Below are 57,671 nucleotides of genomic sequence, written 5' to 3' on the forward strand. Positions count from 1 at the left end.
AAAGTCATTACACAGAAATACGGCCACATTATGCGTGAGGATGCAGGCAGAGGCTGGCGCCGCTTCGTCGCCTCCCCGAAACCTCAGGAGATTGTGGAGATCGGTGCTATCCGCTCCTTAGTGGACTCCGGTGAAGTTGTGATCGCCTGCGGCGGCGGCGGGATTCCCGTCACCCTGAAGGGAAATCATCTGAAGGGAGCCAGCGCTGTCATTGACAAGGATTTTGCAAGCTGCCTTCTGGCTAAGGAGCTGGACGCGGATTATCTCATCATCCTGACAGCCGTTGAGAAGGTTGCCATCAATTTCGGCAAAGAGGATGAGACATGGCTGTCCGCCATATCCACATCCGAGGCTGAAAAATACGCCCGGGAAGGCCAGTTCGCCCCCGGCTCTATGCTTCCCAAAGTGGAGGCTGCCATTGATTTTGCTTCCTCAAAGCCGGGAAGGAAGGCGCTGATCACGCTCCTTCAGAAGGCAAAGGATGGGATTGAAGGCAAGACAGGAACGGTTGTATGCAATAAACTTTAAAATAATATAGAAAATACCCGGCAGACCTTTTCCGCTTTGCGTCTGCCGGGTATTTTATTAGAATTACAGGACTAAATTTTAGCCTGAAAAAACGCGCTGTCTTTTGTATATAATGCCAAAAATTTGTGAATAGCGTCCGAATACTTGTTCTCTTCATAAAAGCATAGTATAATAATCTAATCTCGCAATAAAAAATTTCTGTATTGCTTTTCTACATCATATCTTTCCAATAACTCATTTTGTCTATCCTTGTATTATCCAAATAAGACATAATATGAATATATTTCTCCAGGCAGCCGAACAGGCGGCTCTCTATCCCGTTCCGAGTTTTACGGAAAGGGGTGTTGTTTATGTACATGACATATGGTGATTTCTTTACCTCTATCATTATGATAACAGGTATCATAGCACTGGTGGTCCAAATACATAAAAAATAGCCGTCCTGCTCCCGCCAAAGAATAGGACAACTATTTTACTATACTAATTTGCCGGGACGGGTAGTGTGCATCTACCTGTCGGCTGCTTCGATAAATATATTATACGGCTGCCTTAAAAAAAAGTCAATAACATACTTTAATTCCTTTGCTTTTATACTGATGAATCTCCTTCCAAAAGTATTTTTATACTTTGTGAATATGCATCATTGATTTGCATCTAAAGCTCGAACCGCACAAACTCCCCTGGACATTGGCAGCACCCAGGTCACATGCGGAATAACTCCCCTGGACATGCCAACACCCAGGTCACATGCAGAATATCTAATATCTACTGATTCAGGTGAAAACTCCCCCGGACATGGCAGTACCCAGGGGAGTGATCATAATAAATCTATCTAGGCTGATATTCCTGTATCATAACATGGAAAAACTTACTTTCACTTATTAACTACATTGATCGGATCACCGTCTGTAAATGCTTTTAAATCTTCTACTGCAATGTCCATAAGCCTCTGTCTGGACTCTTTTGGAGCCCAGGAAATATGAGGTGTAATAATGCAGTTCTTGGCCTGTAAAAGCGGATTGTCCCCTCTGATGGGTTCCGTGGACACTACATCCAGTCCGGCTCCGGCAACTTTACCGCTGTTCAAGGCATCTCTCAAATCTTCTTCCACGATCAGCGGCCCTCTGGAATTGTTGATAATGATCACGCCGTCCTTCATTTTTGCAATGCTCTCTTTATTCACCAGTCCCTGAGTGGATGGAAACAGCGGGCAGTGCAGGGCGATCACATCTGCCCGGGCAAATAATTCTTCTCTGGATACATATTCGGCAATCTCTCTTCCGCAGTCATTGGGGTACTCGTCATTGGCGATGACCTTCATTCCCAGGGCTTTTGCAATACGCCCTGTAGCCTGTCCGATCCTTCCGAATCCAACGATCCCCATGGTCTTGTCAGCCAGTTCAATCAGCGGATAATCCCAGAAGCACCAGTCAGAGTTCTTTTCCCATCTTCCCTCATGAACTGCTTTGTCATGATGGCCGATATGATGGCAGATTTCCAGCAGCAGGGCAATGGCAAACTGTCCCACCGCGGCGGTACCGTATGTTGGAATGTTGCAGACAGGTATGCCTCTCTCCCTGGCAGTATCCACATCCACCACGTTATATCCTGTGGCAAGGACTCCCACATATCTGATGTTTCTGCAGGCCTCAAACACTTCTTTTGGAAGGGGTGTTTTATTGGTGATAACAGCATCCGCATCACTGATCCTGTCAATCACCTCCTGCATATCTGTGAGGGATGTGCGGTCATAAACCGTCAGCTCCCCCAGTGCTTCCATATCTCCCCAGGATAAATCTCCAGGGTTTTCCGTATAACCGTCTAACACAACAATTTTCATTCTCTTTTTATCCTTTCTGCAAAAGCTTCTTATTCCCGTTAAATCAGCGGGGTCTCCGGATGCAGCATGGTTGCAATGACTTTGTCCAGCACTTCGTCTTTCCAGATATCTTTCCAGTTTTCCCTCATTACCAGACGGCTGCCCAGTCCGATCGCCACCTTGCACGCATCCGATACGGGCGGATTTCCGGGAATGTATCCCAGGAAGTTGGCGGACAGATTGTAGATATGGCCGGTGAGAAAAGACACTGCCGCTTCCTTAGGGATTCCCCGTTTTACTGCTTCCTCCACGGTCTCCGCCATGGCATACAGGCAGGTAGCTCCCAGCAGTTCCACAAGTGTCGGCTCTAAAAATGCAATCTGTTCAGAGGACATAACATACGCATGTTCCACCGGCGCATACATCTGTTTTGCAACCTCCACGCACTGCGCAAACCGCTCATCCTCCCCCTGGATCTTGGACATGACAATATCCTGTTTTCCGCCCATACCGCCAAAACGGTCCTGACGTGCCTCAAAGGTGTCCTGATCCAGAAAATAAGATGGATGGCAGGGATGGGCCACACCAAAAGTACAATCATCTCTCAGTGTCAATTCCCTGGCAACTGCCGCCGCCGGGTCCAGAATGATAAATCCGGTTCCGGGTTTTAACTGGGGCACATAGATAGCCGAGAGCTTTCCGATCAGGGTATCCGGTACGGCAAATACCACCACATCAGCTTTTGTAAGGGCCTCCTCCACCGGAGTCGGCCGAAAGCCACGTTCTTTGATGCTCTTTATTCCGGCATCTGTGGCCTCCACCAGAAGCAGTTCAAACGCATCCGGTTTTTTTGCCAGATTGTTGCTTGTCCTTGTTCCCATTTTACCGCCTGCACCAATTACACTTACTACAATCTTACTCATGTTTTTTTCCTCTTTTCCAATTATTCCATTATCACTATACCAATGGCTGTTATAAGTTTTCTTTTACCGTTTTTGCAATATTCTCCGGTGAGAATCCGTAAAAATCCGCCAGTTCTTTTGCAGGGCCGGATTCTCCAAAGGTGGTAAGCCCCATACGTTTTACAAATTTCGGTGCATGTTCTGTTGCCAACTTGCTTATGTATGCCCCCAGACCGCCGTTCTCATTATGATCTTCCACAGTCACGATCTTTTTCGCTTTTTTGATCGCTTCCACTATCTTCTCCGGGTTCTTTCCATATAAAATGTTGATATCTCCCACTGTCACGTTCACACCCTGTTCCTTTAGCAGGTCCGCTGCGGCAAGAACACGTTCCAGTACAAAACCGCTGGACAAAAGGAGTGTGTCATCTCCGTATTCTCTCAGGATAGTTATTCCCTCCGGGGAGAATGGTGCATCTTTTTCGTACACATTTGCCTCTCTTCCGCTTCCGGCCCTGACATATACCGGCCCGTTGATCTCTGCTGCCATCTGTACTGCTTTGTACGTCTGATATCCATCCGCTGGTGTCAGGATCGTATAGTTGGGAATATTTGAGAGAATTCCCAGGTCCTCATAAAACTGATGGGTAACTCCCTCTCTCTCTCCTCCCAGAAGCCCGGAGTTGATGCCCACAAACTTTACATTCAGGTTGGGATATGCCACAAATGTCCGCATCTGTTCACAGGCACGCATGGTCATAAATCCAGCGTAAGTGCCTACAAACGGAGTTAATCCTGCTGCCGCCAGTCCTGCCGCCGTATCCACCGCATTCTGCTCGGATATCCCCACCTCCACATACTGGTCAGGATACAGCTCTGCAAACTTTGTGGCACGCATTGCTTTTAATGAGTCAGGTGAAACAAACATGATTTTATCGTCATTTGCTGCCAGATCAATAAGCGCAGCAGCAAAGGCCTCTCTCGTCCCCTTAAATTCTGTCATTATTCCATACCTCCTAATTCTCTTACCGCCTGCTGGTACTGTTCTTCTGTTGGTACTCCCTTATGCCATGCATTGTCATTTTCCATGAAAGAAAGTCCTTTTCCTTTTACACAATTACATACAATCACACTTGGTTTTCCCTTAACTTCCTTCGCTTTTGCGACGGCTGCCTTGATCGCATCAATATCGTGCCCGTCAATCTCCTGTGCATCCCACCGGAAAGCCTCAAAACGCTCTTTTATATTATTTGAGCCAATGGTATCCTGCACAGAGGCACCGCTCTGCCATCCGTTCTTGTCCACAAATACGATCAGATTGTCCAGTTTATGGGCTGCTGCGGAATTTATCCCCTCCCAGCATACTCCCTCCTGAAGCTCCCCGTCTCCGGCAATGGCATATACATAGTAATCCTTCTTTCTGTATTTACCGGCCATAGCCATGCCTCCGGCAATGGAAATGCCATTTCCCAGGGAACCGGATGTCATATCAACACCCTTTGTCTTGTTCATGACCGGGTGTCCCTGGAACCTACTTCCCAGTGCTCTCAGCTTGAAGTCCTCTATTTTTTCTCCAAAATATCCTTTTTCTGACAATGCGGCATAATAAATGGGGCAGGCATGGCCTTTTGACAGGATAAAACGGTCTCTGTCCTCCCAATCCGGGTTTGCAGGGTCCACTCTCATCACATCAAAGAAAAGTGCTGCCATAATATCTGCAATGGACAGTGCCGGTCCCGGATGTCCGTCCTTCCCTCTGTATACCATATCCACGGCTGTCATCCTAAGATGATCAGCCACCTGTTTCAGTTCTGCGCTATTCATGCTAAAACCTCCTTAAAATTTATATGTTTATAAGTTACGATCAAACTCCCATCATGCCAGGAAGCCAGGTGATGATTGCCGGAACAAAAGTCATGACCAGCAGAGTTGCCACTTCTATACACAGGTACGGGATGATCCGTTTGCTGATCTTACCTATACTGGTATTGGCAATACCCGAAGCGACAAAAAGATTCACTGCCATCGGCGGTGTTATCATACCGATGGAGGTATTGATAATAATGATGATACCTAACGCAATTGGTGATAATCCCAGTGACGCTGCGATTGGCAGCAAAATAGGAGTCACCAGCAGAATGATGGACTGTGTTTCCAGGAAACATCCCAGGAACAGCAGGATCACATTGATCATCAGCAGTAATGCCACCTTATTGGTGAACAGTCCCAGTACGCTGGATGCAATGAAGGTTGGAATATTCTGGTTGGTCATAAACCATGCAAAGGGCGCTGACATACTGACGACAAATAAGACAACGGCTGAACTCACGGTTGATTTACGGAAAATTTCATAAATGTCTTTTATGGTCAGCTCTTTATATACAAATACGCTTATGATAAAAGCATACACACAGGCCACCGCCGCAGATTCCGTTGGCGTGAACAAGCCGCCGTAAATGCCGCCCAGAATGATGACCGGCATAAAGATCGCAAGAAGTGCTTCTTTAAAAGAGTGGGCAAAAGCCCTGAGTGTAACTTTGCTGTTCTCCGCAGCATCGTATTTTTTGCAGATAACAATGTTGGTGGCGATCAGCACTGCCGCTAGCAGAAGCCCCGGAATGACACCTGCCATGAACATAGTCCCCACGGATACAGAGGCCGTCACCGCGTAAGTTACCATGGGAATACTGGGAGGTATGACAACTCCCAGGGTCCCGCCGGAGGCTGCAACGGCTGCCGCCACATCATCCGGATATCCTTTCTCCTTCATCCGTGGAACCGTGATACCGCCAATGGCAGCTACGGTTGCCGGATTGGAACCGGAGATAGCTCCAAAGAACGCGGAGGCTACCACGGTAATACAAGACAGGCGGCCCGGGATCTTTCGCATTAAAATCTCAATAAAATCTATGAGCCGTTTGGAAATTCCGCCTTTTTCCATAATATTACCCGCTAGTATAAAGAACGGAACCGCCATCAGGGTAAAATTATCCGCCTGGGTAAACATTCTCTGTGCAACCGCTGGAAGCAGATTGAAATTCCCGCTGGCGACAATTGCCACACATACCGCAATCCCCAGACAGATGGCAATGGGAACGCCCAAAAACAGCATGACAAACAAAACTCCGAACAACATTCCTATGATCATTCTTTCTTTTCCTCCTTTTGCCCAATCTCTTCTGCTTTCTCTTTTTGTGTAACCTTCACAAATGTATTCCACGCATAGCAGAGGGCCATCAGAATCAGTCCCAGAGGAATGGACAGATACATGATCCACATAGGCCAGCGCAGACTCGGCGTAACCTGCCCACTTGCCATCTGCTTCTGCAGAATGGTCACTCCGTAATAGGAGGCAAAAAAACTAAATGCAACTACCAGTACCGAATCCAGTATGTATATCACCTTCAGCACTGTTTTAGAGCAAAACAGTTCCAAAGCTTCCACGCAGAAATGCTCTCCATTGCACGCCGCAACACCAATCCCCAGAAAGATCACCCAGATCATACAGTATCTTGCAAGTTCTTCTGCCCATGGGATCACAAACAAACCGGTGAAACGCGCAACCGTGGCAACAAAGATAACTGCGCACATAAGGATCATTAACACAACCAGAAGCACCTCTTCCGCCTTTTTAAGTCCGTTAAACAGCTTTTCCAAAATGTCCACTCCTTCTATTTAATTAGATGACTGTATCTTTTCTACCAGTTCCTTATTCAGCTTCAGGCTGTCCAACCGGTCGTATACCGCACTCGCTGCATCTTTCCACACCGCTTTATCCACTTCTGTAACCGTAACGCCTGCATCCCTCATATTTTCTATTGCTTCTTTATTATAGTTGCTGCTGTAATCCCTCTGATAATCCTTGGCTTCCTCCGCTGCTTTGTCGAAGGCCTCTTTCTGCGCGTCCGTAAATCCATCATAAGTGCTCTGGGCAATCATCAGCACACAGGGGGAATAGAAAATGTCAATCATGGAAACGTATTTTTGTACCTCATATACTTTTGCCGACTCAATGATGGCAATTGGATTTTCCTGTCCATCCACGGTTCCCTGCTGAAGGGCTGTGAATATTTCGCTCCAGGCCATTGGAGTTGCTGTTGCGCCTAATGACTGGTATGTTTCCATATGTACGCTGTTTTCCATGGTACGGATTTTCATGCCTTTTAAGTCATCCGGTGTCTTTATTTCTTTTTTGTCATTGGTCACCTCACGGAACCCGTTTTCCCAGAAACCAACTCCTTTGATTCCCTGGCCGTCCAATTGCTGCAGAAGGGAAGTTCCCACTTCACCATCCAGCACCTCATATGCATGTTCCTCATCCTCAAACAGGTAAGGAAGGTCCAGAACCGCAAAATCAGAGACAAAATTCGGTATGGGACCTGTAGATATGAGACACATCTCCTGTACGCCCATTCCCACATTTTCCATCATATCTCTTTCATTTCCCAACTGAGAGTTTGGATAAATATCAAGCGTCATCTCCCCGCTGCTGTATTCCTCCAGCAACTTCTGCATTTCCTGCAGGCCTTTTACATAATGGCCTTCCGGTGCTGTGGTCGTTCCCACCTTTAATCTCATTGTGGCACTGTCTGCCCCAAGCATGGTGTCTTCGCTTTTTGTCCCGCTGTCTGCTGTACTGCCTGAGGATTGTGCCGCAGAGGTATCAGTATTCCCTCCTCCGCTGCTGTTTCCGCATCCGGTCATAACTCCTGCCAATGTTATGGTCAACAGAGCTGCCAAAAATAAATTTACCTAGGAAATATTATGCAAAATATCTTATATCTAATATTTGACGTATGATGTTTCCCCATGATAAGATATTAACAACTGCTAAATCATTTGAGACTCTTACTAACTTTTAACCGTTTGGAGGTGAATATTTGAGTAATTTATTTGAGGCAAGCAAGCGGGAATCTGCTGTAGATCTGGTTGTCAACAGTATCAAACAACTGTTAATGGAAAGAACATTAAAACCAGGGGATAAGCTTCCCAGCGAATTGGAGATATCGGAGGAACTGCGCGTGAGCCGCGGTTCGGTCAGGGAGGCTATGAAGATCCTGACTGCTTTCGGGTTGGTGGATATCCGGGTGGGAAACGGCACATATGTATGTGAAACCCCGGGAAATACCACCATGGATTCCCTTCTGTTCAGTTTCTTTATCTCCAATCCACAGATTGATGATCTGTACGAGTTCCGGCATATCTTTGAAATTGATATTCTCACCATGATCCTGGAGCATTACGATGACAATGGAAAAGAACGGAAAGCGCTTCGGGAGAATTTAGAGCAGTTAGAGCGTCTAATGGCTGTCGCTGACTCCGGCAGAAAACTGTCAGAAAATGACCTGGAATTTCACAGACTTTTAGGTCAGGCTTCCAAAAATCTGCTGGCTGAACGGGTTTATAATTTCATCATAGACTTTATGGAGCCTTCCATTGCCGCAACTCATAAAGGACGCAGCGGTGAAATTGTTTATGAACTTCATCGAGATATTGTGGATTTGATCGAATCCAGGGATGCCGGCAGGATTGATGAGGTTATCACCAATTCCGTGGATACCTGGTCCATCCTACAGCCATCCACAGCTATGAATCTCTGGGGAGAATAAAGAAAAATATCTGGCCCGATATTGTCTGCGACTGGCCGCGAATAACGATTTCTGTTCATTTGTTTGACGTTTTATCTTTTTTTTGATAGTATTAGAGTAACTATTCAGTAGATCTGCGCATTCACTGCGCTGACCGTAAGAAAGCATTCCGCAGCCAAGCAAAAATCCCATCGCCAAAGGCGATTCTGCATGGATTTTTGCCTGTAACTGTGAGGATACTGAACAGTTACGCATTAGAATAAATAAATGATAATCGGAGTGGTATAAAATATGAGTAATTTATTTGAGGCCAGCAAACGAGAGTCTGCTGTAGATATAGTTGTAAACAGCATCAAACAGCTATTGATGGAAAGGCGCCTGAAACCAGGAGATAAGCTTCCTAATGAACTGGAAATTTCCGAGGGTTTAGGCGTCAGCCGCGGCTCCGTAAGGGAAGCCATGAAAATCCTCTCAGCGTTCGGACTGGTAGACATTCGGGTAGGAAACGGGACCTATGTGTGTGAAACACCGGGAAACGAATTGATTGATTCCCTTCTGTTCAGTTTTTTTGTATCCAACCCTGACATTTCCAATCTCTATGAGTTTCGGAAAATATTTGAAACGGATATTCTCGAACTGGTTCTGGAGCATTACGAAGAGAATGCCGTGGAACGCAAAAAACTTGCGGAAAACCTGGAACAACTAAAGACACTAATCGACAGCGGCGCTGACCAGTCCAAAATAACAGAAAATGACCTGGATTTTCACCGTCTCCTGGGCCTGGCCTGCCATAACCAGATTGCTGCCAGGATATATGCTTTTGTCATGGACTTTATGCAGGCATCCATTACCAATACCCATAAGCACCAGAATGGCGAATATGTGTATCAGACCCATATGGCGGTCTATGAAGTGATCGAGAACAGGGACAGAGACAGGATTGACGAAGTTGTGAACAGGACGGTGGAGGTTTGGTTTAAGCTTCAGGATGCATGATTTCTTAAAATCAGCCCTCCACCCTTGGTCTGTATCTATATACAACAGAATAGAAAAGAACCATTCCGCTTAATCTATGGATTTAAGCTCTGAATGGTTCTTTTCTTATCACTCTTTTATGCAGTGAAAGATTTTCACTTCCTGTGGTTCCAGATTACATGTCATCTTCAACACTTCTCCGGAATGCCGGGTCTCTTTCTTTACAATATCCGTTACTTCAGCACACCATCCAAGATTCATATCAAGACTGATGCCCAAATGCTCTGCTTCATGGTTAATAAGAAAGACAAACTTATCCTGTTCCCGTTCCAATACACGGACTTCCACATTCTGCTCTTCCTTTTGTCCCCTTAAACAAATATCCGAATGATATTCTGCCATATCAAGTGCTTTTCTGAAAAGTCTGTTTGTATCCCCTGAATAATTCCACATTGCATTTGCAAAAAATAAGGTTCCCAGGTAGACAGTCTTTCCCTGGCCGTATGTGCTTTTTGTCATAATAGGCAGGCCATCGGAAAGTGTGGCTACCGTTTCCGCATTTTCATGAAGCACGATTTTTTCAGCTATGACTTTTGCTGTATGTTCATACCGCCTGCCGTCCAGAATAATATCCTCCTCATTGATCGTTCTGTAATCACTTTTTACATGCAGTCCAAACACCTGGTCAAGACCCCCGGCGGGACACACTTCTGCTCCCCATCCATTGTCCGTAAAATATCCGCACAGACCGTCACTGATCACTTTGCCACCGCCGCGAACAAACGTTTCAATGGCTCTTGCCATGTCAGAAGACAGGTTGACACTGTATGGCAGCAGCAGAATCCGGTATTTTTCAAGTTCTCCGTTCAAGACCTGGTCTTTACATACAAAATCCGGCTGTATCTGGTTCTGCATACATAGTTTATAAGCACCCATCAAGGAAAGGGAATCTTTATAGTATCTGTTCTGCTTCCGTATCATACAGCTTCCCGATAAGCCCAGGGAAATAAGGCCCTCTGTAAAAATACTGTCAAGATTATAGAGAATGGCAGCCTCACTCTTTGGAGCCATTGCCTCAGCAAGCTGTTCTTTATATGGCTGAAATACCTGATTAAACTCTTTCAGTGCCCGGCATCTCTCGGTAGGCTCCCCGTTTCTCTCTGTAAAACCGAGTGATATGGTCTCCACCGTGGAAAGTTCGGGCCTCCATCCCCAGAAAAGGATCCCTTTCGCTCCCCTGGCGATCTGTCCCCAGGTCTGCCGTTTGATCTCATCTCCGGTAATGGGAATGGAGAAACAAAAACTGTCCTCTGTCCTCTCCCCAATAAAGACATACATGGGACCTGCTCCGGTGCCTGTCTCCCCAATCCAATATGGACCATTGCCGCCTGCACTTCGCAGCAGGTCACAGACAAATGCCGTGATCTCCGGATTGACAAAATCATACATGGAACTTCCCAGCATATCTGTTGTACCGGCCAGTTTATAATGGTCATTGGATGTCACCACCGGATGTCCCGTCTCATAAATGGCAGTATGTACCACCGTACATCTGTCCTCATCATACTTTTTAACCGTCTCACTCAAAAATCTCATGGCATCCGCCTGCGCGTCAGATCGGAAATACTTCCAGTCCAGCCAATCTGTATACACGCCTACAGACCGCGGCGGTTCTACCTGTGCCCAGTTTTGGTATTGTCTTGTCCATGTTTCATTTAATTTTTCCAAAGAACCATACTTTTCTTTCAGCCACGTTCTGAATTTTTCCTTTGAATGCTCACAGTAGCAATAAACCAATTCTCTCCATTCATTCTGGTAATATTGCTGAGAGGGCTCCTCTGTAGGTTCATGGAACACATCAAAGGCAACGATATTTCCATTCCCTTTATAATGCTCTGTAAACCCACGGATAAAGTTTTCAATGGTTTTCCTGTGTGCTTCACTGTCCAGGCATAATCCCGGCCATCCGCCTGTGGCCGCATCCGCCTGCTGATGAGGCGTCCATACGGTTCCGGCTGCTGATACATAACGGCTGTCAGGATGTTTCTCATACACCCACTCAGGCGTACACACCAAATATAAAGTAAAGATCACCTGAAGTCCATGTTTTACTGCTGCTTCCAGAATAGCATCATAATAAGAAAAATCAAACTCGCCCTCCGACGGCTCTATGGTTCCCCATGTAGCATGGACCCTGACAGTGTCCATACCGCACTCCTTCATATTTTGAAAGTCATACTCCCAATGCCGGCTGCTTCTGTCTCTGTAAGCGGAATACTTGGTGCCAATTGGAAATAATGTCTGAAGCTTTTTTGTCTGATTCATAAAATTCTTCCCCCTTTACCTTACCTGTCCAAAATGGAGTGCGTGTTTCTCCTGATTCTCTACCAAAATCTCCTTTATTTCCCCCGGCAGAATATCAAAATAATTATCTGAACAGGAATATCCGCCTTTCACATACGCACCATGGACATAACCTCTGCTTGTTACCGTCACATGGGTATAATGTCCTGTTTGTTTTGTCTGTAAGACTTCGATCGAATTCTTATCATACTCCAGAGTGCGTATATCCCCTATCCTTAAATATACACTTTCCTCCGGTCCCCCTGATGCCAGGAACATAATACTGCCCTTCCTGTAATCTTCCTTTGGAAGCCTTTCCCGCAGCACACATTTCCTCGACGCTGCTTCCAGTTTAAATATAACAGGCTTCAGTTTCCTTACCCTTCCGTCAAAAGAAACATATCCCAGTTCTCCTTCTGCCTGGGCAGCTGCATTTGTATCATTGAGTCCCCATATAACCAGTTCATCATTTTCACGGCGCATAACAAGCCTGATGGGAGCAAGTGCCCGTTTCACCGCATAATAAGATATTTTTCTTCTCAGATAATAGTCTATGACAGTCCATCCTGTCTCCCCCCAGGTATCATTGTACATCCAGAATAAGGCGCCGAAACAATCCATCCGTGCACGCATGGCTTCCAGAGAGTACCCTAAGACCAGAGCCTGGAACATACCGCCATAGAGGGCATACTCCTCCATCCCCAATCTCTCAGGCTGGTCAATGTAGTGTTTCCGAATCCCCGCATATACACTGTCTCTCTCAAAAACATTACAATGCATTTCCCATGCTCTGCCGCTTCTTTCCACTTTGTCTGTTCCCATATATTCGCATATGGATTCTACACAGCACGGGCCGATACAGCCATATTCGCTGACAAACCTGGAGCGGACCTCATCATACAGGACCGGCTCTATACGTTCCTCCATATCCTGACTCATAAAACCGTTATGCCACCTGTGTACATCTCCACAGGAATCATCATTTGGCAGCTTCCCCCCATATGGCGAACTGTTCCAATAGGGGATATCCGGACAGTTGGCATGTATGACCTTTTTAGCCAGAACATTAGATATGTACAGCCCCAATGGCTGCTCCCTGGTAAACGCAACCTGCCACCTGGGATTATCTTGGGAATTAAAGAGCCAGTGGTTCTCATTACTACCGCAGAACAATGCCATACAGGCATGGCTGCGAAGACGTCTGGTCTGATAGTCCAGTTCCTTCTGCACCTCCCTCCGGAACCATTCCAAATGGTCCGGATAAGTGGCACATGCAAACATAAAATCCTGCCATACTAAAATCCCTTTCCGGTCGCAGAGCTGATAAAAACCTTCCCTCTCATACAATCCCCCGCCCCAGATGCGCAGCATATTGAAATTAGCATTCACTGCCTCCTCTAAAAGCTTCTCTATTTTCCGGTCTGTAACTCTGGCATATATGGAGTCATTCGGGATCCAGTCACCGCCTTTGCAGAAAACAGGGACATCGTTGACATAAAACTGAAACTTTCTTTTCTCTCCCCTCATAGGCGATGTATCCAGTTTCAGCGAGCGGATACCATATGTGATTTCCCTGTACTCCTTACTACTGTCGTCCAGGATCATCTCCACTGAGATTCGGTACAATGGCTGCTCACCATATCCATTTGGCCACCACAGCCTCGGATGTTCTATCTCCATATCTAGACAAAAATAATTCATCCCCGAGGTCAGAAGCTGATCCTTCAAGACAGATGCAGCACAACACTCTCCTTCATAAGAGATTGTCACCTGAATATCACAGGTCTGGGTAGATACCATAGGCAGGCTTTCCACCTCCGCTGTCACCGTCAGGCCGGCAGTATCTCCGTGCAGCCGCGTCTTTGCTTCCACATCCCTGATGACAGCCTTTCCACAGGACAGAAGATATACATCCCCCACAATGCCGCAGGTAACTACACGGGGCCCCCAGTCCCATCCTACCGTGTACTGAGGCCTGCGCACAAAAGCCCTGCGGTAATCGCTTCGGTATTTTCCTCCATTGTCATCCTCCCGGCACACAGCCCAGTTGAGCTGAGAGAGCTGTTCATCTGTAACGTCTTCAAGTCCTGTGGATACACGCACAGCGATCTCATTTCTCCCCTCTCTCAGCATATGTCCGGCAGGATAAACAAAGGGATAATGTACGCTTCTATGACTACCTGCATACTGCCCGTTTATGAATATATCACTCTTTGTATCCAGTGCTTCAAAAACCAGTTCCAATGTCTTTCCTGATAAACCGGAAAGCTCAAATTCTTTAAAAAACCACCACGCCCGCTTTTCCACCCACTCTGATTCCAGACAATGATCCGCAGTTACGGGGTCCTGAATCACCCCATTTTCAATCAGCGGCATTCTGACATCTGCAGGCACATCACAGGTAAGCCAGCCATCCTGAAATGCTCTCACTGCTTCCAGTTTCTCCTTTTGCCAGTAAAGAGGGGAATCATGCAGCTTCCATCCTTGATTCAGATTAATCTTCTCCATATTTTATCCTCACGAACATTTTTCAAGCCTTTTATAAAAAGCCGGCAATTCCTGCATATATGCTTTATACAAACGTTTCCTGTCCTCGTATAATTTGCAGTCAGCCGCAGAAGGCTGATATATTTTAGAAACCTTTACATGTTTTTTTGCTGTCTCCTCCGGATTTTCAAAAATACCTACGGCATTTCCTGCAAGGATACATGCCCCCCACATGGACACATCCCCTCTGTCCAGGGTACCATGTTTTTTCCCCGTGATATCGGCAGCCATTGCAGGCCACAGGGCAGACTTCGCCCCTCCGCCAATCATCTTAACAGTATCCCAGGAGTATTCCGGATACAAACAATCTACACGTTCCAATGCAAGGGAAAAATCATAAGAAAAACTCTCCAAAAGTGCACGATAGAAATGTTCTGTATCATGGCTCCAGTCAAACCCCATAAATAGGCCTTTCAAATCTTCCGACAAAGGCATGGAACTGCCTCCCAGCAGGCCCATGGCCATCATGCCGTCACAACCTGCGGGAACCGCTTTAGCTGCCTGGTCGATTCTGGCAAAGGCATCTTTTAATGATTCCTCTTTTCTGACAAAATGCTTCACAAACCAATCCAGCGTAATACCTGAGCCAGCAATAAAATGTGTCACATAATACTTTCCCGGCACCGCGGCTGCCAGTATATCCAGTCGTTTTTCCTGCACATCCGGGCGGTAATCTTCCACACAGCAGCTGATCTCCCCATATGACGAGGCCTCGAACACAATATCTCCTGCCTCCACATTTGCGGCGCCCAGGCATCCTGCCACCTTATCCCCTGCCCCGGAGACAAGAGGTATACCGCTTTTTAACCCCACTGCCCTTGCTGCCTCTTTGCCGAGATATCCGCAGATTGTATTAGACCCCACCATTTTGGGCAGAAATTTTTCATCCAGCCCTATATTCTCACAAATCTCCTTTGACCAGGTGTTATCCCTGATATCTGCCAGCCCTGTCCAGGAAGCATAGGAGCGGTCCATCACAGCATCCTCTGTCCCGAGATTTCCCAGTCTTCCGATAACATAGCCGCTGATCATCACATACTTTTCTATCTTTTCAGAAAGTTCCGGGTATTCAGCGGCAAACCATTCATATTTTGGTGCCATCTGCGGAAAATTTGTCCCGCTGATCTCCAGAAATTTATCTTTCAGTTCCTGCATCTGCCTTTTTGCATAAGGCATATACCGGGAATCCAGGGAACAGGACCATGTGGTAATATCCTCCCAGTCCTTCCCCACCCCCATGAATCCCGACATCTGTCCTGTAAAGGCGATCGCTGCAAGATCCTGTGCCTGTTCCCCAAGTTTTTCTGAAACCATTTTAATACAATGAACAACAGAGGCAAACAAATCTTCGCCCTTCTGAATAAACACTCCCGGCGCAGGCCTTTCATCCTTCACCGGTTCCATGGCTTCTTCCACACAATTACTCTGTGTGTCATACACACCGCATTTAATAAAACTGGTCCCCAAATCCACCGCCATAAGTAACTGCCTGTCCAATTTTCGTCCCCCTTGCGGCAAACCTGCCGTCTGAAATCAATCTGTTGGTTCTGTTAGTAGTTTTACCGCCGAACTTGTTCCGATCCTGCTGCATCCTTCAGAAAGGAATGCTTCCAGATCTTCTCTGGTCCGTATTCCGCCCGCTGCTTTTATTTTTACATTTTCCCCAATATATTTTTTAAACAGACGGATATCCTCAATCGCAGCCCCTTTTGTACCGAAGCCTGTAGAGGTCTTGATATAATCTGCACCGGCATGGGTAACTGCCCTGCACATGGCAATTTTCTCCTGTTCACTCAGATAACAGGTCTCAATGATCACTTTTAAAACAACATCCCCTACCGCTTCTTTTACAGCACGGATTTCTTCTGTCACCTTCACGGTATCCCCATTTTTTAAATCAGCGATATTGATCACCATATCTACTTCCCCGGCTCCTTTGGATACCGCGTCTTTTGCTTCAAACACCTTGGCTTCCCTCGTATTGTATCCCAGGGGAAAACCAATGACCGTACAGATATTCAGGCGGTCCCCATAGCATTTATGTACCCTCTCCACATAGCAGGGCGGAATACAGACAGAAGCGGTCTCATATAAAATAGCCTCCTCACACAGCTTCCGGATCTCTTTCCAGTCTGCGGCAGCTTTTAAAAGGGTATGGTCAATATGTCCTAAAATCTCTCTGTTCTCTCTCATGCTGCCTCCTGACCATTGGGAAATATCATGATTTTGCTGAAGAAATAACCACCTGCGTCAATTTTCTGAAAGACTTCAGGTACATCCTCCAAACCGATCCTGTGGCTGATGATTCCCTTTGCTGACATGCCGTTCTCATACAGTTTGATGGATTCTGTCCAGTCTCTTCCCGGAAATGGCCTGGTAAAGGAATTCCAGGACCCCACAATCTCAATCTCACTTCTCATAACATAGTCCACTTCCTCCTCCGACAAGGCAAGACCCTGATGTGAGATTCCCAGAAGTACCACTTTGCCCTGCTTTCTTGCACAGCGGATACACTGTTTCTGCGCAGCCGGAGAACCCGAAAAATCAATCACTACATCGGCTCCAATTCCTCCGGTCGAATTTTTCACTTCCTGAATGGCATCTGCGTACAGAGAGTTAATGACGTGATCTGCACCTGCTTCTTTTGCCATATCCAGTTTTTTCTCCCATACATCCACAGTGATGATCTTTCCTGCCCCCTGTATTTTTGCGTACTGCACTGCAAAAAGACCGATTGCCCCTGCCCCGAAAATGCATACCGTTTCCCCTGACTTAAAACCGGCTTTGAACATGGCATGAAGCGCATTTGCACAGGGATCCACTGTGGCTATATCTTCAAAAGGAACATTTTTGTCTACTTTTAAAATATTACTTGTCTTCACTGCAATATACTGTGCCATGGCCCCGTCTCTTCTGGAACCATAATAGTCGTAGTTGTCACACAGAGAATACTGTCCTTCCCTGCACCAGTGACAGGAATAACAGGGAATCAGAGGCGTAGCGGTCACATGGTCCCCCACCTGAAAGTTATCAGCCTTTTCTCCCTTTTTTATGATAACACCTCCGAACTCATGGCCCAGGATGATCGGGGAAACATGTGCCCCATATTTATTGGCCCGGGGAATATCTGAGCCACAGATCCCCACAGCCATAACTTTTACCAACACTTCATCTTCTTCTATTTCCGGAATGGAAACCTCTTCCACCCTTAAATCCCCCGGTGCATACATTCTAACTGCTTTCATAAGCTGTCTTCCCTCTCCTTCTTGGCTTTTTCACATTGTGATCACCAGTTTCATGGCTTCTCCCTTTTCTGCTTCCGCAAAAGCATCCCCGGCACGTGCCAGCGGATAGCGGGCACTGATATATTTTTCCGCATCTATGACACCGTCCCGTATATATCCCATTGCCAGTTTATTCTGCTTCGGAGTGGATGCGTGGACACCAAAAACAGATAATTCCCTGTAGTGGATCAGATTACTGTCCAAATAACCTTTTGATTCCCCCGGCAATCCTCCAAACAGGGATATCCTGCCCCTCTTTGCCAAAAGCCCCATGCCCTGTTCCTGCACTTTTCCTACGGAACAGGCGGTTATCACAACATCCGCGCCATTTCCCTCTGTAAACTCTTTTATCTTTTCCTCCAGATTTTCCTTTGAAGAATCAACAAAAGTAACTCCCTCCAGCAATTTCTCTGCCTGTCTGATCCTTCCCTGTGAGGTCTCTGCTATCACTACTTTTCCCGCATTTGCATGCAGGGCAAGCTCTGCGTGCATACAGCCGATGATACCGCTCCCTATGATAAGGACACACTCCCCCGGAGCAATATTCAAATAAGACTGCGCATTCATGACACAGGCAAGAGGTTCACTCAATGTATATTTTGTGATATCTTCTTCCTGCGGCAGCCCATAAACATTTCCCATATCAAATGCACATGCCGGAACAGCCATGTACTGGGCAAAACCTCCGTCATATTCAAATCCTATGGTTTTCAGGTCATCACACATATTGGTAAATCCCTGCCTGCAGCTTCTGCAGTTCCCGCATCCAATGGCAGGCGCCATGGATACATACGTGCCTGTTGGAAATGCATTGCTGTATTTTTCTTTTACTTCCACGATCTGCCCCACGATCTCATGTCCCATAATCCTTCCATCTGGGATTTTACTGCTCCCAAACCGATAGGTACGGATATCCGTCCCACAGACAGAACAGGCTTTTAGTTTTATGACCGCCCCGATTCCCTCCCGCAGAGATGGTTTTTCTTTCTCAGATAATCTCGGTTTTCCTTTTTTATCAAATATGTAAGCTAACATACCTCTCCTTTTATTCCTGAATCAATTTCTCCGCTGCTTCTTCATCAATGATAAGAACATTGGCATAGCCTGCATGAAGGACCGCGCGGAGAGTTTCCAGCCTTTTCTCCCCCAGGATCACTGCGATCCTGAACTCACATTTTTTTAGCTGCTCCATGGGAACGGCTATGGTCCTGTCTTCCAGATCCTGATTGGCGCATCTGCCCTCTTTGTCGATAAAATGGGTACACACCTCTCCCACAGCCCCGGTATTTTTTAGATGTTCTATCATCTCCTCCGGAATGTAGCCGGAACGGACCAGGGAACTCTGCTGTTCACATTTACCTACCGTAAATACAGCAATATTCATATTTTCCCATAACTGCATAACCTGGCTTATTCCGTGTTCTTTCAGGAATATATCTTTATATGCTTTGTTTTCCACAATAGCCGGCGCTGTCATAGCGTAAGCGTCTCCACCTAATACGGAGACAAAATTTTTGCTGATCTCCCCCGAAAATGTGCTGTTCTGATTCTGGCTCAGCCCACCGCATAACTGGACTACCTTTATGTCTTTATACTCCTGTTCTGTGGACAGCCTTTTAGAACACTCATAGATCGTCCTGCCCCATGCAACACCAATGGTATCCCCATCTTTTACAATGGCGTTCAGAATATCATTTAAAACCCTGCCAAGCTCCTGATAATAGGCCTCTTTCTTCCCATCCTCTTTTTTTCTGCCTGCTGAAACCATAAAGGCCTTTTTCAGCCCGTATTTTTTTCTGAGGTACTTTTCCTCCTCCGTTTCAATCAGCCATGGATTGCTGCTTCTTATTTCTATCAGTTTTTCTTTCCTGGCTTCTATCAATAGTTTTGAAACATAGGAGCGCGAAATATCCATCTGCTTTGCTATTTGACTTTGACTTAAATTTTCCAGGTAATAAAGTCTTACTACCTCCAGTTTTAAATGATCTCTTACCATTTTATATTCTCCTTGTCTGCTGAAGTTTTAACCTTTCACAGAGCCAGCCACCATCCCTTCCATAATTTTTTTATGAAACAGAAAATATACGATCACAACAGGCAGTGTGGCTATAGTAAGCCCTGCCATCATGGGCGTATACTGGACGGAATGCTGTCCTGTAAAATATGTCAGCGCGATCGGCAGCGTTTTCAGCTCAGGTTTTCCCATGAGTACCAAAGAGAACGGAAATTCATTCCATGCATCCAAAAAGCTCAAAATGATCACGGTCGAAAGAATAGGTTTGGATATTGGCAAAAACACTTTGAAGAAGATATCGTGGGTATTTCCCCCATCAATGATCACAGCTTCCTCAATTTCTCTTGGTATGGTGGCAGCAAAGCTGGTCACCAGGAAAATGGCCTTTGGCAGCCCGAACGCGGCATAGACTAGAGCCAGTATAAACCTATTATTATTCAGTGTAAATAGCTTTAACTCCACAAAAATAGGTATTAAGAGGCTGTGAACCGGTATCAGCATCCCTGACAGGAACATGGTGTACAGAATTGTTTTGCCTCTGAACTGGTATCTGGCAAATACAACTCCCGCCACAAAAGCGATCAAGACAAGAGCTGCCACAGCTGCCACACTGACCAATACACTATTGACAAATGCCACATCCATCTTTCCTGTTTTTATTGCAGATATATAGTTGCTGAAATGAAGGGAGGTGGGAAGCCCTATTAAATTTTTCAAAAAAGAAGGTTCATCCTTCAGGGAAGAATATATCATCCACACTACAGGAAACAGGCAGAAAAGAGACAGAACGGCTATGAGCACATTTACCAGCAGCATAAGGATTTTTTTTGCTAATTGCGTGACTCCATATGTTTTATTCATATTTCTTCTTTCCCTTCCCGAATATCACGTTACATATCAGCACCAGTGTCAGACTTACCGCCATGATCCCCACCGATATGGTAGAACCATATCCAAACCGCTGTTTTATAAAGGAAGTCTTGTAAGCATACATAGCGCCCACCATAGAGGCAGTACCCGGACCTCCGCTTGTGATGATATAAATATGCTCAAAGATCTTCATGCATCCGGAAACAGCCAGGATAACTGAAATCTTCACGGTATCCATTGTCATAGGCCATGTGATGAAAACAGCTTTTTTGATTCCGCCCGCCCCGTCAAGAGCCGCACTCTCAAAAATCTCTTCCGGTATATTCTTCATGGCACTAACAAAAATAACTACATACAGCCCAATCCACTGCCATACGATGGGCACCGTTATGGATTTCATGACAATATCCACCTCATCGATCCATGGCCGGATCCAGTTTTCCAGTCCTGCAGACCTGAGCAGAAAGTTCAGAAGTCCGTAATCCTGGTTATAGATGATCTTCCATAGAAACCCCACAACAACAGGAGCAAGGACAACCGGCATGAAAATTGCAAACTGGTGAAAAGATTTCAATTTTAAACCTTTGGAACAGATCAGGGAAGCTATAATAAAAGCAATCCCTACCTGGAATATCACACAGCAGGCTGCCAGGATAAAGTTATTGAGCAGAGCCTTTCCAAATATGGAATCTCCCAATAATCTGGAATAGTTGCCCAACCCCAGGAATATCTTTTTCTTTCCTCCTGACCAGTTGAATAAAGAATAATAAATTGCCATGATTATAGGTATTGCTGTAAATACAAGAAACAGCACCACACTTGGAAACATATACAGAAAAAGAGTTCTCTTCTTAGGCTGCAGTACCTTGTTGTTTGCCATTTGGCAGCCACCGCCTTTCTAAATTTGTCTGCTGAGACCGACCCGCAGGAGCCGGTCTCTTGTGTACAAAACTACTTACCTCTTGTCACTCCAGGATCAGCTCATATTCTTCCTGAACACGCTCTCCCCATTCCTCGGGAGTGATTTCTCCAATGAGCAGCTCCTGGAAATTGGTATTCATGGCATCAATTACAGAAGTGTCAAAGTGACAGTCATACTGTGGTGTCTTTTCCACACTGTTTTTGAGCTGTGCATATTCCTGCACCAGAGGTGAAATAGCACTGTAATCGTAATCAATGTTCATACCTCCGAAATCGCCCTTTTCAGCCAGGTCCTTACACCATTCTTCATCTGAAGTATATTTGATAAATAATTCTGCCGCCTGCTTTTTAGCACCTGTAAGCTTTGCATTATAAGCCTGCCCCCATGCGGATCCGCCTGGTGTTGCGGGATAATTTCCTTTCCCTCCGTCTATTGCAGGCAGAACAGCCACGCCTGACTTTTCGATCACGCTTGTGTTATCACCTGCTGTTGCGATCAAAGTGGCAAAAGTCCAAGAACCATCCACATAAGAGGCATATTCTTCGTTCAGATACGGAGGCATAACTTCAAACTGGTCAATACTGTTCAGGTTTGTATTGAGATATTCTTTTTCTGCCAGCTCTGCCATCTTCTCAACACCTTTGAGCATATCTTTGTCCAAGAATCCGTCCCCGGTGCCTTCCATAATATCTTCATACCATTTGCCGCCGGCCCCTCTGTCTCCCATAGCTCCGAAAATACAGGAATTGGCAACCCACTGTCCGCTGTTTCCCACGCCTAAAGGTACATAACCTGCATCCTTAAGCTTGGCAAAGCAGTCCATCATATCCTCCCAGGTCTCGGGGAACTTCTCGTACCCAACAGATTTATAAATTTCCTTATTGTATATTACCAGAGAGCAGCAGAGATTCTGGAATGGCGCGCCATAGTAATGACCGTCATACTCCATATCAAACAACACCTCGTCATCAAATTTTCCTGACCAATCCTTATCATTTTCAAAGAATTCATCAACTGCTCCGATCTGTTCATTCTCCACCAGATTTGGAATCCATGCCCCTTTTACGTTAAACACGTCAGGGAGCGTATCTGCTGCCGCATACGTCATCATGATCGTCTGATAATCATCGTGTACAGAACCATCATAATTAACTTTTATATTGGGATAATCCTTCTCCAGTCTCTCAATGGCGCGGTTCAGCGCATAGGATTTTGCGTCTGTCGTGCTGTCCAGAGGCCACATCATGGCAACATCCAGCGTTACTTCCTCTGTGAACTCCCCGCCCGCCTCTGCGTCAGCCTCAGGCTCCGTTTCTTTTTCTTCTTTATTTTCCGGCTTTTCTTCTTTTGCCTCCTCCTGTTTTGCTTCTGGCTCTTCCTGGGGTTCATCTGCAGAACCACATGCGGTCAGCATAGAACAGACCATAACACCTGCCAATAACACAGCAATTCTTTTTCTCATTTTTTTCCTCCCAATTTACATTATATTTTTACCGATGTCGTTTACATTTTCAAAAAACAATTGTTTTTTCAGCTCTTCCATTGAAATCTGGCGCCGAAGACTTCTTTTCTCTACCTCCACTCTTTTCGTTCTTCCCGGTGAAAGGTCGAAGCAATTATCCGAAAATTCGCAGTCATTATTTTCCATATCCATCTTTATGCATTTTGTAAAACAAGAAGTCTGAATATTTAGAACATACTTTTCCTTCTCTTCCTGTACATCAACCATAAATTGGGGATGCAGGAATTGAAAATGCTTTGGTTTTACAAACAGATATGTATCCTCACAGAGGATTTCCCCATCTCGGCTGTATAAAAATAACTCCAGATAATATTTCTTCCGCTCTTCCTCCTCTATTTCCTTTGACCAGTCTATTTCCTGAAAAACAGCGGAAGAAGATCCTTCTGCCTGTATTATCTTTTCCCAGCTTTTTACTGTATTCCCTGCCGAATCTTTCAATGCCCACGCAAGCTTTGCTGTAAATCCCCGAGGGGAGTCATTTACCACGAATATCTCCATTCTCCGTGATTCAAACCTATCCTCCTTCACACACAAGATGGCTTGTCTGAAAAAACGTCTGGCATAATAATGCAGAACCTTCAAACGGTATTCATAATCAATGCCGGACCAGCTTGTTCCGGGAAAACAGTCTACGATCTGCCAGTAAAGCGCCCCCATACATCTTGGCTTCATGCTTCGGAAATGACAGGTTCCGTATTTGATCCCCTCCGCCTGTGCATACTGGGATGCAAAAATGTATTCCTGAAATGTCCGGGGAGCCTGTACCTCCTGGAAGATATAATTCATAATTTTTCCGTTGCCCATATTGCAGTAATTATCACTGCAGTGCTGCATATGATCCATGACTTCCGAATTAGGGCTCATGTCCTCCGGTTCCAGATAACTGCGCAATGTTTTGAAATTTTGAAAAGATTCCAGACCAAATTCACTGATAAACCGCCCTGTACAGTCTCTGTAAAAAGTATACGGTTTTGCAGGAAGATACCACACATACCAACAGTGTACATCCCCTTTTGCATATCCATTCGGATCATCATACCCCCCTCCGCTGGACGGTGAGCTGGGCCAGAACAGTCTGTCCGGATCATATTTCCGAACCACTTCAGCCAAATGCACCTCATACTGCTGCAGATTCTTCATTCTCAGCTCCTGGGTCAGCCCTTCTGCCTGGTGCTCATAGTCATGAAACCATTCATTTTCGTTATTTCCACACCAAAGCGCAAGGCAGGCATGATTGCGAAGCCGGATCACATTGTCTTTCACCTCTTCCCTGATATCTGCAAGAAATGCATCATCTGAAGGATATAAGGCACAGGCGAACATCAGATCCTGCCAGATTAAAATCCCGTTTCTGTCGCAAAGATCATACAGTTCATCGTCAGGATACACCGCCCCGCCCCATATACGGATACAGTTGTAATTGGCCTCCTTACAGAGACGTATCAATTCCCGGTGTCGCTGTCCCCGGCAGGCTGTCAGGAATTTATCCGGAGGAGTATAACTTGCTCCTTTGGCAAAAACGGGGATGCCATTTACATAAAAGGCAAAAGTTTCTCCAAAGGAATCCTCTTCTCTTCTCACTTCTATCGTACGAAGCCCCACAAAGAAATGCTTCTCTTCCCATTCATCCCTGCACTGCATTCTGATGCAGATCTCATACAGGGGCTGCTCTCCATATCCATTTGGCCACCAAATCTCAGGATTCTCAATCTCCATCCAGGTTTCTGCCAAAGACTCCCGGAATCTTATCTGTTTTCGGGATAGTTCCGTTCCCTGCGGGCTGTATAGAATAATGCTTACATCTGCTTCATCGCATACCGTATCTGACAATACCTCTGTTTTTAAGAAAACCCTTCCCTCTTCATGTCTCTGCCGGGTATAAATATGCCCTATTCCTGCCTTATCATATGCCTCTATGTATACGTCTCTCCAAATCCCCAAATCTGGCACATTCGGCTCTGCATCCCACCCAAAAGAACTGTGAGTCTTCCGTATCTGCGAAAATCCGTGGGGACTGGCCGTGTTAAATTCAGGAAGAGGATGTTTTCTGTGCTGCTCCTCTATATAGCGCACCGGTGAATATAGTGTAATGTGCAGCAGGTTTTCCCCCTCTTTCAGTATCCCCTTTACCGGAAAGCGGTATGTGCGGTGCATATTCTGTGTCCGGGCAACCTTTACTCCATTCAGATAAATATCCGCTATGGTGTCAATCCCCTCAAACACCAGAATCTGTTTTTCCCTGAACAGCACATCCTCCTGTACTTTAAAGCACAGCTCATACTCATAATCATTTTTTGCCAGCTCTTGAAATTCTCTGTCCTGGAAACGATAAAAGGGCTTCTTAATCCTCCCTTCCTTTATCATATCCAAAAACAAGGTACCGGGCACTTCTGCATCGTGCCATTCTTTCTCCCGGGTATCTCTATACTGCCATTTGCAGCCTCCCAGTCTTTGTACGATCATAGACAGTCCCCACTTCTCAATCTTCTATTGTTGTAAATCTTGATATCTCAGGGTCAGTATAGACATCCGTTCCGTCTTCGCTGTAAGAGGAAAATTCCGAAACCACAGCGCCGCTTGGTCCTGCCTGGAACCAATGCTTTGTATTCGGTGCCAACGTGTATTGCTCCCCCTGCTTTAAAACAATTTCATGCCAGACTGTATACACATCTTCCTTTCCCGCCGGAATTTTGGCTTTCGGATTCAGTGTCGGTTCACCAGGAACATGAACATACACTTCCCCATAACGACAGCGGAAAGTCTCTTCTTTTCCCGGATTATCCGGTCCAAGCGGCGGGTGTCTGTGTTCTGCACAAATTTGACCCGGAAGCATTGGCAGTTCTTTGGCACAGCATCTCTTTGTATTTACATAAACATGCAGCATAAGGCCTTCATGGTAAGGATCATTTAAGCCAAAATCTGTGACTTCCATCCTTTCTTCCTCTTCCGGCGTCAGATAAATACCGGCCTTTTTCATCAGTTCCAGCCCTTCACTTTTAATCTGATCATATTCGCTTCTCTTCATTACCTTCTCCTCTGTGTCATATGACACCAACTTTTCTTTTGTTTAGTTGCCATTCATTTTTCAGATGCATCTATAAAAACGAACTTTTTTGTTTATAACTGCATATTATCACAAATATTTCTACTGGTCAATTGTGATTTTTTCACAATTTTAGAGTGAAATTTTCTACACATGGGATTATTTCCAATTTTTACCAATTGTGTCATTTGACACAAGCAGTAATTCAGAGATAGCAGCCACAAGAAATTCGGACAACAGATATAAAAATATTTCTGTTCCGACCGCACGGAAATCAGCGCAAGAGAAGAATATGAATACTGAAAGAGAAAATATTGAGCCAATCTGCAATGCAAAATTTTGAAAAGGGAAAAGGATCGAATGATGGACTTGGCCAGAAATAAAACTTTAACAAAGGACAAAGATTTGAAAAAAGATACGGATGGAGGAAGGAAGAAAGGTACTTAGAAAAAACAAAAAACCCTTGAAAATTCAAGGGCTTTCCTCAAGCTGCCTAGCGGATTTGAACCGCCGACCTCCGCCTTACCAATCTCAAAATTTACTTTTTACAGCATATCGTAACTTTCATGAATGCCCTTTTTATAAGGCTTTAGAGAATTTCCATTTATATGTCTTTTTATGATTTACTCTGTTTTTTCATAACTTTGTTAGTCAAATGTTAGTCAAATATATAAGTAAAACACCTCGGGTAGAGTATTGTCGCCAGGGCGTTTTATATGTATTATACTGATTTTCTTCTTCTAATTCGCTCCTCTCTTTTTCCCTGTATCACTCCATAAGTATATGCCTGAGATAGAAGAAAACACACATCCTCAATACAATTATTTCCATCCTGTAATGTGATAACTTTGAAAAATTCTCCTATACTCGTATTAACATATCCTACACAAGGCTGGAATCTATTAATTCGTATTTCATCATAAATATCTCTCATTATTAAGCAACCTCCATTTTTCATTATCCAATAACTATTTTTTAATCAGAATACTCATAATAAGCATGTGGAGCACCATACTTACTTATTTTGCTCATTTTCATGACTAATTTTTTATAAATTAGTCATATTAACGCCCCTCCTTTTTATCCCAAATTCTATATTTTAGCTCTCCTCTACAAAGATACACCCTCTGTACAGCAACATACCTATGAGTAAAATGACATTAATTAAACGTTGCGCGCATAAAGCAGCGCAAAAAGAGTGTTTTGGCTCTGTTTCTTATATTATATGAAATAGTTTTCACTCTGTCAAGCAAAATAGATAGTTTTCACTCTGTTATTTTTATGGATTATGTGGTATTATATTTTTATGGAGGTATTACTATGGCAACAATAGGTGAAAATATTAAATATTTTAGAAAACAAAAAAAAATGACGCAAAAAGAACTAGCCACATTAGTGGGCGTAAATGAAGTCACTATAAGAAGCTATGAATTAGGCAAATACAACCCTAAAATAAATATTTTAACAAGATTAAGTATTGCATTTGATTGCAAAGTAACAGATTTAATGGATGAAGAAAAAAAGAAATATTATCGTATGTTTGATGAATCCAAAATAAATGTTACCCATTCAATCTCAACTGATAGAAAAAGAGAACTACTATTTACTGAACTATTTAAAACATTAAATTATCAAATACAAAAAAGCGATAATCAAGAATTAATCATCACCGATGATCAGGGCGTCAGCTTTTCAGTAAGTAAAAACACATTCGCTGAAATTATAAATCGATGCAATAAAGACATTAAGTATAATCTAGATAAGTTTCTTAAAGATTCCAGAATTATAAAATAACTGTAAGCCCCGACTCATTGAACCGTACACTCTCAAAATCAGATTTGAACATCAATGTTTGGAAAACAATTCATGAGTACCGGGGCTATTATTATGCCACAAACTCGACGTCGAGCCAGGCTGTTATCATGCGACCAAACTCATAAATGTATTGCGTCCTGCGATGCCATCCACTGTAAGCCCGTGGTCCTTCTGATACTGCCGCACTGCAGCTTCCAGGCCAGAGCCAAAACTGCCAGGGCACTCTACTCCATTTGGGTTGTAGCCTTTGAGCATGAGCAGGATCTCGAGGGCTGTCACCATGTACTGACACTCTCCCCTGCAAACAAAGTGGCTGCCTAATGCCTGTAGGGTCATTGCCCCCAGGATACCGTCTATAGCCAGGCCCGCCCGGTAATCCATATTTAGACCTGTCTGCAGCACCATCACTGCCCCTTTGCGGGTCTTCGGACCGTCGTAGCCATCTACGGGAATTCCGGCGCCAGTGAAGTTATTACAGTGGATCTGCCCGTCCCTGATCACAGCGTTGCCGCCCGTTGTTGCCGGCTTACTGGTATTCGGTTTGGACGCGGGAGCGGATGCCTGTCCAGCTACAATACTCCAATCAAGTCTAGCAAACTTTGTTCCCGGCAGATTGCTGTTATAGTACCCTTTACTGCACACTCCGCCGCCATTGGCAATAATAGTGCTGCCACCGCTGGTGTTGCCTTCAATGGTGGTAAAATAGTCCCCGTTGACACCAGTCACAATGCCTGTATGGGTAAATATACCTCCATGCTTAAACATCACGATATCGCCAACCTGCGGATTGGCATAGTTGTTAAACTTCCCGGCCAGCGTGGGTACATATACATAGGGCCAGTGCTTCAGCATCTTTTCTGCGGCCGCCTGTCCAAATGCCCGCATCAGCACCCAGGATACAAATGCTGCACACCAGGGCTGTGCCTGATAGTCCGGCATAATGTCACGCCAGTATTTTGTGTAATTGGCGCTTCCGGCGTTGGCCGTCTTGCTGTCCAGACTATTACCGTTACGCTTTTCCAGGTATCCAACCTCTGCTCTGGCAATCTGAATCACCTTATTGATTGCTTCTGTTTTTGTCATACATATTTCCTTTCTCCGGCTGTTGCGCCGGCGCAAAATAAAAGAGAGCGATCACTCGCCCTCTGTCTTCAGCTCTGGTAATCCTGCCAGGGATGTCAGCAAGGACACCACTCCTGCCAGGACAGATGCAGATACAACCATGATTCCGTTTACGTCGTTCAGCACCGCCGCCGTCCCAATGGTTGCAACAGCGGTCTGCGCCATAGTCTTGATTGCCCTTACTCCTGCGGCCTTCGCCCATTTCTTCCAATCCTTCATAACTATTCCTTCCTTTCTTCAGTACCCACCAGCTCATCAATCCTGTGGTGGGCGGACTTCGTTTTCTGCTCTACGATAATCATCCGCTCTGTGAGACTCGTTACCTCACGTTTTACAGCGGTTATGTCATATTTGATGTCCTTCACATCATTTCCTATGGCATCCAGCTTTACGTTGATAGTAGCTGTCTCTACGGCCTTCTTTTCAACCTCTGAAAAATCCTGCTTCTTTGAATTTTTCAGGGAAGAAAGAAGGACCGTTACTACGGAAATAATGCTGATAAGTAATGCAATGTCAATCTTCACATTGTGGCCCCTCACTTTCCCCTGATTTTGAGTATAAAAATAGAACCGTCTCCGGTCCTGCTCTAATCCCTTCCATATTCGGTTACTCCACTACTGGGGCTTCCGGTTCCGGGTCAACGGGTGTTTCTGGTTCGGGGTCCGGGGCAGGCTCAGGAGTTGGCTCTGGCTCCGGTTCCGGTGTCGGTTCCGGTTCTATTGGCTCTGGCTCCGGTAATGGTTCTACCAGCATCCCGGTAAGCTCAACGTATTCGTCATCCGTGATCCGATTCATCATCAGGAACAGGTCAAGCTTATTGTACATGTCATCATACTCATAGCGGTTGTTCTCAATCAGCAGTTTGCAGTTTTTGTAGGTTCGTGTGTTCATAGTCATTCTCCTTTTTTATAAGTTGTTGTTTATAGTTAACTGGTCTATCTGCGCCTGCAAGTCTGTTATCTGCTCTGCAATGTCAAGCTGCAGATTTTTGATTACGGCTTTACTGTCTTTCACGTACCGGAATGACACCTCCGGTTGCAGAGGGTCATCTGCCCAGGCATGTGTGGTCCCGGCATAGGATTTGAGCTTGCGGTACTGCTTCTGGATCTCGTCAGGGAACGGCTCGAAATACGGCTCTTTGAGCTGATACACAACGGTTATTGGATACTCTGCAAGGCGCGCTTTAAACCCGGATATATCTGCCGTAAGCGAAAAGGTATTATCATAAATGAGGACTTTCCCTGTGGCTGCCTCTACAGATATCCCCTGATTTTCGGCGTAGGCTTTATTTGCCGTAACTGCTTTATAAGCGTTGCATAATAACGGCTCTACACTTGCGTTGTTCTCGGCTGGGTTTGCTTTAGAACTAACCAAATAGCTATAAAATCTTTTGTGTGTGGGGTCGAGGCAATCAGCCATTCCCCATTTTTCGTCTTCTGAACCATCCAAAATATCCTCTGCATACCGCCGCCACGTCCCAAGCACTCCGTTCCGGTCGCACACCTCGTCGTGTATGTCTCCTATGCCACGCCAGGGCTGGTCTGCGGTGAGGCGTAATGTGTCGGACTGGTAGGGTTCCCAGGGCTGGGCGGTTTCGCCTGCGTTGAGCATGGGGTGAATCAAATCTGTAAACTGGTTGATGTACTGGGCATAAACCATAACAGTGGTTGCATCCTGTGCCCTTATGATACCATCAGCGCCCAGTGCGTTAGCCCCTCCGTAAGTCCCATTTATTACTTTTTTCCAGAAAATATCTGTCATGGTATTTTCGGCAGATAATATATAATCTGTTCCACCAGGCAATACCAATCCTTTTCTTATGCTTCCATTTCCACTTACATCAATATCTGAAATAAGCGAAATATCAAAGATATTATCACCACACTGCTGCCATACCGCTTCATACATCCCCGTCTCAGGGTTGTACGTGCCAGTCTCCTGTATCTCCTGCTTGTAAGCTGGACTGGGAGATGGCGCGGCTCCGGTGTATCGCTCCCAGGGATGGGCGGTTTCTCCGGCGTTGAGCATAGGATACAACGTATAATTAATTCCCGTTCCTTTTGGTGCATCTATCTGCACAAAAAATTTTATTTCTTTTTCTGTTCCATCAACAGCAAAAGATGAACCGTTGATGTATATTATAGTGTCGTCAGCCTTTTTTATTCTCACGTATACCTTAGCATATCCGTGATTTCCACTTACACTATACGTTCCCGGCAATAGGATAATGCTCGTCGCTGCAGTATAGGAGCTTGGCTCTGTCAATGTACCATTTGCAGTAATTACTCCGTTATTATTAATATAGCGTATACTTCCGGATGTAGATTCCTCCCATGTAAAATCAAATAACTGCGCCCCGGTCGTAGTTACCTGTTCGCATTTCCCCAGCATCCCGACGCCCAGTAACGGCCAATCTGCACTATCCGTACAGGTTGCCACCGTCCCAGATGCCTCACCGGTAAGCGCAAACCTTTCCACGTCCCGGTAAGCCGGTGTTGTATCCCGGATGTATCCCTCTGTGTCCAGGGTATAATCCACACTTATCACAGGCTGCAGCGGGTCATCTGTCCAGATGTGTGTTGTACCGGCATGAGTGCAGAGGGCGTTCATGGCGGCCTGTTCCTCGGCGGAGAGGGGGACCCATTCTTCCTCTAATGTCTCATACTGATAATACAATGGCTTACCTTCTGTATTCTTCTGGATGAGCCATGCTTTCGTCTCTTCGGAATTCGTAAATTCCCAGTAGGTATCCGCATGCTCAATACAAATATTAGTCCCGTATGCATTTGAAGCCCTGATGTATGAGCTTGCGCAATAATTGCAGTATATCTTACTGTTTGTTGCTCGTTTTGGCAAAGTTGAGAAAACGACGCTAGGCCACCAAGTATCGCTGATTAAACGACTTCCATCCTCTACTACTGTAAACCCCTTATATCTCCATCCCCACACACCATCCCGGCATGTAAGCTTGTCCCACTTGGTCAGCGGGCGGTCTGAGGTTATGGTGGCTGTGTGGCCTCTGTATGGTTCCCATCCGGTGTCGGTGTCCCCAAGTATTACACGGGGATAATGTGTTTTATTTGTTAATACTGTGCCTACATTTTTGGCCGGATGCCTTACACCTGTAACCTTGAATCCTTTAGGATACTTCTTGGGGTCAACAAAAAATACTTGCGTTGCCGTATTTTCCGTGCCCATAAATAATGCAACATCTGCAAGATAGTATGTTTTTCCGGGGGCAAGTACCATTAATACATCCTTATCTGTAAAATCTGGGTAATACCCGCCTAACAACCATATATTTATTGCGGCGCCTGTTGTAGTACCATTACTGGTAAATGTACCATCTGGGTTTACGACTGCGGTTATTCCTGCATCCGTACCGCCTTTTGCTCCGGTCATATCAAGCAGGTTATTTTTGCACGCTGCAATCTTAACCTTGTACTTCCCGGCCTCATTCAGCACCCCGACATTCTCCAGCTCCTGCGGGTACTCCGGGGAGGGAGATGGTTTATTGCCTGTGTATGGTTCCCAGGTTCCGTCACCGTCGCAATATAACATTGGACGGATAGTGCCGATTTGTAAGGTAGTCTCTATATTTACATAAAATCCAAACGTCACCTGATAATTGGCTGTATTCACCATATCTTCTGTGATGTCTTTTGTTAGTATCGTCGTACTATTATTATTTAGTTCAACTCTTCCGCCAGTATAAGAAAACGTTAAATAAAAATACGGTCTGGTTGCCTTCTCACACTTTAAAGTATACGTTCCTGCAGGAAATAACTTAACAGACTCATCATGTGAATATGCATAATATGAAATTCCGCCACTTGCTGTCGGCGTGCCTGAGATTGTAAAACTCCCATCACCATTATTGGTAACCGTGGCGCCGTTTGCTGTCGCTGTCGGTAGCTTACTCGCATCAAACAGCTGCGCCCCGGTCGTAGTCCTCTGCTCCGTCATGCCCGGTATCTCAATCCGCTTAAACCCCATCTCGTCCGCAGCGTCCTCCAGGGTGATAAAACTCCCCTCCGCGCTCCGTGTAATAGCCCCTGCAGTGGTCCGCTGCAGCCTTGCGGTATTATCCCGGTTGGTGTGTATCTGCTCCCGGTCCGCTGCTATCTCTGCGGCTGTGGCCTGTACGTTCTGGATCTGGGTTGTCCCCTCTGCCTGGATACGGGAGACCTGGGTGTCTCCGGCGGTGTTTACACGCTGGGTTTGGGTCTGACCGGCGTTATTTACGTCAGCTACGGCTTGCTGGGCGGTGAGCGTAAAATCATTTTTAATCTTTTCTGTGTCCTGCGCTGACTTCTTCGCCGCAGCAGCCTGGGCCTTCGCCTCATTCAGCGTCTTGATTGCATCCTGGGCCAGCTCCTTAAACATTCCCTCCAGTACAGTAGATTCGTTTTCGCTGGGTATTCCGTCACCGCTCGCACTCTCGTAAACGTAGAGGTTAAAAGAAAAAGAGGATACTACATCCTCTCCACTCACAAACTCTATCATGCAGATCGCGCCACCAGGCTCCGCAAGCGTCTGGTTCGTCATGGGTACGAAAACGGCCTTGTCTACAATCCGACAGTCATTATATACGACCTTTTTTGACGGTTTAACCACCCAGACGCGTGCGGTTACACCTGCGGGTATGTCCCAGTCAACTACGGTACATTCTATTTCCCTGCCTGTATCACCCTGGACCGCGTAAACAATCGGTGTGATCCTCTTATGCAGGACACTTATTTCAATCTTCTTTACCGCCTTCATGCATTATCTCCTTCCTTGGTTCTGGTTCCTGCACAGCTGCAAAGTTATTCACATAATATTGAGCCTTCGCCTTTTCATAGTCAGCTCTAATACTGTCAAGGATATACACCGTCAAATCTGCTGGTATACCGTTTTCTCGCGTGATTGTGGCAATGCAATTCCCGATTTCTTCCTTTGCCAAATCCATAAAAGCACCTATCGGCGTTTTTTTATTATTCTGTTCCATTGCTTTCATTCCTTCCTGTAGTTTCCATAACCGTCATTACTGCTTCTTCTGATTTTGGAGTATCTGGATTATCAATGTTAATTTCGTCCGGCGCCTCCAACATAATGATTGGTTCCATGTCTTCCTCCTTATTCTGGGACAGCGGTTATACCACCGCTTCTCACTTTCACAGTTCCGGTATACCAGGTAATGCTCCCATCACCGTTTTTAACTATTTTATATACGATTGGAAAAGTTCCGCTGAATGGGGCGTAACCATCAAAAGCAACTATATTATCAAGTCCGATATTTTTTGCATTCCAATTATGGTAATTAACATCACTGTAAATATCGCATGTTGTATTATTCATAATAGAAAAGCTGTCTGAAACCTTGAGTTTCCTGAAATTGTAATTGTTGCAATCCATATCACACCCAAGGTATAACCGGTCTGCTTTGTAATCCCCGAATGTCTTACTGGAATATAAAAGCTTTATGATATAACTGCCTGTACTTGATGTCCTTGCGGCCCAGGCCATGTATGCGCCAGTGCTGTCCAGGTCAAATACAAGACCTTTCCTGCTTTCGTATCCTACATGATAATTAGTGCCTATGTTTCCGACTTCTGTGGTCCCATGCGTTAGATGCATCCTGCCGCCGTACAAACTTGCTCCTGATTCGGATGTTTTACAGTAAATAGCCCCTCCGTCTACATAGATCCCGTCCTTGTCCCATCCGCCTATTTTTTTCCCGCTTGCGTCCAGCATTCGCAGGGAGCCATACTGATTTCCGCTCCCGCCGAGAGTGAGCATACCGGATTTAATATAGGTAGCGTTAATGTATATATTGCCGTTCTCCGTATAGAGGCCCTGTATCTTCCCGCCGTCTGTCAGCCGGTCAAATACCATGTCATGCGTTAGGGCAGCTAAATCTTCCAGGATAACAACGGTCTGGCTGTCTATCTTTACATCTGTTCCTCCCGCCTCATAAAGCGTGCATTTTATGGTTACCGCCGTACTGGTAGGTGCGTATACTACGCTTGATTCGTCAACACTGCTTGTGTATTTTGTAGTCCAGACAGATCCGTTTACACTTTCACCAATTTCAAAATGCCCAGGGTAACTTACCTTTTCTGGCGATTTCCCATCCTTGTATCGAGAGTAAAACGTAACCCTCTGCGGGTTCAAGTTTCCGCTCTCCCCTCTTTTCATTACCAGTGTGGAAGGGTCAAGCATATAGATACGTCCGTCTGATCCGTTCTTGTTTTTACTGATTGTAAAGCGCTTGGTCACAGAAATACTGTTGTACTTGACAAGAAATTCGATATATCCGCTATCGGAAGTCATATTAGTGACCGTGCACTGCTTAGTCAGGGAAGACCATGAGCTTGTGATACCTCCCGATTTTGAAACAGTTATTGATGCGCTTTTGGTTACATCCGTAGTGCCGTAAAACACAGAAATAGTTGTATTGCATCCTGTATAATTGCCGTTATTTCCGTCCGTATCCGTCGGGACAACAAATGTATCGTTCGACAGGGAAACGGCTAGGATACGCCCTTTTCGCGCTTCGTCAAGGGCTTCTTGCGCCAAGGTATCATCAGTATATGAATTTCTCTTTTCCCAGTCGGCTGCAGCATAGTCCCCACTTTCCTTTTCTGTAACGCATGTAAGTATATCAACTCCATCAAACCATAGATCTCCGATCTGATACGGTGGCGCCGGCTGGCTTATGTATATCTGAGCTTTCCCGTCTATCCGGTCAAATATCTCATCCGGCGGTGTAGCCTTCATTTCTTCCCATGCAGATCCGGTGTAGATATAAGACTTTTTCTCTGTGGTGTTATACCAGATGTCGCCTTTATGCTCTGCTTTATTTTCCCAAGCAGTGGATGGGTCCGCAGGCTGCCACCATGTTTCAGCTTTCTGGTCCGTCTGGTTCTGGATATCTTCAATAGTGTCTTTATAATCTCCAGAAATAAATTCCTGCAGAGCGCTGTTGTCCGTGTATGCGTTCAATTTCTTCCAGTCACTTGCCACGTAATTGCCGGTTGCTCTATCCATTGTACAAGTCAATATATCTGTCCCATTCGTCCACAAATCCCCTATTGCATAAGGGGGCGCGGGCTGTGCTACAAATATCTGGGCCTTACCGTCTATCTTGTCAAAGACCTCATCAGGAGGAGCCGTTTTCATCAGCTCCCAGGCGGTCCCTGTGTAGATATAAGCCTTCTGGTCCGTGGTTTTATACCACAGGTCCCCTTTATGCTCCGCTTTCTCTGCCTGTGTCCATCCTGCCGCCGGGTCATCGGCCTGCCGCCAAGTCTCTGCTTTCTTGTCGGCTTGTGTTTTTAACGCAGCAATGGCATTTTTATAATCCCCAGAGATGAAAGCATTTAGGGCCGCATCATCAGTATATGCATTCAATTTTCGCCAGTCGGATGATTGACACACCCCAGTCTGGCGGCTTACAGTACAGGTCAGTATGTCCCTGCCATCCATCCAAGTGTCACCCACGTCATACGGGGTTGTTGGCTGGGCTATAAAAATCCTGCGTTTGCTGTCCGCTGTATCCTGCGCTTTCGATGCATTGGCAAGGGCCTTTGTAACATCTGTGTCTTGCACAAGCTGCCATTTCCACACTCCGCCTTCTTTAAAAAAGCGGTATGCATAGCCTTTGCTTTTCCAGTAAAATAGGTCTCCCTCATGCTTCGCCCGCTCCGTCTCTGTGGTCCATTTAGAGGCAGGTGCATTATTGAGGGTTGGTTCGTAGTCATAGTAATATGTCTCTATCTGTCCATCTATCTGCTTCTGGAGATTATAAATATCACCAGAAACAACATAGGTGAAGTCTGATAGCTGCTTGTCTGCATATGCCTGAGCCAGCTTCTGCGCTTCGTCTGCAATACCTTTTGCAATGTCTTCTACCGTTTTTCCATCTACGGTAAAAGCCTCCATCGTCATCCGAAACTCACCTGTATCAAGGTTCCAATAGTTCCGGCCTGTCTTATCCGACAGTAGGCCGGATATGATAGCATCTGCAACGACTCCTTTTGCAGTTATAGCCGTCCGCCAGTTCCAGTCCCTCCCGTCCGCGGTGCGCTCCGTGGCGATCTGTAAGCCCTGGCTGCCGAATATCATACAGCCGTATAATTCCGATTCAGGGTCCAGGTCGGATATTTCAAAGGCTCTGCCATTTACTTTCTTGGCAACCGTACTCTGCAGCCGCAGTTGAGTATTTACTGCGTCAAGGATGCCCCGCACCCTCTCTGCCATTACCGTTTTTGACTTGCTATCGAGAACAGCTTCAATTGCCTTCTGCAGCTCAAACTCAGAGTCAAAAGCACTTTTTTGATAGTCACCAAGAACGATCTCTAAATTTCTTTTATCAATACAATCATATTTGATTGAGATTGCCCTTGCATTTGTCTCTATGCCAAGTCCCCTATGCCTACAATGTACTGTATCTCCCAGCCCTACTTTTTCCAGGATCTCGTATCCCTTATATTCCTCTGTCCCTTCCAGGGATACCATATTTACATCATAAGAGATTTTTGGCAGGTCTACGCCTTGTGCGAACTGCTCATTGCATTTTGAAACTAATTTGCGTCGCAATTCATCCAGCGTCAGACACCCTTCTTCATCTTCACTCGCATCTTCTATCATCTTTATATCATCAAAAGAGAGTTCCTTTGTGTATACCTTTGCGTATTTATTGATACGCGGGGAATCCACCCACGGTGAATCTCCTTCGAGTGTGTATCCGTTGTATGCAACCGGGATGATCCTGGTTACAACCTCGCTCATGTCTACATGTTCTTCTATTCCTTCCAGGTTATAACCGAATTCCGCCCGGACGCCGTAATCTCCGCCGACACGCTGATTAATGATTACCTGGTAATTGTCATAGAGAATTTCCCCGCCCCACCGATTTATAAAAGACTGGTCAATGTCTCCATTGATTGCCTCCATTAAATTCCTACGCACGTAATATGCCGTGGAACCAGTGGTTATATCTGATGTCCCACTATATTCACTTTTCGCACACATGATATCAAGTGCTTGCTGACCGTTCTTACCCGTCGGCCTAACATCTAATAAAATATGATCATCCTTGGAATCAAAGAAAACAGGAAATGCATAAGCCGTTACTGTTTCATCATCCTTTTGTGTTTCGTAAATACGAAAAAGCTGCCTCTCCCCTATTGGCGTTGGCGCGGAGATAACAGCTTCTTTTATGATCATTTTAAATTTTCCGTTTTCATCTATCGGATGCTCCAATTCAAGATGCCATTCATCATTGAGTACCATTTCGCATTCGCAGGAGATCGGACCCAGTACCGCATCCCCGTTATGCTCATAGTCTGTATTGTATGGCAGATATATCTGTATCATTATCGGCACCTCCAATTGGGGATTATCTTCAATTCAAATCCGTTTGTTATGGTTATGCTGTTTTTTCCTTTAAGCAAATACAGGTCATCATAATTACCTGTCACAGAGGTATTCATGATTGTGTTATCAAGCCTATATGATAGCTTCCTTTCAGTATCTATGGTCAAATTCTGCCCCACATTCGCCACCATTGTCTTTCCGTTGACTGTAAGGGTACAGACTCCTTCTCCGGTAATTTTATAGACCGGATGGGACAGGTAATAGCGGTTATATAATACCCGGTCAATGTCCATTTCCGTTGTCCCTTCTAATAGGTATTGATAACCTGAGCATATAAATTCAACCGATATCTGTCCCATTGTCCTTATAAATCTCTCTGTTGATTTAATTTTAAGGTGTTTGACCTGGTAGAAATATTCTGGGTCGTCGCTTAATACAAGCCTGCTGCCTATACCATCATACAACCATTCTTTTACGATGCGATACTGCTCCATCCACAAATCTTTTTTTGCTTTAAAACCGAATGTGAAAGTTACCGGGATATCAGGCACAGTATCTTTTCTGTGGTAAAGGGTGCCGTCCCTGCCTGGCAGTTTTATTGCATCATAATCTGGTTCCGGCGCAGGGGGCGCAGGCCTTTCTTTTACCAGCAGTCCGATTGAGTCGCTGGTTACTTCATTCAATTCCACATAAAACGTATCAATACCCCCTTGCTGCTGATTTCATCGTTGTCTTTCTTGTTGTACCGCTGTTCACAATCTGCGTAACATCTTTTTCAAATTGCCGTCTGGATGGGTACAAAGTCGTGTCCTTTGCCGCTATCTCCCTTAGATATGGCAGATACTCTTTGAACAGCTCAAATGCTTCTGTGTCACCGGAATTCTCGTATACAGCATTTGTTCCAGCAGCGTTTCTTCCTGTCACGTTTGGCACTTCCATGCTCTCCGCGATTGTGGCCCGTACATCATCCATTTTATCCTCGTAACCGATTCCAAACCCTTCGGCGGTATATTCACCCAATCTTTTAAAAACTTTGGATGGAGAATTGATATCCAGCCTGTATTCTGCCTCTGCCACCGCATCCGCACACATCTGGGCCACTGCATTGATTACTTCTGATTCGCCGGCGGCTATACCGTTTGCCAGACCGACGGACGTATTGTATCCGTCCATGTATAACGTCCAACAATTCAGTTCCGATGCCTCGTCGGTTACAGACGATACCACAGACTCCGCTGCGCGCTCTACTAGATCTTGACCTGCAGCAATACCCGCTTCCAGTCCTCGCACTGCTACATTGCCCGGCACGTAAAAGTTAACATATGTGAGCGTTTCCTCTGTTTTGGATAGCACATCATCACAAAGAGATGAAACACGGGCCAATACTGCAGGCGAACCATGCTCCACGCCTGTCCTTATGCCATCAACTACTGTATTGCCTACATTGGTAAAATCAGCAGAGTTTAATGTGCTCTGGGCAATATTTACGATCTGTTGTGACAACATCTGTATTGCCATGACAGCCTGCAGTTCATTCCCGGTGATACCGTCAGATAATCCCGCAACCAAATCATTTCCAATACCCATAAATATTTTCGATGGGGAATGCGTATCGAAGTCTGTCTTTGTAGTAGTGATAACAGCTTCGCTTAGTTCATTTATTGCAATGGTACCTTGTTCAATCCCTGTTCTGATTCCAGACCCTAGCCCGCCAGACAAATCTATACCCACAGAGGACATAACTTCTACCATCTGTTCTTTTCCGCCATTAAGAGCTGCCGTGTATTCCTCGATCATACCCTGGACGCTGGCATTTACTCCCTCTTTCATATCCAAAGACTGTGACCACATATCATTAGCCTGCTGCAACTGCTCATCCGTCATATTGGCAAATGCTTCGACATATGTAGTCCCCTGCGGTCCCATTTCAGCCAGTTTATCCAGGATGCCTTGATTTACGCCTCTGTCAGCCAGGTACGCCATGTTGTCAGCCCAGTTTGTTACTCCCTCAATCTGTGACTGCATGTTATTCAAGAGTTCCTCGCTTGATATATCTGCGCCAGCGTTAAATTCTTCAAACATGTTCATTTGGCTTTCCAGTACATCTGAGACAGTTTCCTGCATCCCCATGTAAGTTTCTACTATAGTTTGCGCTGCCGTTGCATTGGCATCTGCTGCTGCCTGCTGTGCCTCTGCATTTGTGTTCGCAGATTCTGTATTTTCGTCTTGCTTTACAGTAGCCTCTTCCCATGAGATACCATGTTTCTCCAACTCCTCCTGAAGAGCTGCAATTCCTGCTTCTACATCTTTACGCGCTGTTTCATTTTTTTCTTGAGCTTCCTGATTTTTTTCAATAGATTCTGTTACTTCATCGTAATTTCGGCGTTCCTCATTTTTTTTATCAAATAGCGTTGTCAAGCTTCTGCAGTTTTTCAGATACCATTCATCTTCACCCTCAAGAACTTTCTGTTTTTTATCTGATAAATCCGTTGACTGCTGTGTAAGCTTAATATTCTCAACTTCCAGTTCTGACCTCTTTTTTATCAGTTCAACAGCCTGCTCCCTGAGTGCCTGCAGTTCTATGTCCCTTTGTGACTGATTCAGATATTCTTCCAGTGCATCACTTGCCAGATTCAGCTTTCCGGCTTGCTCGTCATACGCCAGGTTCAAATCCGGCACCAGTCCATTCAGTTCAGCAATGTACCCCTGCATCACCTGAGTTTCTTCGTTGCTTCTCCCAGTCTTATCTGCAAGCGTTTCTATACGTTCAGCAAGTGTTTTTGCATATCCTCCCTGCGCTTCTATTTCCGCACTGGTGTCAGCATAGGATGTCATCATATCCTGGGCAGATTCAGATACTTCGTTTGCTTTGTCGCACAATCGCTGGCTCTGATCAGCCAAATCCGCGACATCTTTCGACGCATCCCCTGCGCTCTCTGCGTAAACACCTATTGCGGTTGCTGCGCCGGCCACCGCCGTTACCATTAGTGCAATAGGTGTTGCGCTTACAGTAGTATTAAAAAGAGCCTGTGCTACCGTAGCCAGTTTCATTGTAGCTTTAAATGTGCCAACACTGGCTATCACGCCTGCTATCGCAGGCACCAAAGTATCCATGTTCTCTATGACAGCATCCAGACCATCCTCAATCGCAGGCAAAACATCTTCGGCGATTGGTACCCCTACTTGCGTCTGGAACTTCTTTCCTAATTGAGTGAACCTGGATTCAAGGGTATCATATTTAATATCCTTGATACTTTCCATCGTCCCTTTTACGTCATCATATGCCGTATTTGTCTCATTCAAGGAAGTGATGACTTTCATGGCATTGTCTTCGCCCAGAGCTGACCAGGTGTTACTTGCCAGAGTAAGCATTTCCTGCTTATTCGTAGCTGTCGAAATATCATTGATCACAGAGTAAAACACATCTTTTGTTGTGGCTTTTCCCTGTTTCCATTGATAGAATAACGACTTAGTGTCGCTCGAAAAAGAATCCAGATTTTCCTCAATCCGGCCATCCGCCAGAGAGTTACCAAACTCTTTCACAAAGTCATTTACCTTATCCAGATTATAGGCGCCGGAATCAAGGCCATTCTGAAGGATCCCGAACATCTCCTGTGCAGAAAATCCAGCCTGCCCCCATAACTGGCTGTACTCAGCTATGTTATCTGCCAGCTCACCGGACTTGTTAAGGCCATTCTGGGCGCCTTTAGCCATCAGATCAAAAGCTTCCTCAGATGTTACCCCCATATTCTCTACAAGGCCATCCACACCACGGATTGTTTCGCTCAAATCCATGTCAAAGACATCACGCATGGCAATGCCATTTTCTGTCATACTCTCCAGCTTACTGGGATCCAGCTCACCTGTATACTGCTTGACAAGGGCCATTGACTGTGCAACATCGTTGATATCATCACCATAATTGTTGTTATGCAGGTCCTCCATAACAGACTTGTATTGCTGCATCTCTCCTGCAGTGGCTCCGGTGCTTGCCTGTAGCTGCCTCTGTGCAGTTTCAAGGCTTGTTACTGATTTGACCGCATTGACAACGGCATCCTTCCCCAAATTCACCAGCGCGTTTGCCAGGCTTGTCTGAAGGATTGTTGAAAAATCCATCGTGACTTTTTCTGCGTCCTTTACCTCTTTACCAAATTCGTCAATGGATTTCGCGCATTGATCCGTAGACTGTGCCGCCTCTTTTAGATATGCAGCATTTTTATTCACCGCTGACGATGCCTTTATGACCTGGGCTTCTGCTGTATTCAGCTTCGTCTCCCAGTCCTTCACGCGGTTTCCTGCAGTTTGATAATTCTTCTCACCTTTTGTGATAGCAAGGTTGACGTCATCCAGGGCTGTCTCTTCTTTTTTTAGCTCACCGGCAAGAGACTGTACCACTGCCTCCTGTTTTTTTATCGCCTGTTCCGATGAGTTCCCGGATTTTGTCATCTTATCCAGGCGGTCCGTGGCCTTTTCATAATCCTGCTTCAGATCCCCCAGTTTTTTGCTGTGGGTTTCCTGCTGCTTGTTCAAGTTTGTGAGACCCGCGCCAACCTTCTCGTAGCTCTCGCGTGCATGTTCCAGACCTTTTCTGACAGCTTCTTCTTTGCTCTTCTGCTCATCCAGAGCCTTGGATAGCACTTCATGCTTCTTCTGTAGGGCCTCCAGGGAGTTCTCCTGGCCTTCATACTGGGCCTGTACAAGGCCTAACTCGGATTTCAATGCAGACAAAGATTTATTGCAGTTCGTGACGTTCTGCTTAAATTCCTTCTCGCCGTCCAGCGCGATCAGCGCACCTATCTTCTTTATTGCCAAATTCTCACCTCCCTATTTTGCCCACAAAAAAGCCACCTGCCGGAGCAAGTGGCTCGTTTCTCTATTATCTTTTAATCTTAAATGTTGCAATCGGTTTATGCTTTATCTTATTCCACACAAGGGATATCAGTCCGATGAGAGCACCTACTATCCCGAGCGCCGGTTCCACAACAATGAGGAATGCGACTGCAAGCCAGAAAATAAGGCCCAGCAACGCTTTTATAAATACTTTCTGCTCTTTACTCATTACGCATCCCTCCTTTGATACCATTATACTCCAGATCAGACTATAAGTCCATCAAAGATGAGGATTTTCTCTCACCAAACACATATCTTTTCGCCTTGAAATTACAGTACCATTTAAAGTGTTTGAAGAGGTCACACCACTTTCCAAAATACATGCGGGAAATTTCTTTTTCCGTATATCCTATTTGCATTCCGATGAACACCAACCACGCAAAATCTATCGGCTCTGGCTCCTCATCCTCTATTCCTTCTGCGTGGCCTTCGCGTTTTTTGATTTAAAACAGCGATAAAATTCATCGTGGAGATGGCTTGCAAGTTCCATCGGCGTAAGGTCAACTTTTCTGGCAATCCCCTCTCTGGTGATCACTTCTGGTTTCCTGTTTTCTTCTTCCGCCGCCACTGCTTCTCCCTCTGATGCCATCCAATACAGAGCATCGTTCAGAGCCTTTGCATCAGGTAGCTTCCCACGGTATTTGATATCCCCGTTCTCTTCCCGGATCTTGTTCCCTTCTTCATCAAGTTCCGGTTCCCACGTCATCAGCTTTGACTCAAAATCATCCAGGCTGCCATATTCATCCTGGATCTTTTCGAGCACAAGGATATCACAGCGGATAGGGTATGGCTTCCCTGAGAGTTCAATATGGCTCAATCCTTCAAACATTTTACTCTCCTCCCTCCTTATGCCGTCTTGATACCGGCCTTTGTATCAATCCAGTCCCTGGCTTCCTGTTCGGAATCACATACCTTCCTGGTCCTCCATTTTCCATCTATATCCGTTATGGCCTGCCCGGAAATATTTGGTGTCTGGTACTCAATATTGTCACCTTTTGTCTTATAGGATTCCTGGCCTTCTGTAAATTTGGCCTTGTGTATCCAGATGGCAACATACTTTTTCTTCCCGTTCACCTTTTCATCTGCGTAGATCCCAAGGCCGACATAGTTGGCTTCATCACTTGACCTGTCTTCGACCATTCCCTCATCCTCTGTCACGGTATGCCCAAACATTGCCGTATGTGCCGCAATCGGGAGCGTATCCGTATTGAGAGTGATGTCTGCCCATTTAAACTCTTTATCATATTCAGATTTTACATTATCTGCAAACAGAGAGCCTTCCGCATACTGCGGGTTGATCGTTACTTCAATCGCCTTTCCACAGGTGAAACCCTCCGTATATTTCATGGTACCTGTGCTATCATCAGCCTTGGCTACTGTTGGCTTTGCTAATCCTACATATGCCATAATCTTATTCCTCCATATCTTCTTCAAAAATGCACGAAAAGCATAAGTGATAATATCCACTATCCTTTTCGTACAGTGTCATTATGTCTGTTACAACAGCCCCTGCTTCCCGCAGGGCTTTTCTTATCTCCTTACGTCTTCCCATATAGTTCCTCTTTGTGTAAAGGTGCACCTGCATATGCTGTAGCCACTCCTGGTCCGTATTATCCGCAAACACCGCAGCTTCTTCCAACTCCGGATTGTAGACAATATATTCCCCGGGAGGACGTTCATCCGGACAGCACATCGGCCAGATATTCTTTACTATTTGCGCCAGCGCAAGTTCTATCTTTTCATTTACGCTCATCCTCCCGTCACCTCATTGAATTTTTCCTGCATGGCATCTAAACATTTCTTTTCCGAATTTTTCATTGCCTTGCTGATTATCGGCTTCGCACTCTGTTTTGATGTCCCATAATTCAGATATGCCAGTTTTTCATTATTTCGGATGCCTTTTCTATCCTTACCTTTTGCCGTAACGGATACATAGTGCCCCAAATGGTTCTCTCCCGGTTTATTCGCTTTTATGGATCCGGCCAGGTCCCCTTGGGCATATCCTTTATCAGCTGCCTGCTGTACCTGGCTCTGCAGCTCTTCTTTGAGGATAGGTGCCGCTGCTTCCAGTATTACAGGCGCTATATCATCAATATCCCCTAACTGTTCCAGCTCTTTTTCCAGGTCATCAAAACCCAGTGTCTCAAAACTCATTTCATCACCTACCCGCATATGATCTGGATCTTTGCTTTTCCCGTTTTGTAGGTACGGACGATATCATATGTATATCCCTCATACTCCACTTTCCTGGCATATACCTTTTTTCCATCCTCTTCATGAGCGGAAAGTTCAAAATCCTCCTGCCTGGTCTCAAGGACCAGCTTCACCTCAACGCCTGCACGCATGGCTTCATAAAACTCCATCCTGGCTGCTGATTTTTCCTCAACATAGATATCCACGCTGTGCTCTTCTTCTACCGGGAAGCCGTCTTTGTCCTTGGTCCTACTGTTCCATATCAATGTTGCTTCCATTAGCAGCCTCCTTTATATAATCGCCGGACAAAGCCATTGCATCCCGCAGGGAGCCAAATGCCGCCTGGAACCGTTCTGTATCTTCATCGTATCCATAATGAGACTTACAATACAGACGGACCGCCTGCCGGTACAACGGATCCGCTTCGTCTCCATATATCCCGGCAAGCTCCAGTTCTTTTTTACAGGATGCTACCAGTCCTTCCAGTTCAAACTCGGCATCCGCTGATCTCACCCGGACAATACGTTTCAGCTCTTCAATCAAAAGCATATCACTCATTGTTCAACACCTCCAGGAGCTGCTGTTTGCTCATGCTGCCATAACCGACGATTCCCTGTTCTTTTGCCGCCGCCTTTAGCTGCGTGACTGTGTAGGTGTCATTAAATACAGTGCTATTCTTTCCTGCCGGCACCGTGCGGCTTTTTATTCCCCCGCCTTATATTTTAACAGGGCGTGTGCCTTGGAGGTCACCATAGCACCATCTACGATCGCATAAGCGCAGTAATCTGTGATTCGGTCTTTTACATGCTCCTCCAGAGTAACGCTGATCTCCTTGTTGATGTTCGCTGTATACCCCCTGGGTGCATTGGACATCAGGATCTCGCCATCCTGCATAGAATCATCTTCCTTAACTGCCATGCCCAACACTTTAAATGCTCCTCCGTTGGACACGTCCGCGATCAGGATAGGACGTCCATTCTGGTCCTTCACATTTGCAAGCTCCGTCCAGATGGTATTGGAATTTGCATAGATAGAAAGACCGCCAGCGTATCCACTCTTCACTTTTGCCCTGACTGTAATGATATCCGTATACCCCAGTGTGCCTTTCACATACTCTGCAATCTGAGGAGTACCGGTTTCTTTCTCCAGAGCAGTCACAACGCCCAAAGGCTCTGCCTTAAATGTCTCACCAGCCCCCGGCTGTCCTTTTCCGTGTGTAGATCCATACCCCAGAGCTGCTCCCATCTTTTCAGCCATACGTTTCTGGATATAAGGCAGGAACTCATCCATAGCCATCTCTTTCAGTTTCCAGGATACCGTGATCGCTCTGGAAAGCTCGCAGCCGTTCAGGGTCAGGGTCTCAAAGGTCTCTTTTCCATCCTCTGTTTTGGTTGCTTCATCATACCATTTCGCATCCGTGGATGTGTCAGCCTTGATCATGGTCAGGATACCGTTCACATACGTTTTACTGATGTCATTCCAATATGGATAGATCTCTCCGATCTCCTGCCAGATACCAGCAGTCACCACTTTAGGGATGACCGTGCCTGTGTTCCCCGTAGTATGGGTGAAGGCCTCGTTCACCATCTTATAAGCTGCGTCTTCCTCCGCAGAAAGCGGTTTTCCCATCATGCTTTTGGCCCATGCGGTTTTGTAGGCCTCGGAAGAATAATCAAGCTTCTCCTCTGTATGCCGCTGTCCATTCATAGCAATCCCTTCTGTCATTCTGGCTGTTCCTGCAGACACGGCCCTGCCTTCTGCTCCTGCATCTGTGAGATTCTGCAGGTTCATTCCCTGCGGCACATTCTCCATAGCCTCCAGTGCCGCATTTGCCTTTGCTTCCGCATCAAATCTCTCATCCAGGGCTTTGATCTCGTCCATTTTCTTGTTGCCCTCATCAATCTTTCCACTGTTGATGAGCTGCTTTGCTTCGTTCAGCATACCCTGCCTTTTTTCTAAATATTCTTTTCTTCCCATTTTCTGGCTCCTTCCAATTCTAAAAGTTTCAAGTTCATCATGGCACGCTCCATTTCAGGTGCCATAGCAAGTGTCCTTGCGCGTTCCATCTGAGCTGATGACGGCAGCGCGAACATTGATGCAGTCATCAGTTCAGGCTCCTGCTGCTCGAACATGATCTTATCAATCAGTTTCCTCTCCAGCGCCTGCTGCGCATTCAGCCAGGTCTCATGCTCCATCATATCCAGGACTTCCTGTTCAGTCATGCCCGTCTTGTCCATATAAGCGGTGCACAATGCCCTGTCTGCAGTACGCAGGACTTCCGCCATATGCTCCATGTCACTGTGATTCCCGCGCGCCCCTGAAGACACACAGTGCACCATCAATAATGCCGTAGGCGACATCTCGCAATACCCTGCTGCCGCGATCACTGAAGCAGCACTGCACGCCTGGCCGGTAATATAGATTTTTATACCGGCGGCATGGCCCCGCAGCATCGTGTAGATCTCTGATCCCACGTCAATCGCTCCTCCCGGAGAGTTGATGTAGATATCATGCTTTTCATTTGGGTATGTATCTATGACCTTCTGTACATCCCTTGGGCATGTGCTGTCTTCCTCAAACCAGTCATAATACCATTTGTAATCATTCGGGATGATCACTCCCCTAATGTCAATCCTAGCCATCCTTTCCCTCCTTTCCGGCTTCCAGAAGCCCTTTTATGACATCTGCAGTCACATGGCAGTTTTCTGCATTCATGTTTTTAAGAGCTGTCTCGACCAGATTTACTACCTGGGTGTCCAATCGTCTGATAGGCTCGTCACCGCCTACAAGCGGAGCCATGTTCATAGTCTGCCTCCATTCGTTCGGCGTCATGGCGCCGCGGTCTACCATTGCCTGGAAAGCCAGCTTTGTGGTCAGGCTGGCACACTGCAGGTTATTAGCTTCAAACACAATCTTATTTCCGAAGCCGCGTTCCTTGCGTGTAAACAGTCCTACTGTATAGGTTCCATGCATCTGGACCACCACTGGCTCTATCTCAGCCTCATAATAAGCTGTCCATTCATCCTCCGTGTAATTTGACTGTACGATCTTTTTGTTTGTGTTAAAAAAGGACTGGATCCGTTCAATCGTCCTATCAGTCTGTGCTGCATTTGGCACATAATCCTTCGGCTCAATCCTGACCGCTTCTGCTTTTGAATCCACACCTGCTGCACCGAATGTCTCGCTTTCTATCGCCAGGTAATCGTCTACAAAGGATTTTACATTCTTTTTGATATCTTCCGGACGCATAGAGCTGTTAAATTTAAGCAACCACCGGATAATCCCGCTATTTTTGATCGCCTTTATGATTCCCTGGTCGATCGTACCAATGACATCCATCATCTGTGAGATGGCTTTTGCCGGGCTTTCTCCAAACACATCATCTGTGTTAAAATCCTGTCGCAGGTGGATGATATCCTGATAGGCAAACGTGCCGGATTTCCCGTTCCTGTACTGGAATTTCAGGTACAGGTTTCCCTGCTTGTCGTACAACGCTTCCGCAAATACACATGGGACCGGGTATAGCTGCACCGGCAGCCCATTCTCATCCCGTATGATCAGGATAAACGCATTATTATTCAGACATAGCTGATTCGCCGCCTTCTCCTGCAGCATCTGCCCAGTCATGTAAGGGTTTGGCTCCTCCAACAGGAAGCGGATCCGCGCGTCAGGGTTTACCTTCAGGCCACCTGCCGGGTCATCCCGGATGTGTTTTCCCACAAGCTTTCCGATTGCCTTTACCTTTGGCCGGATGCAGGCACGGACGATATCGCTTTCATATAGTTTCCCATTCCAGGCATAATACCGTTCCTGCCAGGTGGTAAGCATCTGCAGTCCTTCTTTGGCTGTGGGTTCCCGGTTCCTGGTCTGTTTTTTGCCAAATAATTTCATAGGTTTACTCCTTTCTTGCGCCGGCGCAATTCCGGCCATAAAAATAACGCCCGGTAAAGGCGTCATATCAGACTCATATAATCATTCATGTTGTTCTGCAACACTACATAGGCATCCAGCAGGGCTGCTGTACCATCAATCCTTCTCCGGGGCTTACTGGTCTTGATTGGCTGGATATTATCGTTCTTATCCACATCCACTGCTGTATTGCAGAGGCACCACTTATCCACCGGGTTATTGTTGTAGATGATCACGTTATTTTCCAGATCGGCACCCAGGGCTTTCATGGGCTGTGACAAAGTTTTCTTCCCCTGGATGACTGGTACCATACTGGCCTTCCCAAAGTAGTCCTGCATATCCTCCACGAAATAGACTGCAGACCAGGAATCATATCCTATCAGGTTTAAATATATATCGTACTCCTCCTGCACTTCCACGAACCAGGCTTTTACATCCCTGTATGAGATTTTATTTCCCGGACAAGTCCGCACATACCCCTTTTCAATCCACACATCATAGGGGATCTTGTCTTCCTGTATCCGCTTCTCCACCAGATCCTCCGGCATCCAGTACATGGACATTACATAGATATGCTCATCATCAGGCACCTTAAACAGCACTTTTGCCGCTGTCAGGTCTGTAGTGGAGGATAAGTCCACGCCGCCGATGCCGTATCTTGGCTTCAATTGGAAAATATCAAAGGTCATTGTGTTGTTCGCCTGTTCAAAGGTCAGCCATGCCTCACTTGAAGTCTCACGGATGTTGAATTCCTTACAGAGCAGGTTCTTCACCAGCCGCGGGTTCTTCTTTGCCTTCTCTACTTTGTCTTTCAGGGTGTTCCGGTTCTTTATGGTTCCAAGACCCGGGTTGGCCTTCTCCCAGCAGTTCTCGTCCGTCCACTCCTTTCGGCTGTCCAGTTCATAGATAAAGGCAATAAAGTGTTCATCTTTGTAACCATCTGGGTCTTCATACCCATTGATGACCATTTCTGCCTCTTCATACTTCTGATCGTAGATGTCCTCCCGGATAGTCCCGGCGGTGGAAGTGATATACACCAGGGGCTGTTCCCTGGCCGACACACCATCAGCCATGATATCATAAAGGGCCTTGCCTTGCTTCCACTGGTGGATCTCATCCATGAGGACGCAATGGATATTCAAGCCGTCAAGCGTATCACTGTCAGATGCAAGGGGTTTAAATACCCCATCGTTAAAATCTGTATCCAACTCTGCAACCAAGGAGCGCACCCGCTTGGTAAGAGAAGGAGATTTCTTTACCATCCTCTTTGATTCCAGCCAGATTATCTTACTCTGGTCTTTTTTGGTCGCAACCGCATAGACTTCCGGTCCCATCTCTCCGTCCGCTGTCAGCATATATAAGCCTACAACGGATGCCAGCAGGGATTTACCGTTTTTCTTCCCCACGATCAGGAGCGATTCCCGGTATTTCCGGTTTCCCTCGATGTCGACAAAACCAAATACAGTTGCCAGGTGTGCTTTCTCCCACAATTCCAATTGTACCGGTTTACCGCCAAATTTACCTTTTGAGTGACGGCAGTAATTCTCTGCAAATTCAAGTATGTGATTGGCCCGGTTTGAACTGTAAAAGTATTCCCCTGGGCTTTCAATGTCCTTTACAACTTTTTTATAGGTCCTGAATACTTTATCCGACACTCGGATCTCTTTATTCTGTATCTTTTCCCAATATTCCAGAATGGGATTATAAGCTAAGGGGTACTTAATCATCCCGGCCATTTACAAAATCCTCAAATCCATCTCCAGCTCCCGTAGGCGACCGTGATGGGGGCTTTGGCAGCAGTTCTGTAAGCTGTTTGATAGTCCCCATATAATTTTTGATCATTGTGTTATACACTTCGACCTCAGAACATTTTTTTACCCCTTTTTGATTAGCTCCATTCTGGTATTCCTCGGTATAGCCTTTCTCATTTATGATCTTGCGCAGCTCGTAAAGGGACGCGCTCATAAATGCTGCTTCATCCATCAATGAATCTACAGCTTTTCTTGTTTTTTCATCCATCTCTCCGCAGATGCCTGATAGTTTCTTTTTTTCAGCCGTTATGATCTCTTCTTTTGTCATCTCTGCATATGTCTTTCTTCGTCCCACTTACTCACCTCATTTCTGTTTATACTACACCCCCGCTCACGTGATCCTGCGTGTTACATGAAGGTTGACGTCTGGTTTTCCGTAATAAAAAATATGACCTCAATCAGGGGGGAGTCTGGGTATCACATCTCCCTCCGGACTGAAATCATACTGTATCAATCCTGCTGCCGGTCCGTCCTTCATGTTCTCCTTCTGGTGGCACACATGGCAGTCATATTTTAAGTTAGAAAAACCCAGAGCAATGTCTGGGTGATTGATGTTATCTGGATTCAATTCCACTTTATGGTGAACTATGTAGCCTGGGCTGTCATGGCATGTCTCACATAATCCTCCATCAACAGACTTACGATGCTTTATGTATGCAGCTCTGCACTTCTTCCATCGTTTACTGTTGTAGAATGCTTTGGCGAACTCTTTTGCCATCAGGCTCACCTCACTTTCTGAAATCAAAAAGAGACGGGGTTAGCCACCTCCCGTCCCTCTTTATTAATTATTTTTTCTTTTCCCACTCTTCTTTTGTCATAATTCCTTCTTGGGATGACGTTTCCTGACTGGTGGGAAGGTAGGCATTTTTTGCCTTGCATTTAGGGCAGACATCATACATACTCTCATCAACATTTCCACATACAACACATTTGTACTTCATAATACTACCTCCGCTCTGCATTTTATATAATTATACTCCATACAAAAATAAAATGCAAACAATATAAAATTTAATCAGCCACCAGGCCATGACACCCGGCAGCCGTAACAAAAGGAGGGCTTTATGAATGACTTCTCATTATCCACACTTGCCTATCTTAATAATATCATAGACCGCGACGGAAATCTTGGAAATTACGGAAATCTTTTTATGTATCTCCAAAACCTATTGGATGCCTGACGTCCACTGTAACCTATCAACTCTCCAATCTCTTCCCAACTTAAATTATTAATGATTCTGTACCTGATAATATCCCGCTCGGGGCATGGAGCATTATTGATATACACTTCAACTTTTTGTCTATCCTCATGGAGTTTTCTCTTGTAATACTGAATCTCATTCCGGATCCGCTCACCTTCTTCCACATACCATTCCATAAAATCCTTTTTGCCACCGCCTTTTGGCATATCAGATATGATATTGTTTTTATACGGGTTAAAATCTTCATGCCTGGCAAGTTCCATATAAAGAGATTTCAGTTTATTGTCATCTTCCTGCAGGCTATATAATTCTCTAATCGTCATTCTCTGGCACCTCCATTATAATCCCTCTTTTATTCAGGGTCTTTGCTACATCCGCCCTTAACTTTGTGATTATTTTTTCTCCATCTATACTGCAGTATGCGCCTATGTTTTCTTGAAAAAACAGTTCACATTCTCTTATGACCTTCATATACTCTATTTCTCTATCCTTATGTTTCGATATATTATAATGCCGCAAGGCCGCCTGGTAGTCCCTGACCGTCTGCAGCACAACTGCACACATGAGCCTTTTTACTCCCTCATCGTTAATTACAATCACCTCTCTGTCTAATCCAAAGTTCCCACATTCCCACATCAGTTCCCACTCATTTTTAGGTGATGTGGGACTGAAAAATCCAGTGTTTATGCGGGTTCCAGGCAAAGTTCCCACATTCCCACATGTTTTCCGTTTATAGAGCTATATATGTAACACTCTTATCCTTACCATTATTTTTAGAACCTTTGTATATATAATAAATATAATGTATAGTTCTATAGTAAAATATTATGTGGGAATGTGGGAACACCTACTACTTTCCCTTTAAAATCAAGGGTTCCGGAGTCCCACATAGTTCCCACATTTTCATTCCATGTGGGATTTTTTGTGGGACTTTTCGTCAAATACCCCATCAGGATCCCTATCTGTTTCATCTTCCAGTTCTTCAAAGGACGATGGATCCATAAATAAAATCTTTACATACCTCGCTTTCGTATCCTTTCCAAAAACAGTTGTCCGAAAAGAATACCTGTTATCTGATGTCTTTTCCAAATAACCAGACTGTGCCCATTCCTTTTTTATCGCTTCAAAGTTGAAACCATTGTCTTCCATCACCTTGCAAAGCTCCGTTTGGTTAAATAAACAATGTTCTTTCGTTATTTTGCCCAGAATCCTTGGCGTACATGAAATGTCAAAATAATTCTCATTAACCGCGATCCAGTCAACAATGAACTTGTATGCCCGCTCCGACTGGGATACTTCCTGCGCATTTTTAAGAATGGCAGCACTCTCATTTATATCCATAGGCTCCTCTTCCGGGAAGAGACATTTTCCCGCTAATCGGTCTGCAAGGATAATAGCCGCCAGGCTCTGTGCCTGCTTCCCAGTGCTCTGCGACACTTCCGCCAGCCCCCTGCAGAGTTCCTTATGTTCCTTGATTAATTCTCCTGTATCCATGCCTTGTATGTACCTGATAAACCGTTCGCCAGCATAGCCATTATTACCACGGGCAATTTCAAGCGCTTTCCCGTAATCATGAAAGAGGGCACCTTCCACTTCCAATTCGATAACCCTGTTAATCGCTCCTGCACCCGAATTATTCCCTGTGATCGGCTGCTCACCATTAAAAAATGATACATTTTCCCATGTCTTACTGTCACGTTCCTTACTGTTCCGGTCAAGCCTGCCCCGGCCTTTTCCCTCTGTCATTGCGTAGATCAGCTTGCTTAGATCCCCCCGTGATAACTGCGTCTCATCAACAAAGACCGGAATGTCCTTCATCAGTGCAGCACGGTTTGTACAGTAATTAAGTGTTGAATCCACTGACAAGATCAAATCATCCGGTACTCCCCATATTGAGGCGGCCAGGATAAAAGCAACTGTTTTGCCAAGACCTGACGGCCCCCAGAGGTGAACCACAAAGCACAGACAGCCTAAAATTTTCAGGAGTACGGACGCGAAGCTTGCATCCATTAAAAGCCTTATGTGTCGATTCTTCCTGTATTCCAGGCATTCTTTCCGCCATGTCTCAAAGTCGCCATGAGGCGTCAGTGCCCGCATTATTTTCTCCTGGCTGTTATCCCCATCAAAAGCGAGGCCTTTCATATAAGGGAAAAATTCCTTCCCAATCCATCCAAAGTGAGAAACTGCTTTTGTAACCGGAATCTGTTCTTCATTAAGACGGTACATATCAGCTATATAATTAACCAATTCTTTCGCTGTCCTGTCAGTCACAGATACCCCCAGATTAGACAGTGTGATAATTTTTGTCTTCGTGCAGCATATAGCTGGTTCTATCCTTATATCTTTCCAGACAAATGCGCCATTTCTCCTTACGCTGAAGGCAATATCATATTTTTGCTCACCAGTTTCGATGTTTTCCATTAGGCCTATTGGCATAATTTGCTGATAAGATGCGGTGATCAGCACAGGTGGGTCCGTGTCCCTTTTCCCTGGGATCCATTTGTGAACGCCGCTGTTGTCACAATCCCACTGCCCACATTTGAGCTGCATAGGTGCATTTTTGAAATGCGTGACATGACTCTCTTCTGGAACAGCAGCATTTGCATAAGGTGTAGTACCCTTATTATATTTCAAAGCACTCTTGACTTTCGTCTCCACTTCTTTTTCTGTGAGCGGAGGCTGACACTTTTCAGCATTTTCAGTCAGGGCCGCCGCCAGGATCGCTTCGTCTGATAATCCTTTTGCCTGTAAGCTGCAAGCCAGTTTAAAAATAGTATCGTCCCGCGTCCCCTCCTGGATGACTGCAGGTGAAGAGAATTTTCCCTTATCAACCTCATCTTTTTTACCTGCAGATATGAACTCAAACACTCTTTCATCTGCTTCAGCCAAGACAAATTCATCAGGGGAATATTCCCATTGGTAGCGTTGTCCATTAAAATGCAAGCTGGGAGGGGCTACAACATATCCGCCCTCTCCCCTGAGATCAACACCGGATCCATCCCTAAAGATATCCCTGTCACAGGAAACTTCCTTGGATGAATGGTAAAATATATGATAACCACCGCCACCGGTAATAGCCATCCAGGTACTGTCTTGAAGACTTCCATGTTCTCTCTCCCACGACCTCAATGTTTCCCGGCCATCTATCCCTTTTTCTTCTTTCACATCCAGGTCAATGGCAATGATCCCACCTGATCTGCTGCCCGTTGCGATAGCGATATTAGCCCTCGGCCACTTTTTCCACCATTTTTTTATTGTCTCGGGATCCGTTGTTGCTTCGATTAATCCCTTTCCGGTGAGCGGTTTTTTAAAGTCACTTGGATTATTACCCCAGGCACACACGGGGAACACCGCAAGTCCCATTTTGGCGTAGGCCAGTGCATATTTATCCATATTATAATTTTTAGACAATCTGTGTGTCCCCCTTTGCAATCATTACCTCTTACAGTCCTCTTCCGCACCTTTGCAGTACACTACAGGCAGCCAATGCGGGCTTTTATAATATTTAATCTCAGGGTTTACCTTAGGGAGGTCCAGGCCGCCGCCATCAAGCAAATATATGAAGAACTCAGCCGGTTCCTTATGTATGGCATTCTCTTCCTGCAATTCTCCAACGAGGCTAATGATATCTTGGTTCCATCCCGACCAAAAAACCACATTCCGGCTTTTGGTGGAAGCAATACAGAAATCCCCGCGGTAATCAAACCCTATCCCATCTAGGAACCGTTCCAACTCAACACAGCTCACTGCATCATTTATCCGGATGTATTCTTTTATCATTTCTTTCACTTCTTCTCTATTCATTATTCAGTTTTCTCCTTCCTGAAATCCAATTCCTCATTTATGCACACCCTCACGACTTCACTGGTGCTATTGTCCTCTAACATTTTCCGCAGCTCCTGGTCTGTACTGGTTGACAATATTGTAATCAGTAGCTCCTTAACCTTTCCCATCCTATTTGCCTCTTTTTCTTTGTTTTCTTCTATCAGCATATCAATATCGTCTAAATCTTCCACGATACGATCCAGATAGGTCGAGATACAAACCATAGCTTGCTGCATTGATTCTGTGCTCAAAGTATCTGTTTTGCTATTATCTAATTGATTTGATAACCCGACAATTACGTTTGATATCCCGTTGATCTCCGCTGATATTTCATATATTTCTCTTTTCATACAACTGCACCCGCCTTTTCCTGTTTATTTTCAATCACAAGGTCGATTAACTTGTTACAAAACGCAATTACTTTATCTGACATATTCAGCTTGTCCATTTCAATGTTCCAAATCTCTTTAAGTTCTCTCAACTCCTCCAGATTCAACTGCAGTAATTCATATATCAGTTCCTTTACCAAATCTTCAATTTTATTCATATCGCGCCCCCGCTCAATCATTAACAGTAATAATCCCCCGGCCCATCAAGTATCCCAGGTAAAAAACATACTCCGTCCCCATGCCTACTTTGTTATGTACCGTCCTGTGGCCTAGCTTCCGTCCACTATCTTCCACCAAATAAATCAAATGCTCCGGAAACGCCGGGCACTCATCTCCCATACGATACTCTTCAATCGTCTCTGTTACTACCGGTACTAACTCCTGAGCCTTTTTATGCAAGCGCTCCTCATTCAGCCTACGGACCGCATCCATCAGGATAAAGTATACTGATTCTCCATACCTATCATACATGTAGTCTATATCCGGTTCCATTTCGCTGCCTTCGTCGTTGATTGCTTCTCCTTCGTAATTTAAGACCTTCAGGACCCTCTCTATATCTTCATCGGGCATACACTGATTTACATACAGTGTCTTATTCTTTGCGGAGAACAATATAGCAAAATCTCCATACCGGGCTTTGTATGCCCCGTGTAGCTGCATAATCTGTACACTTGTCAATTTCCAGGGTGCTATGCGTTTCACAATAATTTCACTCATAATTACAGTTCCTCTCTTTCCTTTTTGCGGAAACTGTGGTATATTTGCCTTGTGGATAGACTTATATATCACAGTTCC

At 45.5% G+C, this 57,671-nt stretch carries 56 protein-coding genes (1 of these 56 only partly in view); 4 read left to right on the top strand and 52 right to left on the bottom strand.

Annotated features, from left to right (window positions below; all coding sequences use genetic code 11):
• Positions 1-528, top strand: the 3' portion of a protein-coding gene (gene arcC, locus CI595_RS01345) for a carbamate kinase (protein ID WP_095170945.1). 420 nt of this gene lie to the left of the window's left edge; the window shows 528 of its 948 coding nt (coding positions 421-948); its start codon lies beyond the left edge, outside the window; its stop codon occupies positions 526-528.
• 874 nt (positions 529-1,402) lie between these two features.
• Here arcC and CI595_RS01350 read toward each other — a convergent pair.
• Genes CI595_RS01350 through CI595_RS01380 form a run of 7 tightly spaced genes read right to left on the bottom strand, consistent with a single transcriptional unit; the run spans position 1,403 to position 7,989 of the window.
• A complete protein-coding gene (locus CI595_RS01350; protein WP_095170948.1) occupies positions 1,403-2,368 on the bottom strand; it encodes a D-2-hydroxyacid dehydrogenase in 966 nt (321 codons plus the stop codon).
• Between the two features lie 38 nt (positions 2,369-2,406).
• Complete coding sequence (locus CI595_RS01355; protein WP_095170950.1) at positions 2,407-3,270, bottom strand: phosphogluconate dehydrogenase C-terminal domain-containing protein; 864 nt, start codon at positions 3,268-3,270, stop codon at positions 2,407-2,409.
• A 49-nt stretch (positions 3,271-3,319) separates the two neighbouring features.
• Positions 3,320-4,252, bottom strand: a complete 933-nt coding sequence (locus CI595_RS01360; protein WP_095170952.1) for a transketolase family protein — start codon at positions 4,250-4,252, stop codon at positions 3,320-3,322.
• A complete protein-coding gene (locus CI595_RS01365) occupies positions 4,252-5,073 on the bottom strand; it encodes a transketolase (RefSeq protein ID WP_095170954.1) in 822 nt (273 codons plus the stop codon). Before CI595_RS01365 ends, CI595_RS01360 begins: the two co-directional genes overlap by 1 nt.
• 40 nt (positions 5,074-5,113) lie before the next feature.
• Positions 5,114-6,397, bottom strand: a complete 1,284-nt coding sequence (locus CI595_RS01370; RefSeq protein ID WP_243135075.1) for a TRAP transporter large permease — start codon at positions 6,395-6,397, stop codon at positions 5,114-5,116.
• On the bottom strand, positions 6,394-6,906 hold the full coding sequence (locus CI595_RS01375; RefSeq protein ID WP_095170956.1) for a TRAP transporter small permease: 513 nt from the start codon (positions 6,904-6,906) through the stop codon (positions 6,394-6,396). Before CI595_RS01375 ends, CI595_RS01370 begins: the two co-directional genes overlap by 4 nt.
• Before the next feature lie 18 nt (positions 6,907-6,924).
• Complete coding sequence (locus tag CI595_RS01380; RefSeq protein WP_147737682.1) at positions 6,925-7,989, bottom strand: TRAP transporter substrate-binding protein; 1,065 nt, start codon at positions 7,987-7,989, stop codon at positions 6,925-6,927.
• A gap of 140 nt (positions 7,990-8,129) precedes the next feature.
• Between CI595_RS01380 and CI595_RS01385 the strand changes: the two genes are divergently transcribed.
• Together CI595_RS01385 and CI595_RS01390 are read left to right on the top strand one after the other, a co-directional pair.
• Positions 8,130-8,858 carry a FadR/GntR family transcriptional regulator gene (locus tag CI595_RS01385; RefSeq protein WP_095170961.1) on the top strand — a complete coding sequence of 243 codons (729 nt, stop codon included), beginning with the start codon at positions 8,130-8,132 and terminating at the stop codon, positions 8,856-8,858.
• A 270-nt stretch (positions 8,859-9,128) separates the two neighbouring features.
• Complete coding sequence (locus CI595_RS01390) at positions 9,129-9,833, top strand: FadR/GntR family transcriptional regulator (protein ID WP_095170963.1); 705 nt, start codon at positions 9,129-9,131, stop codon at positions 9,831-9,833.
• Positions 9,834-9,941: 108 nt separating this feature from the next.
• Here the strand turns inward: CI595_RS01390 and CI595_RS01395 are convergent, their stop codons facing one another.
• The 13 genes from CI595_RS01395 to CI595_RS01455 all read right to left on the bottom strand — a co-directional run bounded on the left by CI595_RS01395 (position 9,942) and on the right by CI595_RS01455 (position 27,291).
• Entirely contained in the window at positions 9,942-12,137 is a 2,196-nt protein-coding gene (locus CI595_RS01395) for a beta-galactosidase (protein WP_095170966.1), read from the bottom strand.
• 15 nt (positions 12,138-12,152) lie between these two features.
• Complete coding sequence (locus CI595_RS01400; protein ID WP_095170968.1) at positions 12,153-14,663, bottom strand: glycoside hydrolase family 2 protein; 2,511 nt, start codon at positions 14,661-14,663, stop codon at positions 12,153-12,155.
• A gap of 9 nt (positions 14,664-14,672) precedes the next feature.
• Complete coding sequence (locus CI595_RS01405; protein ID WP_095170970.1) at positions 14,673-16,199, bottom strand: xylulokinase; 1,527 nt, start codon at positions 16,197-16,199, stop codon at positions 14,673-14,675.
• A 36-nt stretch (positions 16,200-16,235) separates the two neighbouring features.
• Positions 16,236-16,895, bottom strand: coding sequence for a deoxyribose-phosphate aldolase (deoC, locus tag CI595_RS01410; RefSeq protein ID WP_095170973.1), 660 nt, complete (start codon positions 16,893-16,895; stop codon positions 16,236-16,238).
• A complete protein-coding gene (locus tag CI595_RS01415) occupies positions 16,892-17,947 on the bottom strand; it encodes a galactitol-1-phosphate 5-dehydrogenase (RefSeq protein WP_167388439.1) in 1,056 nt (351 codons plus the stop codon). Before CI595_RS01415 ends, deoC begins: the two co-directional genes overlap by 4 nt.
• A gap of 30 nt (positions 17,948-17,977) precedes the next feature.
• Positions 17,978-19,021, bottom strand: coding sequence for an alcohol dehydrogenase catalytic domain-containing protein (locus tag CI595_RS01420; RefSeq protein WP_095170977.1), 1,044 nt, complete (start codon positions 19,019-19,021; stop codon positions 17,978-17,980).
• 10 nt (positions 19,022-19,031) lie between these two features.
• On the bottom strand, positions 19,032-19,982 hold the full coding sequence (locus CI595_RS01425; RefSeq protein ID WP_095170979.1) for a sugar-binding transcriptional regulator: 951 nt from the start codon (positions 19,980-19,982) through the stop codon (positions 19,032-19,034).
• A 27-nt stretch (positions 19,983-20,009) separates the two neighbouring features.
• Complete coding sequence (locus CI595_RS01430) at positions 20,010-20,861, bottom strand: carbohydrate ABC transporter permease (RefSeq protein WP_095170980.1); 852 nt, start codon at positions 20,859-20,861, stop codon at positions 20,010-20,012.
• Positions 20,854-21,750, bottom strand: a complete 897-nt coding sequence (locus CI595_RS01435; protein WP_095170982.1) for a carbohydrate ABC transporter permease — start codon at positions 21,748-21,750, stop codon at positions 20,854-20,856. The genes CI595_RS01430 and CI595_RS01435 overlap by 8 nt, the downstream gene beginning before the upstream one ends.
• 85 nt (positions 21,751-21,835) lie before the next feature.
• Positions 21,836-23,254 carry an ABC transporter substrate-binding protein gene (locus tag CI595_RS01440; protein WP_095170984.1) on the bottom strand — a complete coding sequence of 473 codons (1,419 nt, stop codon included), beginning with the start codon at positions 23,252-23,254 and terminating at the stop codon, positions 21,836-21,838.
• 15 nt (positions 23,255-23,269) lie between these two features.
• On the bottom strand, positions 23,270-25,777 hold the full coding sequence (locus CI595_RS01445) for a beta-mannosidase (protein WP_095170986.1): 2,508 nt from the start codon (positions 25,775-25,777) through the stop codon (positions 23,270-23,272).
• 16 nt (positions 25,778-25,793) lie between these two features.
• Positions 25,794-26,339: a D-lyxose/D-mannose family sugar isomerase gene (locus tag CI595_RS01450; RefSeq protein ID WP_095170989.1), complete on the bottom strand. Its 546-nt coding sequence runs from the start codon at positions 26,337-26,339 to the stop codon at positions 25,794-25,796.
• A 739-nt stretch (positions 26,340-27,078) separates the two neighbouring features.
• A complete protein-coding gene (locus CI595_RS01455) occupies positions 27,079-27,291 on the bottom strand; it encodes a hypothetical protein (protein ID WP_095170991.1) in 213 nt (70 codons plus the stop codon).
• A gap of 386 nt (positions 27,292-27,677) precedes the next feature.
• Between CI595_RS01455 and CI595_RS01460 the strand changes: the two genes are divergently transcribed.
• Complete coding sequence (locus CI595_RS01460; RefSeq protein WP_162291780.1) at positions 27,678-28,151, top strand: helix-turn-helix transcriptional regulator; 474 nt, start codon at positions 27,678-27,680, stop codon at positions 28,149-28,151.
• Between the two features lie 126 nt (positions 28,152-28,277).
• Here the strand turns inward: CI595_RS01460 and CI595_RS26520 are convergent, their stop codons facing one another.
• From CI595_RS26520 to CI595_RS01605, 32 genes are all read right to left on the bottom strand, one after another.
• On the bottom strand, positions 28,278-29,255 hold the full coding sequence (locus CI595_RS26520) for a peptidoglycan-binding protein (RefSeq protein ID WP_095170996.1): 978 nt from the start codon (positions 29,253-29,255) through the stop codon (positions 28,278-28,280).
• 51 nt (positions 29,256-29,306) lie between these two features.
• Positions 29,307-29,513: a holin gene (locus CI595_RS01470; protein ID WP_095170998.1), complete on the bottom strand. Its 207-nt coding sequence runs from the start codon at positions 29,511-29,513 to the stop codon at positions 29,307-29,309.
• A 2-nt stretch (positions 29,514-29,515) separates the two neighbouring features.
• Entirely contained in the window at positions 29,516-29,818 is a 303-nt protein-coding gene (locus tag CI595_RS01475) for a hypothetical protein (protein WP_095171000.1), read from the bottom strand.
• 82 nt (positions 29,819-29,900) lie between these two features.
• On the bottom strand, positions 29,901-30,185 hold the full coding sequence (locus CI595_RS26310; RefSeq protein WP_095171002.1) for a hypothetical protein: 285 nt from the start codon (positions 30,183-30,185) through the stop codon (positions 29,901-29,903).
• A 15-nt stretch (positions 30,186-30,200) separates the two neighbouring features.
• Positions 30,201-34,058 (bottom strand): hypothetical protein, encoded by a 3,858-nt coding sequence (locus CI595_RS01485; protein ID WP_095171003.1) that lies wholly within the window; start codon positions 34,056-34,058, stop codon positions 30,201-30,203.
• Positions 34,036-34,284, bottom strand: coding sequence for a hypothetical protein (locus tag CI595_RS01490; RefSeq protein ID WP_095171005.1), 249 nt, complete (start codon positions 34,282-34,284; stop codon positions 34,036-34,038). Before CI595_RS01490 ends, CI595_RS01485 begins: the two co-directional genes overlap by 23 nt.
• A complete protein-coding gene (locus CI595_RS26525; protein WP_279233381.1) occupies positions 34,271-34,402 on the bottom strand; it encodes a hypothetical protein in 132 nt (43 codons plus the stop codon). The genes CI595_RS01490 and CI595_RS26525 overlap by 14 nt, the downstream gene beginning before the upstream one ends.
• Positions 34,403-34,412: 10 nt before the next feature.
• Positions 34,413-38,657 carry a phage tail spike protein gene (locus tag CI595_RS01495; RefSeq protein WP_095171008.1) on the bottom strand — a complete coding sequence of 1,415 codons (4,245 nt, stop codon included), beginning with the start codon at positions 38,655-38,657 and terminating at the stop codon, positions 34,413-34,415.
• On the bottom strand, positions 38,657-39,346 hold the full coding sequence (locus CI595_RS01500; protein ID WP_162291781.1) for a distal tail protein Dit: 690 nt from the start codon (positions 39,344-39,346) through the stop codon (positions 38,657-38,659). The genes CI595_RS01495 and CI595_RS01500 overlap by 1 nt, the downstream gene beginning before the upstream one ends.
• Positions 39,347-39,356: 10 nt before the next feature.
• Positions 39,357-43,469: a phage tail tape measure protein gene (locus tag CI595_RS01505; protein ID WP_095171010.1), complete on the bottom strand. Its 4,113-nt coding sequence runs from the start codon at positions 43,467-43,469 to the stop codon at positions 39,357-39,359.
• Positions 43,470-43,533: 64 nt separating this feature from the next.
• A complete protein-coding gene (locus CI595_RS01510; protein WP_095171013.1) occupies positions 43,534-43,716 on the bottom strand; it encodes a hypothetical protein in 183 nt (60 codons plus the stop codon).
• A gap of 240 nt (positions 43,717-43,956) precedes the next feature.
• On the bottom strand, positions 43,957-44,376 hold the full coding sequence (locus tag CI595_RS01515) for a hypothetical protein (protein WP_095171015.1): 420 nt from the start codon (positions 44,374-44,376) through the stop codon (positions 43,957-43,959).
• 17 nt (positions 44,377-44,393) lie between these two features.
• Entirely contained in the window at positions 44,394-44,954 is a 561-nt protein-coding gene (locus tag CI595_RS01520) for a major tail protein (RefSeq protein WP_095171017.1), read from the bottom strand.
• 4 nt (positions 44,955-44,958) lie between these two features.
• The gene (locus CI595_RS01525) at positions 44,959-45,300 is read right to left on the bottom strand and encodes a hypothetical protein (RefSeq protein WP_095171018.1); all 342 of its coding nucleotides are present in this window, start codon (positions 45,298-45,300) and stop codon (positions 44,959-44,961) included.
• A complete protein-coding gene (locus tag CI595_RS01530) occupies positions 45,297-45,701 on the bottom strand; it encodes an HK97-gp10 family putative phage morphogenesis protein (protein WP_162291782.1) in 405 nt (134 codons plus the stop codon). Before CI595_RS01530 ends, CI595_RS01525 begins: the two co-directional genes overlap by 4 nt.
• A gap of 8 nt (positions 45,702-45,709) precedes the next feature.
• On the bottom strand, positions 45,710-46,018 hold the full coding sequence (locus tag CI595_RS01535) for a hypothetical protein (RefSeq protein WP_095171022.1): 309 nt from the start codon (positions 46,016-46,018) through the stop codon (positions 45,710-45,712).
• Entirely contained in the window at positions 45,990-46,298 is a 309-nt protein-coding gene (locus CI595_RS01540; RefSeq protein ID WP_095171024.1) for a hypothetical protein, read from the bottom strand. Before CI595_RS01540 ends, CI595_RS01535 begins: the two co-directional genes overlap by 29 nt.
• Positions 46,291-46,431 carry a Rho termination factor N-terminal domain-containing protein gene (locus tag CI595_RS27290; RefSeq protein WP_162291783.1) on the bottom strand — a complete coding sequence of 47 codons (141 nt, stop codon included), beginning with the start codon at positions 46,429-46,431 and terminating at the stop codon, positions 46,291-46,293. Before CI595_RS27290 ends, CI595_RS01540 begins: the two co-directional genes overlap by 8 nt.
• 11 nt (positions 46,432-46,442) lie before the next feature.
• Positions 46,443-47,717: a phage major capsid protein gene (locus tag CI595_RS01545; protein ID WP_095171026.1), complete on the bottom strand. Its 1,275-nt coding sequence runs from the start codon at positions 47,715-47,717 to the stop codon at positions 46,443-46,445.
• Positions 47,696-48,382 (bottom strand): head maturation protease, ClpP-related, encoded by a 687-nt coding sequence (locus tag CI595_RS01550; RefSeq protein ID WP_095171028.1) that lies wholly within the window; start codon positions 48,380-48,382, stop codon positions 47,696-47,698. The genes CI595_RS01545 and CI595_RS01550 overlap by 22 nt, the downstream gene beginning before the upstream one ends.
• Positions 48,375-49,631 (bottom strand): phage portal protein, encoded by a 1,257-nt coding sequence (locus tag CI595_RS01555; protein WP_095171030.1) that lies wholly within the window; start codon positions 49,629-49,631, stop codon positions 48,375-48,377. The genes CI595_RS01550 and CI595_RS01555 overlap by 8 nt, the downstream gene beginning before the upstream one ends.
• 62 nt (positions 49,632-49,693) lie before the next feature.
• Positions 49,694-51,385, bottom strand: coding sequence for a terminase large subunit (locus tag CI595_RS01560; RefSeq protein WP_243135076.1), 1,692 nt, complete (start codon positions 51,383-51,385; stop codon positions 49,694-49,696).
• Positions 51,369-51,755, bottom strand: a complete 387-nt coding sequence (locus tag CI595_RS01565) for a hypothetical protein (RefSeq protein ID WP_205728107.1) — start codon at positions 51,753-51,755, stop codon at positions 51,369-51,371. Before CI595_RS01565 ends, CI595_RS01560 begins: the two co-directional genes overlap by 17 nt.
• Positions 51,756-51,854: 99 nt before the next feature.
• The gene (locus CI595_RS01570) at positions 51,855-52,178 is read right to left on the bottom strand and encodes a hypothetical protein (protein ID WP_095172334.1); all 324 of its coding nucleotides are present in this window, start codon (positions 52,176-52,178) and stop codon (positions 51,855-51,857) included.
• Positions 52,179-52,245: 67 nt separating this feature from the next.
• Positions 52,246-52,401 carry a hypothetical protein gene (locus tag CI595_RS25960; RefSeq protein WP_156087452.1) on the bottom strand — a complete coding sequence of 52 codons (156 nt, stop codon included), beginning with the start codon at positions 52,399-52,401 and terminating at the stop codon, positions 52,246-52,248.
• Positions 52,402-52,595: 194 nt separating this feature from the next.
• A complete protein-coding gene (locus CI595_RS01575) occupies positions 52,596-52,985 on the bottom strand; it encodes a hypothetical protein (protein ID WP_095171032.1) in 390 nt (129 codons plus the stop codon).
• On the bottom strand, positions 52,975-53,298 hold the full coding sequence (locus CI595_RS01580) for a hypothetical protein (RefSeq protein ID WP_095171034.1): 324 nt from the start codon (positions 53,296-53,298) through the stop codon (positions 52,975-52,977). The genes CI595_RS01575 and CI595_RS01580 overlap by 11 nt, the downstream gene beginning before the upstream one ends.
• Positions 53,299-53,565: 267 nt before the next feature.
• Entirely contained in the window at positions 53,566-56,073 is a 2,508-nt protein-coding gene (locus tag CI595_RS01585; protein WP_095171036.1) for a bifunctional DNA primase/polymerase, read from the bottom strand.
• Positions 56,074-56,097: 24 nt separating this feature from the next.
• Complete coding sequence (locus tag CI595_RS01590; RefSeq protein WP_095171037.1) at positions 56,098-56,466, bottom strand: hypothetical protein; 369 nt, start codon at positions 56,464-56,466, stop codon at positions 56,098-56,100.
• The gene (locus CI595_RS01595; RefSeq protein ID WP_095171039.1) at positions 56,466-56,837 is read right to left on the bottom strand and encodes a hypothetical protein; all 372 of its coding nucleotides are present in this window, start codon (positions 56,835-56,837) and stop codon (positions 56,466-56,468) included. The genes CI595_RS01590 and CI595_RS01595 overlap by 1 nt, the downstream gene beginning before the upstream one ends.
• A complete protein-coding gene (locus CI595_RS01600; RefSeq protein ID WP_147737685.1) occupies positions 56,834-57,034 on the bottom strand; it encodes a hypothetical protein in 201 nt (66 codons plus the stop codon). The genes CI595_RS01595 and CI595_RS01600 overlap by 4 nt, the downstream gene beginning before the upstream one ends.
• Positions 57,035-57,047: 13 nt before the next feature.
• Positions 57,048-57,593, bottom strand: a complete 546-nt coding sequence (locus tag CI595_RS01605; protein WP_095171043.1) for a hypothetical protein — start codon at positions 57,591-57,593, stop codon at positions 57,048-57,050.
• Positions 57,594-57,671: the final 78 nt, after the last annotated feature.

It is taken from the genome of Blautia hominis (assembly GCA_002270465.1).
Taxonomy (GTDB): Bacteria; Bacillota; Clostridia; order Lachnospirales; family Lachnospiraceae; genus Blautia; species Blautia hominis.

What these genes read in the sequence shown, in the direction of transcription:
- CI595_RS01350 (WP_095170948.1), bottom strand. Translation starts at nt 2,368, where the DNA reads ATGAAAATTGTTGTGTTAGACGGTTATACGGAAAACCCTGGAGATTTA.
- CI595_RS01355 (WP_095170950.1), bottom strand. Translation starts at nt 3,270, where the DNA reads ATGAGTAAGATTGTAGTAAGTGTAATTGGTGCAGGCGGTAAAATGGGA.
- CI595_RS01360 (WP_095170952.1), bottom strand. Translation starts at nt 4,252, where the DNA reads ATGACAGAATTTAAGGGGACGAGAGAGGCCTTTGCTGCTGCGCTTATT.
- CI595_RS01365 (WP_095170954.1), bottom strand. Translation starts at nt 5,073, where the DNA reads ATGAATAGCGCAGAACTGAAACAGGTGGCTGATCATCTTAGGATGACA.
- CI595_RS01370 (WP_243135075.1), bottom strand. Translation starts at nt 6,397, where the DNA reads ATGATCATAGGAATGTTGTTCGGAGTTTTGTTTGTCATGCTGTTTTTG.
- CI595_RS01390 (WP_095170963.1), top strand. Translation starts at nt 9,129, where the DNA reads ATGAGTAATTTATTTGAGGCCAGCAAACGAGAGTCTGCTGTAGATATA.
- CI595_RS01395 (WP_095170966.1), bottom strand. Translation starts at nt 12,137, where the DNA reads ATGAATCAGACAAAAAAGCTTCAGACATTATTTCCAATTGGCACCAAG.
- CI595_RS01400 (WP_095170968.1), bottom strand. Translation starts at nt 14,663, where the DNA reads ATGGAGAAGATTAATCTGAATCAAGGATGGAAGCTGCATGATTCCCCT.
- deoC (WP_095170973.1), bottom strand. Translation starts at nt 16,895, where the DNA reads ATGAGAGAGAACAGAGAGATTTTAGGACATATTGACCATACCCTTTTA.
- CI595_RS01415 (WP_167388439.1), bottom strand. Translation starts at nt 17,947, where the DNA reads ATGAAAGCAGTTAGAATGTATGCACCGGGGGATTTAAGGGTGGAAGAG.
- CI595_RS01420 (WP_095170977.1), bottom strand. Translation starts at nt 19,021, where the DNA reads ATGTTAGCTTACATATTTGATAAAAAAGGAAAACCGAGATTATCTGAG.
- CI595_RS01425 (WP_095170979.1), bottom strand. Translation starts at nt 19,982, where the DNA reads ATGGTAAGAGATCATTTAAAACTGGAGGTAGTAAGACTTTATTACCTG.
- CI595_RS01430 (WP_095170980.1), bottom strand. Translation starts at nt 20,861, where the DNA reads ATGAATAAAACATATGGAGTCACGCAATTAGCAAAAAAAATCCTTATG.
- CI595_RS01435 (WP_095170982.1), bottom strand. Translation starts at nt 21,750, where the DNA reads ATGGCAAACAACAAGGTACTGCAGCCTAAGAAGAGAACTCTTTTTCTG.
- CI595_RS01440 (WP_095170984.1), bottom strand. Translation starts at nt 23,254, where the DNA reads ATGAGAAAAAGAATTGCTGTGTTATTGGCAGGTGTTATGGTCTGTTCT.
- CI595_RS01445 (WP_095170986.1), bottom strand. Translation starts at nt 25,777, where the DNA reads ATGATCGTACAAAGACTGGGAGGCTGCAAATGGCAGTATAGAGATACC.
- CI595_RS01450 (WP_095170989.1), bottom strand. Translation starts at nt 26,339, where the DNA reads ATGAAGAGAAGCGAATATGATCAGATTAAAAGTGAAGGGCTGGAACTG.
- CI595_RS01455 (WP_095170991.1), bottom strand. Translation starts at nt 27,291, where the DNA reads ATGAGAGATATTTATGATGAAATACGAATTAATAGATTCCAGCCTTGT.
- CI595_RS01460 (WP_162291780.1), top strand. Translation starts at nt 27,678, where the DNA reads ATGGCAACAATAGGTGAAAATATTAAATATTTTAGAAAACAAAAAAAA.
- CI595_RS26520 (WP_095170996.1), bottom strand. Translation starts at nt 29,255, where the DNA reads ATGACAAAAACAGAAGCAATCAATAAGGTGATTCAGATTGCCAGAGCA.
- CI595_RS01470 (WP_095170998.1), bottom strand. Translation starts at nt 29,513, where the DNA reads ATGAAGGATTGGAAGAAATGGGCGAAGGCCGCAGGAGTAAGGGCAATC.
- CI595_RS26310 (WP_095171002.1), bottom strand. Translation starts at nt 30,185, where the DNA reads ATGAACACACGAACCTACAAAAACTGCAAACTGCTGATTGAGAACAAC.
- CI595_RS01485 (WP_095171003.1), bottom strand. Translation starts at nt 34,058, where the DNA reads ATGAAGGCGGTAAAGAAGATTGAAATAAGTGTCCTGCATAAGAGGATC.
- CI595_RS01490 (WP_095171005.1), bottom strand. Translation starts at nt 34,284, where the DNA reads ATGGAACAGAATAATAAAAAAACGCCGATAGGTGCTTTTATGGATTTG.
- CI595_RS26525 (WP_279233381.1), bottom strand. Translation starts at nt 34,402, where the DNA reads ATGGAACCAATCATTATGTTGGAGGCGCCGGACGAAATTAACATTGAT.
- CI595_RS01495 (WP_095171008.1), bottom strand. Translation starts at nt 38,657, where the DNA reads ATGATACAGATATATCTGCCATACAATACAGACTATGAGCATAACGGG.
- CI595_RS01510 (WP_095171013.1), bottom strand. Translation starts at nt 43,716, where the DNA reads ATGAGTAAAGAGCAGAAAGTATTTATAAAAGCGTTGCTGGGCCTTATT.
- CI595_RS01515 (WP_095171015.1), bottom strand. Translation starts at nt 44,376, where the DNA reads ATGTTTGAAGGATTGAGCCATATTGAACTCTCAGGGAAGCCATACCCT.
- CI595_RS01520 (WP_095171017.1), bottom strand. Translation starts at nt 44,954, where the DNA reads ATGGCATATGTAGGATTAGCAAAGCCAACAGTAGCCAAGGCTGATGAT.
- CI595_RS01525 (WP_095171018.1), bottom strand. Translation starts at nt 45,300, where the DNA reads ATGAGCGTAAATGAAAAGATAGAACTTGCGCTGGCGCAAATAGTAAAG.
- CI595_RS01530 (WP_162291782.1), bottom strand. Translation starts at nt 45,701, where the DNA reads ATGAGTTTTGAGACACTGGGTTTTGATGACCTGGAAAAAGAGCTGGAA.
- CI595_RS01535 (WP_095171022.1), bottom strand. Translation starts at nt 46,018, where the DNA reads ATGGAAGCAACATTGATATGGAACAGTAGGACCAAGGACAAAGACGGC.
- CI595_RS01540 (WP_095171024.1), bottom strand. Translation starts at nt 46,298, where the DNA reads ATGAGTGATATGCTTTTGATTGAAGAGCTGAAACGTATTGTCCGGGTG.
- CI595_RS01545 (WP_095171026.1), bottom strand. Translation starts at nt 47,717, where the DNA reads ATGGGAAGAAAAGAATATTTAGAAAAAAGGCAGGGTATGCTGAACGAA.
- CI595_RS01550 (WP_095171028.1), bottom strand. Translation starts at nt 48,382, where the DNA reads ATGGCTAGGATTGACATTAGGGGAGTGATCATCCCGAATGATTACAAA.
- CI595_RS01555 (WP_095171030.1), bottom strand. Translation starts at nt 49,631, where the DNA reads ATGAAATTATTTGGCAAAAAACAGACCAGGAACCGGGAACCCACAGCC.
- CI595_RS01560 (WP_243135076.1), bottom strand. Translation starts at nt 51,385, where the DNA reads ATGGCCGGGATGATTAAGTACCCCTTAGCTTATAATCCCATTCTGGAA.
- CI595_RS01570 (WP_095172334.1), bottom strand. Translation starts at nt 52,178, where the DNA reads ATGGCAAAAGAGTTCGCCAAAGCATTCTACAACAGTAAACGATGGAAG.
- CI595_RS25960 (WP_156087452.1), bottom strand. Translation starts at nt 52,401, where the DNA reads ATGAAGTACAAATGTGTTGTATGTGGAAATGTTGATGAGAGTATGTAT.
- CI595_RS01575 (WP_095171032.1), bottom strand. Translation starts at nt 52,985, where the DNA reads ATGACGATTAGAGAATTATATAGCCTGCAGGAAGATGACAATAAACTG.
- CI595_RS01580 (WP_095171034.1), bottom strand. Translation starts at nt 53,298, where the DNA reads ATGTGGGAATGTGGGAACTTTGGATTAGACAGAGAGGTGATTGTAATT.
- CI595_RS01590 (WP_095171037.1), bottom strand. Translation starts at nt 56,466, where the DNA reads ATGAATAGAGAAGAAGTGAAAGAAATGATAAAAGAATACATCCGGATA.
- CI595_RS01595 (WP_095171039.1), bottom strand. Translation starts at nt 56,837, where the DNA reads ATGAAAAGAGAAATATATGAAATATCAGCGGAGATCAACGGGATATCA.
- CI595_RS01600 (WP_147737685.1), bottom strand. Translation starts at nt 57,034, where the DNA reads ATGAATAAAATTGAAGATTTGGTAAAGGAACTGATATATGAATTACTG.
- CI595_RS01605 (WP_095171043.1), bottom strand. Translation starts at nt 57,593, where the DNA reads ATGAGTGAAATTATTGTGAAACGCATAGCACCCTGGAAATTGACAAGT.